A 56,772-nucleotide genomic window follows, 5' to 3' on the forward strand; every position below is an offset into this window, starting at 1 on the left:
GGAACTATTGAAACTTATGACGCTAAAAATTCAACTTCAAGATATTCTATCGTCTACGATACTGACACGAGCTTCACGTCAACAGCACAACGTGCAGCAGTCGATGCACACTACTATGCAGACCAAGTTTATGATTACTACAAAAACGTCCATAACCGTGATTCGTATGATAATCAAGGGGCACCTATCTACTCTATCGTTCATTACAGTAGAAACTACAACAATGCGTTCTGGAATGGTGAATCCATGGTCTACGGTGATGGTGACGGCGTGACATTCTCTCCGTTGTCAGGTGCCAATGATGTCATCGCTCATGAGCTGACTCATGCAGTCACTGAAAAAACAGCCGGTCTTGTGTACGAAAATCAGCCTGGTGCATTAAATGAATCTTTCTCTGACGTCTTCGGTTACTTCGTAGACCCTGACTTCCTGATGGGTGAAGACGTCTATACACCAAATAGAAGCGGCGATGCGCTGCGCAGCATGTCCAATCCTGAAACATATGGACAGCCGGCTCATATGAACAACTACAAGAACCTACCTAATACAAGTGCAGGTGACTGGGGCGGCGTGCATACAAACAGCGGTATTCCGAATAAAGCCTTCTATAATACAGTAACTAAACTTGGCAAAGCTAAATCGGAGAAAATCTACTACAGAGCACTCGCTTACTACTTAACACCGAATGCAACGTTTGCAGATGCAAAAGCTGCATTAGTCAGATCAGCAACTGACCTCTATGGTTCAACAGATGCGTCAACAGTGTCTAATGCGTGGAATCAAGTAGGCGTCTACTAAGAAAATCCCGGATCATTTTGATCCGGGATTTCTCTTTTACTATGAATGGTGGGTGCTGACTTTAAGATAATTGAGAAAGTCCTCTTTATAAATGATGTTCAGCTGAAACGGTTCGTTAAGTCTCTGACTTTTGACAAAAGCGCGTTTTGGATATTCCGCTGTCACATCAAGTGTCACGTAAGGAAGCTTTTCCTGTGCCTTCATCGAGCGCTTATTTGTAAGCTTAACACCAAGAATCACTGCTTCCAGTCCAAGCTGTGTAAAGCCGATCTTCAGTATTTCATCCTTCGCCCGGCGATTATAACCTTCTCCCCAGCGTTCAGGATAAATCCATGTACCGATCGACGCAATACGATCTTCACGGTCGATTTCCTTTAAAGTGATGATACCGATAAACTGATCGTCATCATCCAGTATGTACCTTGAATACTGAGTGCGATCGTTATCGTCGATCATGCTGAGGACAAACTGTGTTGTCCCTTCTCTATCAATCATGTCCGGCTTCATGCCGAGAACCTGATGAATCTCCGGCTGACTGGTCCCTTTCATAATAGCATCGATATAACTCAGATCATGTTTAATTAAGCGCATTTCTGTCACCTTCTCTTAGCTGTTTTCTTTACATTAGTCAAAATAACAGAAAAGGTCAATAAAAAATCCTATCATATAAGATAGGATTAAACATATGCGAGTTGTTTTTCGGCTGCTTTGTTACTGTCAACAAACTTCCGCTCAGTAGAACTGTAAAATAATAAATTGCAGTCTTTCCACTCCTCTTTCACTTTATCGATACGGGCAATATGCCATGGATTATAAAACATCTGCCCTGATTTATTGAAGCAATATTCATCATCAATCACGTAGCTTGCATGGACTACAACACCGTCACGCACAAAGACAAGTACGCTGTCTTGTGATGGCTGTTCAGTTTGAACATAATGATTACGAGCCAGCATATCCGTGAACATCTGGTCATGAATCCATTCACCAAGAATAGTCACTTCATTAGTCACGCCGTACAATGCCGCCGCAAAACAATTGCCGCCGTGCTCATCAGGGAACTGTCCGTGCAGCCGTGTAAAACGTTCTGGCAGACTAGTAATATCAACTTCTTCAATCGTTTCATCATAAAGGCTGATTAAATACTGCTGCTGTGCTTCTGTTAATGACATCCAGTAGTTCTGTGTAATCAGTATATTTCCAATCAGCATACATGACCCCGTACGCTTCTGTTCGTTAAAAACCAGCTGCTGCTTATCCGCCGGCAGACTCTCGTACCAGCCCGGCTGTGCAGCAATGACATAGTCATAGTCTGAAATCCGCCATGTTCTATGGCAGTTGCTGACATGAAAACTTTTGTAGATAGCATGCCCTCTGAATTCATCCTTCGGGCAGACGACCGTTGTCTTTAATTCATCCGTTAGTAACTCATACGTTGAACGATTAATGAAGAATAGATCCTTCTCCTGCTTCAACGTTCTCATACTATCACTCCTCACCGTCTACCCTAATAAAAATAAGGGATGAAGTCAAAACAAACGGGTTGAGGATTTATGCCGCTGATCTTGTGCTTAAATATGATAGACTGGTTAAAATTGATTAAAGGCGTGATTGAATGCAGCAAGTTAAAAGTGTGGTTACAGAGTTTCGAGGCAATCATTATGATTTCGGTTATGCGCAAGGTGAATGGATGAAAGGGACTTTGATGCTGAAGAATCGTGAACGCGAATGGCGTATCCGCCGTCCGAGGTTTGATGTGGATATAGAAGAAACAAAGCAGATGTTCAATGAATTTGCACCAAAGATTTGGGATGAACTGACTGGATTACAGGATTCACTGGAGATGAGTATGACTCAAGTACTTCAGAACTTTGGCGGTTACAGAGTATATGCAAAGGACTCCGGCTGCTCCATATTTACAGCGGATGATTTTCTTGTCAGAAACTATGATTATCATCCAGCAACATATGACGGCCGGCTGACATTCTTTCAGCCTGACGACGGCGGGTATGCGACAATGGCGCCGGTGTCACGTGTAACCGGCCGCATGGATGGCATGAATGAGAAGGGGCTGACAATGGGATACAACTTCATGCACCGCAAAAATCCTGGTGACGGCTTTGTCTGTTCGATGATCGGTCGATTGATTCTTGAGACATGTAGGGATGTAGAGGAAGCCGTAAAACTGCTGAAAGCCATTCCTCACCGGTCAAGCTTCTCCTATGTTCTGCTCGACAAACGAGGGATTACACAGATTGTTGAAGTGACCCCACGAGAAATCAATGTCAGAGAACATCATTACTGCACGAATCATTTTGAAGTGCTGACTCACGAAAACCGCAAAGTACTGACGGATTCCCAGGAACGAATGACGGCTATGACTGCACAGGTCAACGATGGATTAACGGCAGTTCAGGCGTTTAAGGTCATGAACGATACAACAGCCGGTATTTTCAGCGATAAATATTCCAGCTGGAGCGGTACGATTCACACGAGCTGCTACTTTCCGAATAAATTGAAGATGCACATTGCGCTCGGTGGTGACATGGAACCGGTAGAACTTGATTTTAACAGCTGGCTGGAAGGAGCACCACTGCCATTGACAGAAATCAAAGGTCAGCTTGATACACATCTAAAGTTTGCAAGTGAATAACAAAAGGACTCATTGAGAAATGAGTCCTTTACTGTATACGTTCAACAAGTGTATAGGGTCTGCTGGTGATAATATCAAGCGGCATATAGTTAAGTTTCTGAGATTCTAAAATACGTTCCTTATAATATGGTCTTTTAATATGACGATCTATAATCTCTTCAGATGTATCATAAAATCCGACATCCTTTGTTTCGTCTTCACAATCAGCCAGTTCGCCGCCGATAATCTGTCCGTGGAAAACAAACGCTATGACCCCATTTGATATATTATGTGAGACGTAAACAAGGCCTAATATTTCTACATCTATCCCTGTTTCTTCTTTAGTTTTTCTAATGGCACAGTCTTTAAGACTTTCATCTTGGTCCACGGCACCGCCTGGCAGTTCCAACGTGTCACTTCTATGCAGACTTCTCACGAGCAACGTTTCCCCTTTATTATTCTGTGCGAAAACACTGGCCGATACCCGATGAAGCGGCTGAAAGTAATCACCCGTCGGCTCCATATGAATTTCTTTTTTGGAGATGATCCACTTATCATTAGCGAGCTTCTCTGCAACGCTGCTCTTATAGTGAGATGTTTTTTTTCTCATATCAAAGAACTGCTGATAATGACTTTTATCGTGAAATGCCCATATTTCAGTAATTAATGTACAGTCTTCGTCGACCCATCTTCCTCGAAGCTTAGCTCCTAGTTCAATGTAACTGCGGAATACATGTTCATGAAAAAAGCGATTTACTGACTCAAATCCATCTGGAATTATTTTGATTTCTGTCTTCACTTCATACATATCCCCACGCCCAATCTTATGGTCTTACGTTCATTATAGAAAAGATTGGCAATATTTGCATGCATAAACTAATTAATTATATGCTGAGAACTAATAAAATGATGACAGGCAGTAAAGTTAGGATTAAAAACAGTATAGAAATCATCACTGCTTCTGGTCTGGCAAAGTTCATTGTCATACCCCATTGAGATACTTTTGGTACCCACACATTAGGATCTTCTTTATTATAATAGAACATGCCCCACTTATAATTGCTGTCATTATGATACGGTGCTCTATCAGTCAGAGCGGCTGCTTCGCGGTACTTCTTGTCTGCTCGCAGCTGATAGATGATACTGACGATGATAGGTATGATCATTCCCCCGATAATCAGCGGCATGACATAAGGCGGCATATAACCTGGCGGAAAAATCAATGGCTGTACAAGAATAAAACCAAACATCAATGCCATGACGACAGTAAGGATGAACATTAAATAGCTGTTATTTTTTCTCGTGCTGTTTTCATAATTCTGTGATGCTTCTTTAGCTGCTGGATTCAGCATCATAGGAAAATGATTGATGCCTGAATTGGTAGCTGCCATAAGAAACATGATTCCATAGCCGACGAGTGCCGGGTAAAAGACCGTAAGAAAACTCTTATTCTCCCAGCGGTCGGGCTCGTTATTGATATTCCAGTGAACAGCGATTCTATCCGGTATTGCCGCATAATTCAGTGCTACATAGAAGACGCTGAGTGTAAGTAAAGCAAACGGAATAGCATACAGCTGCCATGGAAGCAGCGATAAATCATCGCGTGCCGACGTATCAGTGGCTCTCAGTACTTTCAATCCTTCCATCCACTGTCCTTGCTCTTTCAACTGTTTCAGCTGCTCGTTTGCCTGCTTGTAAAACAGTACCTCGGCAAGTATGAGCAGATTAATCAGCAGAACGAATACAATCACCACATACTGATTGGCGATCAGTACAGCGACGAATTGAATTACAGCAGAAACGACAGTCGCAGTGACTACACGGTTTCTGAACCGTCGTCTCACATCACCAATTTCCTGATTGTTCTGATAGTGATCAGGTACATAGACAGAAAACAATATATTTCTTTTCGTAAAGCGACCTGCAAACAAAAAGATTAATCCAGTGACCAGTATAATCAAGGTCATTGTCATTGCTTCAATCATTACTTTCACTCTCCTTAATTAATTGATAGATGGTGTCTGTGGATAATTGCAGACATCTTGCTTCATCAATAATCGGTGCCAGTCTTTCTTTGAGCGTTTCCAGTTCTTTCGGCGTTGCGGTTCTCACCGCATCCGGGTGAATGATAGCACCTGACTTCGGCTGCACTTGAATGAAACGCCGGTCCTCCAGATAATGATAGGCCTTGTTCACAGTATGCATGTTAATTCCAAGATCTCCGGCAAGCGTGCGTCCGGAAGGCAATGCTTCATAGGGCAGTAGTTCCTGATGGGCAATCCCTTTGATGATTTGATTCGCAAGCTGTAGATAAATCGGAATCTGACTTGAATCATCAATTTCAATGTACATTGATTCACCACCTGTTCTATAAGTTGTATAACAATAATAAAGCCAAAAAAATAATTCAATATATCTGTTCTATGTTTATTATAACAAAGACAACCAAAAGTGTAAAGTGTCACTTAGAAACCATCTTATATCTTCGCTTATTGTCATCACTTTTATGTATCATTATAATAAATATGAAACTAATAGATTTACACAGAAAAGGGGATAGCGATACAGATGTACAAACATATACTGTTTGACCTTGACGGTACATTGACAGATCCGAAACTCGGCATTACCAACTCTATTATTTTCTCACTGAACAAACTCAATATAGACGCTCCTGATAATGATGAACTCACTCATTTCATCGGTCCGCCGCTCAGTGAAAGTTATGAATCTTCTTATCATCTGACTGGAGACCGTAATCATCTGGCCATTGATTACTACCGTGAATATTTCGCTGATAAAGGATTATATGAGAATAAAGTTTATGAAGGAATAGAAGACCTGTTAAAGAACTTACAGGAACAAGGCAGACAGTTATTTGTTGCAACGAGTAAGCCTGTTACCTTTGCCGAAACAATTATCGATCATTTTAATCTTGGTCAGTACTTTGATGCGATTGCCGGCAGCGAACTTGATGGCACTAGAGTCCATAAAGATGAAGTCATCAAACATGTGCTGGACAGCTATCATCTGAACGCAGGTGACTGTCTGATGATCGGTGACAGAAAGCACGATTTAATCGGTGCACGTAAAAATCACATGGACGCTGTCGGTGTACTCTATGGCTACGGCTCATTAGTGGAACTGGAAAATGAAAAACCGGTTAAAGTCGTTGAGTCCGTACAGGAGTTAAGTGATTATCTGAAAACACATTAAGGACGAGCAGCTCATGCTACTTGTCTTTTTTTGTTCATTTTCATTGCAGTTCTTCTATAAGTTTAAATGAAGTTCATATAGGTAATAGATTACTAATCATAAATATAGGAGGATACGACGATGAAATTTAAAATACTGGCTCTTTTGTTAAGTGCAGGTCTGGCCCTTGCTGCCTGTGATGCTGATAACAGTAATGACAAATCAACAAGTCCTGATGATAAGAACAAATCTGAGGTAGATTCATCTGAAACTAATAAATCAGATGATGTTAAAAAGAATGAAGACTCTAATGCGACTAAGGACAGTGAAGCCGACGAAGAAGATAAGGCTGACGACGCAGTGCAGGATGATGAAGCTTCCGGCAAGGCAGATGAAGACAGTAAGCCGCTGACAAAGAATGACATCACTGCAACACCAGATGATATCATCAGACAGATGGAAAGTGACAATAAAAAAGGCAAACTGACTAACATTGATTTTGAAAATGAGAATGGCGAATGGGTGTATAAGATCGGCCAGAATGAAGGTAATAAGAAAATGGAATACACCTATTCTATGAAGGACAAAAAACTATTAAAGAGTGAAGAAGACAGTGTGGATAAAGATGAACAGGAAATTGATTACGATAAAATTCTGTCATTTGATGAAGCTCTGAAAAAAGCTCAGGACAAAACAAGCAAAGATGCCAAAGTTAAGGAATGGTCTCTTGAATCCCAGGATAATGTTCCTGTCTATGAATTTGAGTTGATGGATGGAAATACTGAAAAAACTGTAGCTGTCGATCCATATGAAGGAACAGCGAACGTCAAAGAATAAAAAAGATGAACGCCCCGGCGATTGTTAACTGCCAAGGCGTTTTTCTTATGATTTAAATGACCCAGTTACCGTTGCGAAATACTGGTTCTGACGTGCCATCTTCCTTAATACCATCGATTGACATGTCAGGTCCACCGATCATGAAATCAACATGGATAATAGATGTGTTCATCCCTTTGTCGACCAGTTCTTCTTTAGAGAATTCCTTGCCGTTAACGATGGCATTCGGGAATGAACGTCCAAGTGCCACGTGACATGATGCATTTTCGTCGTACAATGTATTGTAGAATAATACTTTAGAATTAGATATCGGTGAGTCATCAGGAACGAGTGCAATTTCTCCAAGGCGTCGCGCACCCTCGTCGCTATTCAGCATATTCTTCAGTACTTCATAGCCCTGGCCTGCTTCAAAGTCTGTCACAACACCATCTTTGAACGTCAGCTTAAAGTCATCGATGATTGCACTGTTATAACTGAGCGGTCTCGTATTACCAATGACACCGTTGACTCTGCGGAAGTCCGGTGACGTAAAGACTTCTTCTGTCGGCATATTGACTTGAATCGTGATGCCATCTGCATTGACAGCACTGGCACCAAGCCAGACGTGCCCTTTATTCAGACCAATTTCAACATCAGTTCTATCAGACTTATAATGCAGCTTATCATATGCTTTTTCAGTCAGCAGTTTAGCTTTGGCATTCAACTTCTCATTATGCAGGCGCCATGCTTCAACAGGGTCTTCCTGGTCAACCCGAACCGCCTTAATCATTTCGTCAAGTAGTTTCAACCTTGCTTCCTCCCCTTTTAGATCGGGAAACACAAGTTCTGCCCATGCTGTATTCGGAAAAGCGACGATACTCCATGTAAAGTCAAAGCGACCGACAGCGCGTGAATAATCACGGTTGGCTTCTCCCATCGCTTTAGCAAACGCTGCGATTTTAGCGGGATCAGCATCTTTCAGCAGTTCCGGTGTCTGCGAATAGATTTTTAAGTTTGCGCTGCGGTCTTTAACGTAATTATTGACCTCGTCGATTCGGTACTGCTCGACAGTCTCAAACACTTCGACCGGTGCATATTCGTATTTCAGCTGTGCCGACGGTCCGTCAGTTAACTTCTGAACGACCTCTCGTGCGCCCGCTTTGTACGATGCACGTGTCAGTTCACGGACAAAATCAATGGCGTCAATATCTGCATTTAACACGACACGCTGTCCCGGCTGAACGTTTAATCCTACTTTCACAACAAGCTCTGCATACTTCTTCACTGTTTCTTCATAGTTCATCATGTCACCTCATTTATGTATTACTACTATTATATCGGAAATCGAAATAAATGAGGAGAATTTTGACTAAAAAAAGAGACCAGTGCGCAACTGGTCCTGAAGGAGACTTGCTGTATGAAAAAATTAGCTGTCTTTAGGTTAACAGAACTTGTATGGATAGACATCCGTATTTACCGCAAAATTTATGAAAAATCAGATTATTTGTGAGATTTTTTAAGATTGTTATAATGAGATGGAACAAAGAGGAGGAATCGTAATGACAACATTAAAAACCTATTTTGAAAATGGTCTGACAGTTGAAGCATATATTAATCAGATGAAAGTGAACAAAGAGGCGATGCAGAGCATTTATGATCGCTTCGAACTGCCTGAAGACAAGCGTCTCTCTGACATATCAGATAAGCACATGAAAGTCATTGCCATCACTGAAGACTGGTGTGGTGATGCGATGATGAATATTCCTATTCTTTTGAAAATCGCCGAAAAAACCGGGATGGATGTCCGTATGGTATTGCGTGATGAAAATCTGGAATTAATTGATCAATATTTGACGAATGGTACAGCTCGATCTATTCCAATATTCGTCTTTCTGGATGATGATGATCACCAGACAGCCGTATGGGGACCGCGTGCTCAGAAAGTCCAGGACTTTGTTACGGAACTACGCAGCGACCTGCCTGCTAAAGAAGACCCTACTTTTGAAGAGAAGAGCAAGGAAAAACACCACACTATTCATGATCATTATAAAAACACACCAGAATTCTGGAAGGATGTCTATGAATCCATTGTAGAACGCTTAGTTCATGCGTAGTTTGGGTGAATGATGACAAGTTTTGGTCCACATTTCTGTTTGTGGGCCATTTTTAGTTGAGTTTTGGTCCACATTTTGATTTGTGGACCAAAACTTAATTCTCCAAGTAATATCTCACTGCTTTTTTCTGCCCAGTTGATTTAAAGTTAGCTTTCAGCAGACGTTTTAACGTTGTTCTACTCGGTGAATTACACCAGCTCTCAGCTTCTCTGATGCTGAATGGTGCTCCTTTCAAATAGTACAGATCACATAAATTTGATAGCAATAACTCTTTTCCAGAAACTACTTTTTTACATATAGGACAGGAATAATACTTCTTACCGTCAAAAGTAATAGTAATCTTTTTCAGACATAACGGACACTTTAATCCGTCAGCGACTTCCGAAAATGCTGTTTTAATAGGTACGTCCAGATGAACATTCGGCTGATGGTTATTGATTAAAAATTGGCCTAACTGTTTGTTACGACTCAACATCAGATGGCTGTTTTCATAAGCTGCTAAGTGTTGTTTCAGTAAACTTCTATATAGCCAATGCGGACTTCTCACCCCTTCGAAATAAAAAGTTTCATTGATAAACACAAGATAACTTTCCACTTCGTACTGCCAGTCGTATGATTTTACCGCCGCTTCTAAAACATTATGGGCGCACGACAACTGCATGTCTGGTCGTTTGACGTTATAACCAGTTTGAGAGACGAGTATATCACCGTTCTGCTGATACTTTCCTTTGAAATTTTTAATATCGTAGTGAAAGACTGAATAATCGTGAATAACGATAAAATCAAACTGGGATTCGCCTTTTTCGTTACTTAAGGTAATATCCCATAGAACAGTTGCGTGCTCATAACTCCTTATCATTTCAGCGAATAAGCATTCTCCATGATAGCCTGCCTGATAAATAGCTTGGTCCTTAATTTGCTTTCGGCTCATCGAGGCACGTCCCGATAACGATTGATAATACTTCAGACGATAAGGTAGTTCACACGATTTGAGTAACAAATGACACCTCCTTGATTTAACTTAACAAATGATTGTAAATTTAAAAACGCCTGAATGTTAATCAGGCGTTAAATTTCTTCCAATATATTAACTCGTCGTCTTCCCGGGTGGCTTCAAATCCAAGCTTCATAAGCACACGCTGTGACGCAAAATTGTCCTTCAAACACTCAGCTTTCACGACAATATTCGGATAGTCACGATAAACATGGTCAAGCAGTGCCCTAACACTTTCCGTCGCATAACCGTGACCCCGATAATCTGCTTGAAAGCCGTAACCCACTTCAATCTCAAGTGCAGCATCCGGCTTCCCTTTAAAGCCAATGTCACCAATATACGTGCCATCCTTCAATTGAACGATCCAGGCATCCCAGCCTTTCAACGTCGGATCAATCGACAGTTTTTCTATATGATTTAAAAAGCGCTGGTGAACCGTATAATGTTCCTTCAACTCTGCTATCAGACTTGGTTCAAGTGGTCGAATCGTCAACCGATCTGTCGTCAGCATACGATGTCCAGCACTTCCATCAGTTTACGAATTTCAAAAGTCGGCACAATATCCGAAGTATTTTTCTGTCCTTTCGGGTTGAACCAGCATGTATCAATTCCCGCCTGAGAACCCCCTTTAATATCCGCACCAAGACTGTCACCTATGATCAATGTGTCACCCGGCAGAAACGCATCAATTCTCTCAAACGCATGTTCAAAAAATTCAGCGGTCGGTTTTTGATGCCCGATTTCACTAGAAATGAAAAACTGCTTAAAGTAATGGTCGAGTCCTGCTTCTTTCATCCGCTTCAACTGTGTTTCTTTAACACCGTTAGTTACTACATAGAGTCTCGCGCGTCCGTCCAATTTTTCCAGAACTACTTCCGCGTCCGCTATTTTATCATGACCATTGTTCAAAAACATACGGTACTGCTGTTCAAGAGCTCTCCCGTCAACTTCTTCACCGTACGCTTCGAACAGCAGCTTAAAACGACTGTTCACTACGTCATCAACAGGCAGACCTTCTGTCTCATGACGTTTCCAGAGACTGCTGTTGATTTCGTGGTATTTAGCGGCTTTCTCGACTGTCAGTTCAGCGCCGCGCAAACGGAAAAGCTCATTCAGGGCAGATGCTTCTGCTGCTTCAAAGTCGAGCAGCGTGTTATCTATATCAAATAGAATATTCTTATATTTCACTATGTCACCTCATATGTTCAATAATTGCAGCAGTTGTTTCAGCAGTAGAATAATAACAGTAGCAATAATGACGACCGATACTTTGTTGATCATATTAAGCAGTCGTCCCTGCTCATCGATACTTCCGATTCTTCTGCCTAGGAAGGCAAGCATGAAAAACCAGCACCATGACACTAGTAGGCAAGTTAATGTGTAGGCCCATTTTTCAGCACCGTCATAGGCGATGGAACTTGTACCGATGACGCCTACAGTATCCATGATCGCATGGGGATTGAGCAGCGATACGGACATAGCAAATATTATCTGTTTCTTTGGCGACAAAGGCTCTGCTTCTTCCCGTGCCGTAGAACTCGTCCAGATAGACCAGCACATATAAAGCAGGAATAAAATACCAACGATATACAGTGCTATCTGCAGTGACGGTATTCCGATGAGGATGACTGAGACGCCCAGCACTGCAAGAGCAATCAGCAGCGTATCGCAGATTGATGCGGTCAGCACAACAGGTAATGCACGAGAAAATTTCTTTTGAACAGCGCCTTGATTAAATACAAAGATATTCTGCACACCAAGCGGTAAAATGAGCCCGATAGCAAGCAGAAAGGCGTGTGTTATAGCTTGCAGCACAATAATAACCTCCAGCAAATAAAATCAATTATAACATGATGGACGATGATTTTATTCAAATAATCGAATCGTCCTTAAATCTTCTCCTTCCACTTTCAGAAAGCTGAACAGCTGACTACGGTGATGACTTAAATGAGTAATTATCACTAAAAGCCATTCCGTCTGACTGTACATCGTTCCCCAGTAACTTTTGGATTTACGGTCTAAGTCTTCCTGCTCCAGTTCTTTATATGCATCTTCCAGTATGCTGAAACTGAGGTCAATCCGTGCCTCAAGCATCTCTATAGTCGTCAGCTCTTTCTGCCAGTAGAAGTAGAACTGCTTAATTTCCTCTGCTGATGCGCCTTGAGACAACCAGTAATCCGCTTCCGGAATCAACACGATATGCGTTAGTAACTCAAGACATGTCCGGCCGCCGGGATAGATTTCCTGCTCCATCGAAAAGAAGCTGACACAGTTCATCAGTTCCTTGATGCTTTCAACTTGAAATTTCAGCTGACTGAATATAGGAATCAGTGGCTGCTGCATATCATTCCTCTTTTCCGACAAGTATCAGCTTCCGGGTTGCTCTTGAAGCGATTGTATAGAGCAGAAACTTGTCTTTTTCTTTATCGTATCCATCATAATCGATGATAAAGACATATGAAAACTCAAAGCCCTTGGCCATATAGTTCGGCATGATGAGCTTTCCTTTAGTAAATGTGAACTGATCGTGTGTGAACAGTTTGACGTCCGGCTGATTGAGAGCCAGATGAATCTCTTCTGCATGAGACGCATCTCTACTGATGATTGCGACACTTTCAGAATCAATTGACTTCAGCTGTTCTTTAAATGTTTCAAAGGACATTGTTGAGACTTCTTCTCCCTGAACCCCTAGTGATTCAGTGGTGTCGTTGCCTATCAGTTGTTTTGTGAATTCTGTAATCTGAACCGTGGAACGGTAGGATTTTGTCAGTTCAACGGCGTTCAATTGATCAAGAGTATTAACCGGCAGCGGATGGACAATCTGTTTTCTATCTCCAAGCATTGTTTTTCTGGCATTCGGAAAAACGGCTGAAATGCATGCCAGCTGAACCGGGCTGTAATCCTGCACCTCATCAATGATTAAGTGCTGAATCTTCGGTTCTTTCTGCTGCCCCTTAATTTTGATATTGAGATAGAGGAGCGGTGCAATGTCCTCATAGTTAAGTGTTCTATTTTTAAGAGATTCCATCGTTCGCTTTCTTGTCTCAATATCCAGCTCGTTTAATGCATCAAGATAAATGCGCTCGATATTAACAAACTGCAGCTGTGCAATGTATCTTTTAAGCGTTCTGAACTGCTTTGTCATCTCCTGCTTCGCCTGACGTTCAAGTTCCGCATCTGTACCGATATACGTATGAACTCTTTTCAGTGCTTTCGTCCGGTCTTTAATAGCTTTATCAAGCGCTGCAGAATAACGCGGTGTCAGTTCTACCTGTATTTTCTTAAGTCGTGAATCAATCGGTGAAGACCTGAATTTGTCGTAGAACAAATATTTGAGCTCCTCAATTGTGACAAATGACTCATCTTTAATACGTACTGTTCTGAATTTCAGATTACGCTCTGCTAATTGAGCAATTGTCCGGTCGAGTTCTGACAGCAGTGTTTGAGATGACTTCAATAGAAAATCATGCTGTTCTTCTCTGTCTGCATTCCGCATCCGTTCAATATGTCTGAACAACGATTCATACTGATTACGTCGGTCGAGCTTATCATGCAGCCGGTAAAAAGTCGTAGCGTTGATAGACGCTTCTCCAAGTTCCAGCAGTACTTCACCGATATAGTCGCCGAACATCTCATTCGGTGTAATAAACAGCATATTATCTGCTGACATTTTGTGTCGATGAAGATAGAGTAAATAAGCAATACGCTGCATTGCAATAGATGTCTTTCCGCTGCCCGGAGGTCCAAGCACCAGCATATCTTTTGCTGATGTCTGTCTGATGATCGCATTCTGATCCTGCTGAATTGTGGAGACGATGGACTTCATTCTGTCTTTCGCGGTATCAACAAGCAAATGCTGAAGTGCATCATCTCCGATATAAAGTTCTGAATCAAAGACATCCAGCAGACGTCCATCTTCAATAACAAGCTGAATCCGCTCATTGACGTTAACGGTTCTGCGGCCAACGTCAGGCACATCATAGGTCACACTGCCAAGATGATTGGCATAATACGTACTTGCAACCGGTGTCCGCCAGTCATAAATAATCAAGTCATTAGTTGACGGGTCTTTTAAACTATTAAGACCAATATAGAGTTTTTCTGTGCCTGCTTCATCGTCCGTAATAGTCACTGCTCCGAAATACGGACGGCTTTTCATTTTACCGAGACTTGCCGCAACATCCTGACGATTGACCTGGATCTCTTCCTGCATTTTAAGTGATGGCAGTACTTGAGAATATTCAATCTGTGTATCATCGGAAATTTCAGAACCGAGTTCCGCCAGTGCATGACGTCGCTCTTCAATCAGTTCACCGGTTGTTCTTGATAGTTCACCGGTTAATTCATCATAAATGACATCAATCAGACTGATGACACCTTCTAGATGAAGCGCTTCTTTATCTTTTGAAACCATAACATCCTCCTTTGCAGTAGGCCAGCCACTGCTATTTTGACCGAAGTGCCCGTGATAAATGTGAACGTGTCGGTTTTCTATGTATGATAAGCTGTTTGAATTCCCGGGGAGATAAATAGGATAATCTGATATGGAAGTAATTGATATATTCGAGCCACATGAATCCATAGATCAGCATAATGAGAAATAATTCTGAGCGACTAAGAGGCAGTTGAACAGCGATAAATATTGTAGAAATAACGATGGCCGCAATAATCAGTCGATGCAGCCACCTGAAACGTCTGTGCTGCTGGTCAGTCAGTATGACTCTTTGCCTATTTTTTATGTGTTGGCTCATAATCGACCAGAAATAACTGCCTGTCGCAAGAATGATGCAGATCGTCAAAAACGGCGCTATAAATAACGGCTGCTGTAAATACACGCGTGCCTCTTCATCAATAATAGCAGTAATGATCCATAATACCGCAAAACCAGCAGCTGACGCCCCTTCTCCGTACATCAGTCCATTTACTTCTTTTTGCAGTGATGATTTCATAGTCTTCCTCATTTCTTATAAACAGAACTATTAACGATCTAATCTGAATATGTCATGCTGCGGGTTTTCTTCCCCACGAACCATTTCGAGCAGCAGTTTCGCTCCAAATGCTGAATATACCGTCCCATTGCCCCCATATCCAAGCAGCATATAGCAGTTCGGCATATCCGGCACTTCTCCGATAAATGGCTTACCGTCTTTTGTCTCTCCGAATCTCGCTCCATAACAATCATCCGCTTCAATCATTATGTCCGGGAACAGTTGATTAAACTTGCGCACTAACTTGCGGGATTTCTTGTGAATCAACCTTTTAGAAGGTACCCGCTTATTGTTGTCATCAAGACCGCCTACAATAATACGATTGCCTTCTACATGTCTGATATAAAGATAAGGTCTTGCGGTTTCCCAGATCATCGCTTTCTCTGCCCAGAACTTATTTTCTGGAATCGGCTTAGTAACTATGGCAAATGATCGGACGAACTGCTTTTTCTTGATACTCTTCACAAAGTCATTATCGGCATATCCGCCAGCATAAATAACGTTTCGGGCAGTAATATGACCATCATGTACATCACAACGGACTTCTTCTCCGTCGCTATGCCAGTTCAGCAGTTCAGTCCGTTCATATACTCGAAGTCCGTACTCTGTCACGGCTTTCTCTATTAGTCGTCTGATAAAGACATACGGATTAATCTCCGCATCGCAGTGCGTCAGAAGCCCCATTGACCGATTAATACCGTAAGTTTCTTTCAGTTCCTTACCATTCAGCAGATCACATGGAAAGCCGAATTTTCTGAGAGCGATGTACTCTTCACGCAGCATAGCCATATGACGCCTTTTTGAAGCATAAAGTATGCTGCTACGATTATGAAATTCAACATCATCCGGAAGCTGCTGACATAATTCACGAATATATTCCAACCCTTGGAACGATAGATGATAAAATTCATACGCTTCTTTTTCTCCAAAATCCTTAATACAATCAGCCAGCGTCTTATCACTCATAAATTGCAGCAGTCCTGTATTTGCAGCTGAACTTTCTCCTGCCACAGTTCCTTTGTCGATCAATATCGTCCGGTAACCTGCCCGGGCCATCGTAAATGCTGTAATCGTACCGCTCATTCCCCCGCCAATGATGAGAATATCGCCATCTGCCTCATGGTCAAGTGACGGGTAATAATTATTATAGTAAGTCTTCGGCCAGAATAATTCTCCATTATGCAGCATCATGTTGCCTCCTTTATTTTTAATCCTATACCCCTTTTTTGAGACATGAATATCGAGAAATTTTTAGGGTAATAATAATAGTAATTAATTGTTAAAAGGAGTTTTAAACATGACTGAAAGTAATCAGTACCTGCAAATTGAAATATTGATGGAAGGCGGCCTTACCATCAACCACTATGAACGTCTGACAACTAATGAAGGTATTACATTCAACAACTTTATTGCAAAATTCGATCGTAATGCCAGTGGATTTTTATCTATAAAAGAAGGCGATGAATCTTCCGCCATTAACGTTAATAGAATTTTGAAACTGACACCTAAAGATATTCATCACTTCTAAAATCAGCGTAAGCTGATTTTTTTATAAGGAGGTCGTCGATGAAAGAACATTTCATGGAAGAAGATCTGACAGACAGACATGAAGAAGAAGTAAAAAGCGTTGAACTTACTGAGCTATTCTATGATCTCGTCTATGTCTATGCCATCGCACAAATATCACATACGATTCTGAATGGTGAAAATGGCGATATTCCACTGGATAGTTTTATGAAATACATAGTAATGACGCTAATATTCTATTCAGTATGGTCATATCAGACGACATATACAAACAGGTTCGGACTCATCAGAGCAAAAGACGTTCTTTTTCTCATGTTCAATATGTTTATCGCCATCTTCCTCGCCATCAGTCTCACAAAAGATTTCTCAAAAACATTTGATTCAACTAACGTCTGTATAGCAATTCTCTATTTTACTACCGGGTTGCAGTTTTTCCTGAGTCTGCTTGACAAAATCAAGGATGAAGACAGATTCGCATCGATTATCTTCGGTACAGGCATGCTGGTCAGTGCCATACTTGCAGCTATTGCAATTGTAGTCCCTTCGCCATGGATGTATATCATCTTCGGCCTTGCTATACTGTTTGCCTGTCTGTTCCCGATGCCGTTCAAGAAAAAATTGAAGCAGTCAGCGATCAATGTGCCGCATATGGTTGAACGTTATACGCTGCTGACAATCATTATGTTTGGGGAAACAATTATCGGACTGACAAAAATTTTCAAACTGGATGATATCAAGTTTACCGATGGCTTACTATTTTTGATTATCATCACATTATTCGGCAGCTACTGGATGAAGACCAATAGACTGATCAGCTATGACCGCTACGCTTCCGGTATGACTTTAACAATTGCCCATTTCTTCATTCTGATAGGTCTCGGAATGGTCAATGCATCACTTGTACTCGATGCTAATAACGACGTCACCAATATGTTTAAAGTTCAGTTGATGTACGGCGCTCTTGCCTGTTATTTTACAGGACTGCTGCTCACACTTAATTATTCTCACGAAGAATTTAAGCATGACAAGCATTTAATATTGATTGTATCAGGCATATTAATCGCTGGCTTCACTGTCGAATACTTGCTGAGAAATGCGCCTTATACACTACCTATTTCAACTGCCATCGTCACAACAACTATATTTTTCGTCTACCGCTATATTTACCGGACAAAATATCCACAAGATGAATAAAATGACGACTGCCTATTTATGGGCGGTCGTCTTTATCTACTTCTTCAGTGAATGTGTTAAGCAGTTGACCATTTGCATCGATGAGCACTGCTGACATGTTCGCAAAATTACCGGCACCGCTATCAATGTTCAAACTGTGAAATTTCTCAGTGAATTCCGGCCGCTCTGTTAATGTCGGAGTGTGACCAATGACCTGAAGTTTTTTCATACGTCTTAACTTACCCCTATATCTTAAAACACTCCACCATGAGTCTTCCTTAAACTTTCTGACACCAAGAAAATTAACGCCGGCATGCGATACATAGATCACTTGATTCTCATGGAACAAAGGGAGCCTTTTCATCCATGTGACATCATCACGCTGTTTATCCTTTAGATCATACTTTTTCAATGTATTGCTGTAGTTTTCTTTCATATCTTTATATGGTGTCTCGTCTTCAATATACTTTACCATCTGATATTCATGATTACCTTTAATGCATATAGTGTCTGGATATTTCTGCTGCAGTTCTCTGATGTACTTTACTACTTTTCCTGAATGTCTGCCTTTATTAATATAATCTCCGACAAATATCAATTGTTCATCGTCAGGATTCCAGTGGTTAAGAATTTTTTTCAAAGTATGATAACAGCCATGGACATCACCTATAATATAGTAATTCATTCGTAAATCCGCCTTTTTATTAAAATATAACATTAAAATCACGCCATTTTATGCGAACATGTGTTCTGTTTTATGTTATAATGAATATGTCGTCACCCTCGCTGGTTGAATATCCTGCGGGAGGAGGTGTTATGATGGATGAAATCCTTGTTCGATTGGTTCCCGCTCTGTTCAGCGGGATTATCATCACATATTTCGGTTACTGGCTGAACCACCGAAATAAAGATGAGTAATATTGACGACAACGCCGTAAAAATCCCAGGTCGACTCGCACTCGACCTGGGATTTGGTGTTATCTGAATGAATCCTGTTCGGCTATATTATATCATAAAAACAGCGGTCATGTCATTTTACTTTCAAATTCCCCTATTATTCCTTACCCGATTTGCTGAAAAGTTATTTATCTCATAATTTGTTACTATTGAAACAAGATACGAAAAAATAATGTCAGGAGAAAGGATACATCTATGGAAAAAAAACCAGACTATCAACTCATTGCGGTGCTCATGTCCGGAGCATTCATCGCATTTCTTTCCAATACGTTTCTTAACGTAGCACTTCCTTCCATTATGAAGGATTTTAATGTCACTACTGCAACAGTTCAGTGGGTTACTACAGGATATATGCTTGTCAATGGCATCGTCATCCCGACAACGGCGTTTCTTATGCAGCGTTTTACTGCCAGACAGTTGTTTCTGACTGCTATGCTGTTATTCCTCATGGGAACAATCATTGCCGGCTTTTCTCCTATATTTACAGTACTTATTATAGGACGCATGGTGCAGGCAGCAGGCGCAGCTATTATGATGCCGCTGCTTATGAATATCATGATGACAAGTTTTCCACCAAGACAACGCGGTACTGCTATGGGGATATTTACTTTAGTCTTATTTTTCGCACCAGCTATCGGTCCTACGTTGTCAGGATTTGTCGTTCAATACTACAGCTGGCATTACTTATTTTACATGATTGTACCTATTATATTACTCGTACTCATTGTCGCTTATGTTCGGCTTCCTAAAAATACTGATACGACATCTATAAAAATCGATGTATTGTCTATCATCCTTTCCACAATTGCGTTCGGTGGAATTTTATACGGTTTCAGTGCTGCCGGAAATAAAGGCTGGCTTCAACCCGGCGTCATACTCTTTATTATGATCGGTTTCATTACATTATTCTATTATGTCAGACGCCAACTGCAACTGGAAAAACCGATGCTGAATTTCAGAGTCTATGAATACCGGATGTTCATGCTGGCATCACTTATCGTCGGCACATTGAATATGGCTCTTTTCTCAGGTATGATGCTGATGCCTATTTATCTGCAGAACTTAAGATCATTCAGTCCAATCGACACAGGTTTGCTGCTGCTCCCAGGTGCCATTATCATGGGTCTCATGAGTCCGATATCAGGAAAGTTATTCGATATGCTTGGTCCGAGAAAACTTGCTGTTTCCGGTTTACTGATTACTACAGTCACTACATTTTTGTTCAGTAGACTGAGCTTCGAAACATCCTATTTTAATATCATTATTATTTATTCTATCCGCGCATTCGGAATGTCTTTAGTGATGACACCAGTCATGACAAACGGCCTCAATTCACTGCCCAACCGATTAATGCCGCATGGCTCTGCTATGAATTCGATGCTGAACCAAGTGTCGGGAGCTGTCGGAACAGCACTTCTAATTACGTTAATGCAGAATTATACGCATACAAGACTGCAGGAGCTGATCGGAGAATCCGGCCGTGAAAATGTAGAACAGCTGACTAACCAGGCAACTCTTGACGGAATAAACTTTTCATTCGTTATTGCTACGTCCATTATGTTCATTTCATTCGTGTTGACATCCTTTCTGAAAAGAACGGCAGTATAACACCCCGTTGTCCGTCATAAATTCTTTTATTTTTCACAATGTTTATCTATTTAACTGACTTCTTTATGTTACGATTTTCTAAGATTGTAAATTAAGGAGTCAACATCAATGGCGAAATACTTCAACAATGTATTCTGGCGCTGGCATTTTTATGCCGCATTATTTATTGCGCCACTACTTATCACATTAAGCATCAGCGGTATTTTATACTTATTTTTTCCGGAAGTAGAGCATGTAATAAATGACCATGAATTGTTCGGTCAGACAGGAAAACCACAGCAGTCGCTTGATGACGGTTTTTCTGATATCGCCATGAAGTATCCAGGATGGCATGTCATGAAAGTCAGTTTCCCGGAAAAAGACTACAATACTCGTGTCACATTAATGGGACCTGACGATGGAAGTAAAATTGTCTATCTCGATCATCATAACCAAATACAGGCTGCTATTAATCCCAATCAATTGTTTTCTAACGTGACAAGAGCCTTTCACTCCAGCCTGCTGACTGGAAATACAGTAGTTAACTATATGGTAGAACTTGCAGCGTGCTGGACATTATTTCTAGTCATAAGTGGACTGTTCATGACTTTTTACAAAAAATATTTAACTCAGTCCAAGTCCCCTATAAAGCGAAAAAATAAAGCAAAACTACATGCAGTGATCGGTACTGTCATCGCTATACCACTCACACTGATTATCTTATCCGGACTTCCGTGGTCAGGGTATATGGGTGATAAAATTTATGGCTTTGCGGTGAGTCACACGAAACTCGGTTATCCCGAGGCTGAGAAAATTGCACCAGTTTCCGGCAATGAAATCCCGTGGGCGACTAGAAATGAACATACTGATTCAACAGCTGCTCACGGCAAACGTTTGTCCATCACACAAATCATTAGTATCGCCGAAGAAGAAGGGTTTAAACAGCCTTATTCCATCACTGTGCCGATGGATGATCAAGGAACTTATATTCTGTCGGTCAATAGCAGCACAGGTGTCACCGGTCTTGACACAAGTCCACTCGATGAGAGAACAGTTCATCTTGATCAGTACTCTGGAATGAAACTCGCGATATATGACTTTACAGATTACGGAATTATCGCTAAATTAATTTCTGTTGCAATACCGCTTCACGAAGGTCATTTGTTCGGACTTGCGAATAAGCTGCTCAACCTGATAGTGGCAGCAGCAGTACTGGTAACTGCCTATTATGGCATTAAAATTTATTTGATGAGAAAAGTACCCAGGCAATTATCAGCTCCAGCTACTCAACCCTTCCAAGTGCCTTTTTTAATATTCGCCTGCTTGATGATACTGCTAGGAGTGGCTATGCCATTATTCGGCTGGTCATTATTAGTCATCGCAGCTATCGAAATCAGCAGATTGATTGTGCACAGAAGTAAAAATCAGCAAATTTAAAAAGGCAGGACATCATATAATTTATTGATGTCCTGCCTTTTATTTAGCTATGATGATCTTATGGTATTTCAATGTGCCGTAATGCTGATTTTCAACATTCTTCAATCCTTCAGGCAGGAAAAACAATCGCCGTTTTTCATAGAGTGGGATGAAATAATCTTCTTCGATTAAATCAGTCATATATTTTTCCGCTGAATTTTTAAATTCATGAAATGATAGATTTTTACTCATGTTCAGAAATTTCTTCGACTTCTTAAGTGGCTGATACCATTCTTTAAACTTGCTATAGGTCAGCAGATTGATTGTTTTTAAAGGCTGCGATTGATGATAGTATTCATCCAGCCATACAAAATCTGCATCCATATCAGTAAGATGACTCTGAATAAACTCCATGTGCTTAAAGTCAATACGCTTAACAGGCACATTGGCCAGGGTCAATGCCTGTTCAACCAGCTTCATATGTTCACTTGACAATTCATCAACTGCCATAGTCACTGGCTTTTCAAATGAAGGTATCGTACCAGTCCATACTTCTTCAATTTGCTTCCATTCTTTTTTATACATACTGTCTGCTGCCGCATTGTTGTCAAAAAACAACAGGATAATATGCTTTATATAATGACGTTGTCTTTGTGACAACCCGTCCGGCTTCGGGTTGAATAGTATGAATTCATTCCCGGCATAGAAATTGTAAGCTTCCTTATAATAGCTCGCTATTTTCTCCTGCCTGGCATTAAACTTTTTTTCCAGAAAATATATCGTTTTAATATCGGGTAACACCGGTAGAAAAAATGGATTTACTTTCAGTACAATTTGTCGGGCATCATGCTGATGCAAACGGTAAGGTCCGGTGCCAATCAATACTTGTCCTTCCCTTTTATAGATTGAACTGAACGGTTCCGCGAGCATGTACTTAATGTTTAAATACGGATGTCTGAAATCAATAGCCAGATGATAATCATCTATTATATCAATTGATTTAATCAATCTGAATATGTACTGAAAATTACTCTCTTCCTTTAGAAAGGTAAGCACATCTTTGATATGAACACTCGTCATCAGTATTCCATCAGCAAAAAAGACGTTTTTCTTGAGATAGAGATGAAGTGCATTGTCCTGCCATTCGTCATAACGTAACAGCTGATATTTCAACTCTCCTTCTTCAGTCTTTGTATATAGCGTTTCAAAAGTCTGCAGCATAATATGAACACTGGTAAGATCTTTTGAGTACGCAGGATGTATGAGCTTTGGAATTTCGTACACGTAGTCCACTATTGACAGATCACTGAGTTCATTGTTCTTATCTTCATACTGCTCCATTAATTTGATTTTCAATGTCTCACGAACATGCTCTGTCCATGGGAGCATTAAATATTCTTTTATTTCACTTAATGTTAACGTATCTCTATTATTGAGAAGTTCAAACAGCAATATCTGCTCAATATCTTTGATAAATTCTATCTTCAGTTTATTTCCTCTTCCCTGTCCGGGATTATACACTATGTAGTCTTGATCTTCCCAAGTCTTCAGCAGTCTTGACATCTGCCTTGAAGAAATTTCGAGAATATCTCCTAACTGATGGATGTCTAAATCTTTTTGTTCAGCTAATTCTTTAATGATGAGCATTCTTTTATCAATCATTCCATCACCTGCTCATTATCCTTTACAATGATTTTGCTATAGTCGATAAGTCCTTGCTGCGTAATGACGATATTGCGGAAATTCTCAGGAAAGCTGAACTGTCTTGCTGTGACACTTATGGGAATAACGAGTGCCTGTTGTGCCAGGAAGCGTTCATAGCGTTGTTCTGCGTACGTCCAGTACTGGGAATGTTTATCCATGTAAATACGAATCAACTGACGGCTTTCCTTAAGATTATAGTACCATTCCTTGAACTTGCCGAATCTCAGACGTTGATAATATGATAAATCGGCAGGAATCACCTCTTTAGTCATAACCATGTCAACATTATAGTAATTAAGATTCGTGTACATATACGTATGAAACTCATCTTCTGTCACTTCAACGGGCACACCTCGCGTCTTTAAATAATCTACCATTTGCTGTTCGTTATCTTTGATTCCGAGAAGGAGAATTCTGACCGGCTTCGTAAAAACTTGTTCCGAAGGGTTCTGCCTGCCCATAAAGTGTTTATAGCTGTCAAAAAGCCGCTTTTCAACTGAAGAATCATGCTGCATTGTTTTATCAAAAAACGCTAGAATTAAGTGAGTCAAGTACATTCTTTGAAGAATATTGACTCGACTGTATGGGTTAAACAACAGCATAGTTTTAGTCAGCATTTTACTGACTTTATTATTATCTAGTTGCTGATTCTGATATATCAGCTGATACTTCTTCTGATCGCTGACAAGATAAAGTGTGCTGATGTCATGCTCACCTTTGAAGTGAAAGAAGTTGGTTCTCAAAGTCATCATTTCTTCATTCTGCTTAGCTACATAGTATGGACCGGTTGTCAGAAGTATTCCTTGCTCTTCCCGGTATATACTAGCATCGAGATTAGAAAGAAGATATTTAATTGAATCCGTCTGATGATTCATTTCGATAGCTAGTGTATAGACCCCTGCAGTAGTAACTGATACGACATTACAGAAATCATCCGAACGGTCGAATAGCTGTTTAAGACAGCATACTACATCTTCTGCAAACAGTCCCCGACCATCTGAGAATTTAATCGTCCTTAATAGATGGATAATCAGTGTATTATCTTTCCACTCGTCGTATATTACAAGTTCCGGATTTAAATTACCGTAGCTATCAAGTTCATACAAACGACTCATCGTATTTAATACGATAGTATCAATTGTATGATCCGACTCATTCAATGGATGAAAACTTTCGGGGATGTAATTAATAGTGTCTGTATAAATATAACCTTGTTTCATAGAATTGCTCTGATCATAAGTATACAAAGTTTCCTGGACTACGGATGTTATCAGATTCTTTGACTTTTTGGATAATGGTAATGTCAATATCTCATCTATATCAGAAATTGAACGTTCATTAATAGTCATTAAGTATTCATTGATAAACCGCTGTTCAACATCTACCTTAAATAAAATGGTTGATTCATTTCCTCTTCCTTCTCCTGCTACATATTCTATAATATTCTGTTCTTCCCACTTCTTTAATAGTCTAGTCAGCTGCCGGGACGATATATTCATATATTCTGCCAGATCTTCTCTACTACCGTTATGATGGGCGACAAAATGATTTAGCATCAATAATTTCTCGTCTATTATCATCACCCTGTTTCCACTACATTCTACATTTTAATTATTCTAATCTAAATAATACTTCATCTATTCCCGAATTTCTGAGAATAACAACAAAAAAAAAGAATTTAAATAAAATAAGTATAATTTTTATAACAATTGGTAACTTGATTTTAAATTGTGCCATTTTTAATAAATATTTTTAATTAAAAATTTATTAATTTTTATTAATTTTTATTAAATAAGAAAATTCATTAAATTTTATTTTATTAAAAATCTAAAAGATGACATCTCGAATCAAATTGACACTTTTTAATCAAAACAAGTTGTATTAGTATCATAACGTAAGAGAAAAAGATGATTAAAATTTAAATTTTTTTTAATTATTCTAATTCCGACTATAAAGGTGGGCTATTATGCACTTAATTCTTAATATATTATGGGGATTCCTTATTTTTTACCCCATTACAATGTCTATGGTTTATCTCGTTGGATCTATATTATATTTCTTCATTATAGAAAGAAAACTTAAAAAGGGAGAGGACATGTCCAGCAGTGAAGGCATCACTTTCATGATTCCCTGTTATAATGAAGGGGATACTATAGAAGAAACGATAAAAAACCTTGAAGCTCTCTCCTATCCAAAAAAGGAAATTATTATCGTCAACGATGGCAGCTCAGATAATACATCTGAAACAGTAAAAGAGCTTAATAAAATATACAATTTCAGATTTGTTGACTTACCTGAAAATCAAGGTAAGGCACAAGCATTGAATACAGCCGTTAAATTCGCTAAATACGATTACATTATGTGTATTGATGCGGACACACTTATAGAAGACGATGCACCTTATTATATGGTCAATCATTTTGTAAAAGATCCTACTTTAGGTGCAGTGACAGGAAATCCGCGGATCCGGAACAAATCTTCATTGCTCGCTAAAATTCAAACCATTGAATATGCTAGTATGGTCGGTAGTATTAAGCGGGCTCAGACAATGAACGGTTATGTAAATACTATCTCCGGTGTCTTTACACTTTTCAACAAAAAAGCGTTGGAAGCAGTAAATTACTGGGATATTGATATGATCACTGAAGATATCGCTGTTTCGTGGAAGTTCCATCTCGCAGGTTACGGTATTCGTTATGAGCCACGTGCCTTATGCTGGATGTTAGTTCCAGAGACTGTCAGTGGATTATGGAAACAACGTGTCAGATGGGCACAGGGTGGTCACGAAGTACTGCTTAGAGACTTCAAAGCTATGCTTAAAAAGCCAAACTTCTTCCTCTGGTTCTTATTCATAGAACAAATTATCTCAGTCGTATGGGTGTACAGCATCTTACTACTGCTATTTCTCTCATTGCTAAACATCAACTTTCTTGATTTCTATTATTATGAATATCAGTTCACGTTGTTCCTGCTATCGTCGTTCCTGCTGACATTCACTAATATTATTCAGTTTTCTGTCGCTCTATTTATCGATTCAAAATATGAGCGTAAAAATTGGATCTACATCTTCTTTTTAAGCTGGTATCCAACATTTTACTGGTTCATTAACGCACTCGTTGTTATATTCGCGTTACCAAAAGCAATGAAGCGTAAGAAAGGAGCGTTTGCCACATGGTCAAGTCCGGACAGAGGGAATATCCAGTCGTAAAATCAAAGTTAAATATCTTAAGGGAAACAATCCTATTTATTTGCTCATTAATATTATGGGCGTATTGCATGATTGTATTTGTTATATTTGGTGCAGCGCTCCTCGGCATAGAAACACATTTGATGCAGTTAATCAGAACGATATTAAATGTAGAGCGTAGTGAGCTGCAAAATTTATTTAAAATGCTGTTCAGCGGTTTATGTATTATCACTGCCTATATGTTATTTGCCTACACATATCATTCGGTGAAGAGACGAGGGAAATCAGTTGAAAATCATTAAACTGCTTATCATAGTGCTGATTCTATTGACAGCTATTGATGTGCGTCATGCTGACGCTGCTGAGAAAATGTCCAAAGACAAGAATTCCTGTCTCGCACTCAATTATCACCGTGTACGTCAAGGAAATCTGCTGGATACTCTACTGATGATCTTCTCAAACAGCAAAGAGCTTAAAAATTACAGTGTTACAAACAAGGAGCTCGGTCAGCAGTTAAAGTGGCTGAAAGAACAAGATGCTAACTTCGTTACTTTAGATGAGTTCACTAAATATAAAAAAGCAGGAAAATTCCCTGCAAAATGCGTCTGGATCAACTTCGATGATATGGACAGCTCTATATATAAATATGGACAGCCCGTGCTTAAAGAATATAATGTGCCCGCAACCGGTTTCGTTATTACTGGAGAAGTCGGAAATGACAACTTCCATAATCTGCAGATGTCTGATACAGAGGAACTGAAGAAAATGAAAGACAGCGGGTTATGGACATTCGCGACGCATACGAACAAACTTCATACTCTAACTAAAGAAGGCTCTATTTTTGTGAAGCCTGAGAACAGATCTAAAGTACAAGTTGACATTCAAAAAAGTATTGATTATCTTCACCGTGAGTTCAATGAAGACGTAACAGCCATTGCTTATCCTTATGGGCAGATCAATGACGAGACGATAGACGAGCTAAAACAGACACCTATTAAATATGGGTTTACGTTGCAGGAACAATCCGTTACTAAGAAGACGGACAATATGAAAATACCACGTATTTTAGTTAACAACAGCTCATTTGAAGAAGTTGTCAAGAAATGGGAGGGATTCAAATGAGCGTAAAACCTCGCCGTATCGAGCTGAATTATTTAAGGGTATTCCTCTGTATGCTGATTATCACAACTCACATATTGACAGAATATGCTGTTTCCAACGAACCTGATGACTTTCAAATTAAAGTCCTCTACTGGATCAGAATGATTGTAATTGTCGGAACACCAGGTTTCATCATTCTTTCACAGCTATTAGTCACGTTGAATTACAAAGAAACACTGCCAAGAAATTACTTAATCTCTCGTGTCCAGTTTATATTGCTTCCCTATCTAGTGATGGGAATGTTCTATAGTTACAGTGAAAGTGAAGACAGAAACATATCGTTCATGTCACAGTTTTATGAGAACATCATCCTTGGCAACTGGTATGGCTATTTCGTAATCGTCATCATGCAGTTCTATCTGCTGAACTATCTTATCTATAAGATCAATCCTGCAATACTCGGTTCTAAGTTAGCACTGATACTATCCATTATCGTCAATGCCGTTTATTTATACGCTTATGAGTTTGTTGAACCTGTGAAAACATTCATGGATGCGCATTATCCAATCAGTTTCAATACATTCATACTCGGCTGGATCAGCTATTACTTCATCGGATCATATATCGGACTGAACTATGATGCAATTCTAGAATTCCTTGAGAAACATCTTACATTGCTGCTAGTAGGCACAGTGCTGTCCTTCCTGCTATTTATATTCGGCAGAGAGCATGACTACTGGAACGTCACGAGCTACAACTTTGCAACGATACTCTACACAGCCTGTCTGTTCTTACTACTCATTAAATTCAGTACGATATTTAAAACATTCATGGCAAACACAGTCGCGCAAGTCAGTGCCTATTCATTCTTCATCTACTTATTGCATCCTATCATACTGGATGCCATATTCTCATATACACAGCGCTTCCAAGGGCATACACTTATCTTTATCCCTATCACCTTACTCATCGTCATCGGATGCTGTATCGGTATAGGATCCGTGTTGAAAGAGTTCCCAATCTTTAAATATGTGATGGGTAAACAACCCTATCGGTTATAAGAAAAAACGGAAATCCCATTTGCGGAATTTCCGTTTTTCTGCTGTGATTTTGACTAACGATTAGATTAAATATCATTAAATGTGCAGCTGCCAGTAATAAAACCCACCGATTACTAAGCCGATAATCAATGCTACACTGATGATTTTAGAAACTGCGATTCTTTTTCCGACAGGATTGAGCAGTGTGTTAAAGAACAATCCGATTAAGACGGTCAATACGATGCATATGATTAATGTTGAAAAGAGTACTGCCATTATCGTACCTCCTTACCGAATGTTTTAGATGATATATTTTTTCTCATCCAGTTATTGATGTATTTTGCAGTCTGCTCTTTCTGCGATGTGTAAATACTATGTTTACTATCTTTCACAACAATCAGCTCTGCTGATAAGTGCTTAAGAAACTGTTCAATACTTTTTTCTCGAACTTCATTATACTCTGCAGGCAAATCGCTTCTCAGCAGTAATACCGGTACTTTAATATTTTCAAGCAGCTCATAATCCGGATAATTTGATGCCCCTTTAACATAGTTAACAGCCACTTCAGCCGGCATATTGAAGTATAATTTTCCGTCTTTTTCAACTAACAGTCTTCTGTCGATTAATGCAGTTTCTTCTGATTCACCCTGCTCTTTCATCTTGTTATAGTATTCGTCTTCATTCTCAAATAACAGATTTTCTATGTAAGCTTTCGTATTGTTTAGCTCTTCTTCCAAGCTATAATTCGGGAATAATGACGGAACAATGTATCCTCCGTCTAATGAAATGCAGGATAGAACAGGATAACACAAAGCGTATTCAAACATATAATGTGCACCCATAGAATGAGCAGCTATGTGAAAATTACTTAAACCAATATGCTCAACAAAGTCGTGGAGCCAATGCGCTAAATTCTTTGGTTGATAGAAGTCTTCATCAAAACTGAACGAACTTTCTCTTCTAGCTGGCAGATCAACCGCTATTAAATGATAATGATTAAGTTCTCTCATCAGAGGAAGAAAGTTTAAAGCAGTAGACCCAAAACCATGTATCAGTAAAATAGTAGCATCATCTTTTGAGCCAGATTCGAAATAACTTACTTTGCGCTTATTAACTGCGGTAACTTTGTATGCTACACCTTCTCCTAGTAAGTTATTGTTCATTATAAAACTCCTTAAACAGCAATTCATTTGAATCTAATAGATCATAGTTCTAAAACGTTGCCTGTAGATCAATATTGTTAGCCTCTGTTTCACTTCATTCTAAAAGATCATAGTTCTAAAACCCCGCGCAATCCGCTTCTTCTCCTGATCCGTTTCACTTCATTCTAAAAGATCATAGTTCTAAAACTCAGGAGCACCACAATTTAGTCAGGCTTAGTTTCACTTCATTCTAAAAGATCATAGTTCTAAAACTATCTGACTGCTGAAAATCTTCGACAAATGTTTCACTTCATTCTAAAAGATCATAGTTCTAAAACCCTTGATGACGTTTGTACTGGAATTGATGCGTTTCACTTCATTCTAAAAGATCATAGTTCTAAAACAGTGTGTAAATCAGGATATCGCCTTCCTCAGTTTCACTTCATTCTAAAAGATCATAGTTCTAAAACAAGTCGAGATTATCAGCTTCAATATAGATGGTTTCACTTCATTCTAAAAGATCATAGTTCTAAAACGTGACAAATGGTGGCTCATCATTCCACGTTGTTTCACTTCATTCTAAAAGATCATAGTTCTAAAACCGTTTTTTAATCCATCAACAATTTTAAGAAGTTTCACTTCATTCTAAAAGATCATAGTTCTAAAACAAGAATCTTATGATGAGAACGGTGTAGGTGTTTCACTTCATTCTAAAAGATCATAGTTCTAAAACGACATCATTGATCACAGTCATTATATAAATGTTTCACTTCATTCTAAAAGATCATAGTTCTAAAACGCTAGGTAGTACACCACCTGTAAATAGCGCGTTTCACTTCATTCTAAAAGATCATAGTTCTAAAACTTCGACACAACAGAGCGCGCGGCTCGCACGTTTCACTTCATTCTAAAAGATCATAGTTCTAAAACTATGTGCCTTTTACAAACTCATAAGGTACGTTTCACTTCATTCTAAAAGATCATAGTTCTAAAACAGTTTGTGTGAACGCATTGTCGCTGTGATGTTTCACTTCATTCTAAAAGATCATAGTTCTAAAACTATGTATATGAAGTGGACTTGGAACTCGAGTTTCACTTCATTCTAAAAGATCATAGTTCTAAAACTATTATCGGCGATGCAACGTCTAAAGCGAGTTTCACTTCATTCTAAAAGATCATAGTTCTAAAACACACTATTCGCATAGTATCAGCAAGTCCTCGTTTCACTTCATTCTAAAAGATCATAGTTCTAAAACTCTCTATCGCCTTAATCGTCTTCTCTAGGTGTTTCACTTCATTCTAAAAGATCATAGTTCTAAAACAACTGTTGCAAGGGTTTATTCGTAACATTTGTTTCACTTCATTCTAAAAGATCATAGTTCTAAAACACCAGGTCGACTCGAACAACATCCTGCCACGTTTCACTTCATTCTAAAAGATCATAGTTCTAAAACTCAGTTGGTAGTGCCGTGTGTCGGTTACTGGTTTCACTTCATTCTAAAAGATCATAGTTCTAAAACCCGTATTGAGTGTCTTCATATAAACTCATAGTTTCACTTCATTCTAAAAGATCATAGTTCTAAAACATATTATTATGCTCAGGAATCCATTCTCTCGTTTCACTTCATTCTAAAAGATCATAGTTCTAAAACTTCTTGTATTAACTATATCACCATTTTGGTGTTTCACTTCATTCTAAAAGATCATAGTTCTAAAACAGAGCCTTTGACGACCCTGTAGAAGTGTTTGTTTCACTTCATTCTAAAAGATCATAGTTCTAAAACCTATAGACACCGTAGTAAATCCTGTTCATCGTTTCACTTCATTCTAAAAGATCATAGTTCTAAAACTCTCGATAGAGGGTCAGCGTGCTATTGATCGTTTCACTTCATTCTAAAAGATCATAGTTCTAAAACATGCTGTCCAGAACTTTGTTCATCAGTTTGTTTCACTTCATTCTAAAAGATCATAGTTCTAAAACTGCAGCGGTCCAATATATTTTCATAGGTCTGTTTCACTTCATTCTAAAAGATCATAGTTCTAAAACGCGTATTCGTTATAGATGTCTTCTGCCTGTGTTTCACTTCATTCTAAAAGATCATAGTTCTAAAACAAAGAGCGCAAGCCAGCTGCATCTCATTCAGTTTCACTTCATTCTAAAAGATCATAGTTCTAAAACACTTTTATAACAGGTAGTATCAACGTATTAGTTTCACTTCATTCTAAAAGATCATAGTTCTAAAACAGTCCATTTGCGGTGTTTGTAATCTGTTTCGTTTCACTTCATTCTAAAAGATCATAGTTCTAAAACAAAGAAGTATAAGGAAATACTTGATGAAGTGTTTCACTTCATTCTAAAAGATCATAGTTCTAAAACCTCAAATAACGAATATATAGGTTTCAAACCATGCTTTATAATGAAAGTGAGGTATAGTGTATAGTTACTTATTATTATACATCATCAGTATTCATTGATAAATTTAATGTATCTTTCATCTTTAATAATAGGATTAGCAGTAAATTCATTTATTGCGATTTGCTTAATGACTTTCGCATCAATCGTATCTTCAGGAAACATTGCTTTTAACTCTTCTCTAACTTGATTAATATCGAATAAAGTCATATTCTGTTTACTCAGAGCTAAATTATCCGCTTCTAACATAAAATAAGGATGATTTGTCACTATTATAGTTGTCATATCGTAACTTCTAACCAAATCAAGAAAACTCTTCATATCTCTCACGCCTAAATTTGCTTCAGGAAATAATAAGAACAATATGTTTTCCTTCTTTTTATCCATCAACAAGTCAATACATGCTTTTCGTGCTTGTACCGCATTTAAGTTACTGAAATCATTATGTACATCTATTTTAAATAACTTTAGAAATTGTTTGAATTGTAATTGTGTTTCATCTAACTCAATTTGATATTGTTCATCATTGATTTTTACTAGTGAAGTCAATCTCCCGATTTCACGTTCAATCTTTTCATAAACTTTTCCTATATCCTCACTACCCATGCAATCATGCTCAATTCTTTTCAACAAAGCATCTTTCATCTGTTTTTCTGATATTAAATCCAATGTGCCACAATTAATCACAATACTATGAAAGGACTTTACATTAACAGTGGAGATATCTTCATCGATAAGTTCGCTGAACAGGTCATCTCCGTCTTCTTTAGAACAAAGATAATTCAGCAAGTTTCGGATAAACTCATTGCATTGATAGGTATCTTCAAAAGCTATGACATTAAGTTCCTTTTCATTAATATCAATGACTGCCGAAAGGTTGCTCGCAATCTTCATAGTTCAATCACTCGATCTGTTCGAAGTCCTATCATCCCTTGAGGCGCCTCTCCAACTAGATAAGCCATTTCACTGAACTGCTTTTCTGTCACAGTTAATGTCTGAACTGTCCCGTTGAGTGGCACTTCTCTTTTCAACTTATTCATCTGATGTAATAGTGTTCCTCTATTAAAAATTAACTTACTATAAATCGAATATTGAATTCTTACGTATCCCTCATTGGTTAAATATTTAACAAAATGTCGATAAGCACGTCTTTCTCTTGAAGTATCTACTGGTAAGTCAAACATAACAAATAGCCTCAAATATTTCGCCTCCATGTATATCCCCTTTAATACTTCCAACTTGGAAATTTAATATATTTCTCATTTCCAGTTGATAAATATTTAAATACACTTTCAACATAAATCTCAATGGCATTGACTAAATAGTACATCTTATTATTTATTACTACTTTTTGATTTAAGACATTTGCAATTTTTCGCTTTTCTTCTTTTTCAAACTGGTCATCAATTACTTTTAACACTGTTGAATCAATAAGTGGTCGCATGACTTCCATTAAATCAGAAGCAAGATTGTATAGATTAAACTCGTTTCTATGTTTGATTCCTATTTCAGTTAGGTATCCTTTACTGACAATTGTTCTCGCAAATATGGCCATGAGAATTTGATAACCATAATCTAATGCGGCATTTTTAGCATGTTCAGTATCACGTGTGATTTCATTGCTAAAGAATAAATTGAAATATACTTTAGCTGCGTGTCCTTCTCTATTTGAATAGTCGCCTAGTTCTGTATCATCAATATATTCATCAAATATCGTTAAATTTAATTGTCTATAATAATGGTTTAATAGTTGTTTTTGATTGGCGATTTTCTTTTGAATAATTAACTGCCAGAGTCGTTCTTTATAATTTTTTTGCCAACCAAATTGCTGCTCAATCAATCTAGACTGACGGTGATGACCATATACTGCCTGAAGGAAAGTTTGTGGCAAATGATTTTTACCACAAATGATAGTCATTATCTTATTTTCAGTAAGTGCATTCATTAAATGACCTGTAATTATAATGTTCGGATTTTCAATAATTAAACAAGAAATTTCTCCAATAGGGATTTGTGCTAAAGTATCTGATTTCACAACAAGGTGATTCATCCTTAATGAAAGTTTAGACTCCTTTGTAATCACTACTGTACGAAAACTCATTTCATTGACTCCGCTAATTTAAATAACGACTTAGGTTTTGTAGATCTTAGTCCAGTAATAGATTGATATTGAATTTTAGCTTTTTGCTCTTTACCAAAAAATGTTGTGTCAGACAAACTATTCATTCTACCTCCTAAGTAATCGGACCGACCAGCATTTGCTCCTACTACTTTAAAGACTTCTTTCATACATTTTTGGTAATCTTCTAACGTCATCTCAGTCGTTTCAAAATAATCCATTATTTTTTCTTTTTTCTGCTCTGAATTTTTTTTCGGTAAGAGATGTGGATAATCTGTTATCATTTTTTCAGCTATTTTTTTGTAAAGACCATTCATTTCTTCAGCATTTAGTTTAGAATAATCACTTAATGAATTTTTTAAACGAAGCTGTTCATCAATGGTTAATTCAAATTGTTTACCGTTAATAACTTCACCACTTGATACAAAATAACAGGGATGTCCATTTAAGTAGATTAAATTCCCTTTATTAACTTCAAATAAATATTTTGCTTCTACAACCTCATTTTTAGAATCTCGTTTTGCTAAGTAAAACGCTAAATCATGCTCTGATAAATTTTTATTTTGATAACTTTCAATAACTAATTCGTCTATGATGCTATATCTTCCATTGATTTTCCCTTTTTTATTTTTTTCTTTATAGAATATGGCGTGAGACTTAAGTACTTTCATTTCTTTATATATAGCAAAACTAGTTTTTTCTGAATCATATTTTGCTTTATTTACTTTAGGAGAAAATGCTTGTTGTTTATAAAAAGCGCTTTCTTGAGCTCCTGTTTTTCTGACATAATTAAATTTAAAACGATCAATGTCCATTTTAATTTTTGATATTAAAAATTCTCCGGGTGATAGTTCAAGATTTTCTATGCCTTTCAAGAAAAAGAAATCATCCTTTTTTTGCTTCTGGTTTAAATCTTCTCCCATTGCTTTCCACTTTTCAATTACTTTTTCACGCTTAAAGTTAAAATCAAAAAAGTCTGTTGTTGGGTATAATACTCTTCCAGCTTGATAAACCACGCCATTCAAATAGGCATCCACAGCATGATGACTGTCATTTAATTCTCGGATTTTTGGGATTTCAAATTTCTTTCTAAAATCACTTACAAAGCGTGATTTCATTGAAATTACTTTCGTTTTTGGATATTCTTCTATTAAGAAATCTCTCACGTGTGATGAAATTTGTCTTGTCTCTATAAGCTGTCTCTGTATAAATCCTTCTTTATCAAGTTCAGTTAATGTAGGTTTCATCAACTTAGACAGCTTACTACTACTGATAAGGCCATTATCATTCAATTTCTTCCAGTAGCTGATCATAGCTCCTTTATTATTTTCAGCCATCTTCTCAAGCGGTAGAGCGTCACCTGATTTGTGCTGATTCGCTGTTTTTAATACAAGTACTTTATTATTAATACTGTCATCTTTCAGTAAGCGCTGTGGATATATATGATCTGTCTCATATAAATGATTTCCCTTATCAGCCATCAATTTATCAATATCAATTCGCTGACCAGTGTACATACATTTACCATTCTGTGAAAGATATAGCCACAATTTGTCTTCTTTAAAGTTAAAGTCAGTTCCAGCTGCTTCTTCTATCACCATTTTGTATTCGTCAATTGAATTTAAACCGTTATTCTTTATAGTGTCTTCCCAAATCTGCTTTCTTGATTTTTGTTTCTTACCTTTTTCACCGTCTTCTCTCGCAAACTCCATGACTATTTCAGATGGTTCTCCAAATATTGAAACTAATTCCCTGACTATCTCAAGTGTATTCCAAATTCCTTTTTTTAGTGCCGGAGAAGTTGCAAGCGCCGCTACATCATTGTAACGTACCAGCTGATGTTCTATATGGTTTTCATCAGCTATAAAATCTTTAAATCCATAATCTTTGCTTGTAATGATCTCCATGAAGTTCTGATCTGTTCTTCTAAGTAAATTAATGACTGAATGACCTCTATAATCCGTGTTTAAAAGTCTGCTGCTTACTCTTCCCCATCCTGAGTAATTAAGTTTCTTCAAGGCTTCTACTTGGTTTTTCGTAAGCTCTGGATAACTTTTTTCAATTTTTTCGGCCAATATTTTTTTGTCTTCAAAAATAGTAATCCATAATACAAGTTCTTCAATCATTTCATAATTTCCTTCTATATCCCCAATAATTCTATTCATATCCTGGTAAGTTGAAAGCTTAGAAGTAAACTTAGTCTCGTCTTGTGTACCAAATATTTTTAACTTCTCATCAACCGAATAAAAATGTAAACGGTGTTCTGTTTTTTTCATCTTATCTAGCAAAGTCTTATGTGTCACAGTTTTGTTTTTCTTAAATATTTCATCGAATACATATTTCTTTATGTTTGATTCCAGTCGATACTTTTTGTGCTTTGCGGCATTTTCCGGTCTAATCTGGATACCATTCAATTCATTTAATACTTCCATTTCTTGATACAGCAAGCTGTGTTTCGGCAATACATCTTCATTTATTAAATATGTGCATTTATTCGTCATTTTCCGGATGAACTTTTCTGCACTAACAGAACGATTAATGATCTTATCGAAATTCCAGGGTGTGATTCTCTCGTTACTTTCTCTTACCATCCATCCAAATTTCTGATTATCTGATTGTTTGACCAAAGGACCTACATAATAAGGAATTCTGAATCTAATGAGACTTAAAACTTTACCGATCATTTCATCTGTAATCTCTTTATGATATTGTTGCTGATTCTTTAAAATAATTTCTGCTTCATATAAATTATTTTGCATAGGTATACTTGAATTATCAACTGTATTCAATACTCTTAAAAGCTTATCTTCCTCAAGTTTTTGACTATATGGATGATTATCATCAATATGCTTTTTCAGTTCCTTTTTCAATTCTTCATATTTAGTTTTTGGATGCTTTAAGTATCTATCAAATAGACATAATTTTTTATAGTTCTCGTCATTTGGCAACTCTTCATAGTTTCTAATGGCTTCCTTAGAAGATACAAAGATATCAGTGAATAATTTTTTAGTCTTATCTTTTTTATAAATGATGTCCTTAACATTTTTCAGTTCTTCTTTAAATCTATTGTAATCATTGACCTTAGATTCTGAAATACATGCCGCATTTTTTAAAATCTCTTCTAAAACCAACGACATATAGACCTTATTACCAAGGTCAATAAAATCACGCTGTTCCTGCGTCAGTTGTTCACTCATCGATTCTGTAAAATCTCCGGTTAATGTATAAGATTTCTTTTCTTCTTTGAGTTCTTCATAGTTCTCCATACCTACAAACAATCCAAATTCTTTAAAAGTCATCCCTAATAACATTCTAAATACTTCTGATAGAGCCTTATGTAACTTGCTTAATTGTTTCCAGCGATCATTACGCGTCGATTCATCTTGCTTCAATATCTTATAAAATTTTTCTAATTCAGAGTCATCAATCTTTAAATTTATTTCGTTCAATGTTTCAAAACTTTCGATTAATTCTTTTAAATCATTGACTCCTTCATTACCAGTTCTTTGACTTAAATCCAGTTGATCGAACAAGAAATGACCACGATATTTAACGAGATGATATAAAGCTATATATATTAATTCAGGATCAAATTTCTTTTTTTCATTGAGGATAGCATTTTGCAAATGATAGATTGTTGGGTATTCTCTTTCATTTTCCCCTAAATACTTCAGCACTTCTGTTAAAGACTTACCCTGAAAGTCATGATTAATATTTTTCCATTGTGAAATTTTTTCATATTTATAGAAGTTAGGATTTTTGACAAGAGGTACCAACACCTCCTGGAGTAAACCTAGTCGTTTTATTCGGCGATTATATCTCCTTCTTGCTCCCCTTTGAAGACGTCTCTCCATTGCAGTATTTGCAGATTCAAATGTAAGAACTCCAATTGCATCTTTGTTATGATATTTCAATATATTAAATTGATAATCCATTGCTGAATAGCCTACACTTGCAGTACCAATGTCTAAACTAAGAATATATGAGGATTTTCTATTTACCATACATTCATCTCCTTTGTTTAATAATGTAAATATATCATTACCATTATATAATGCACACTATATTTTTTGAATATTATAAATAAATTTAATAGTAGATTTATTAAAAAAATTTGTTATAATAATTTTAGAAGTACTTCACTTCATTCTAAAAGATCATAGATAAGTTAAAATAAGCTTAAAGCGTAAAAGTGGTACTCATACCAACACCTCACTGTATCAGTGAGGTTTTTTATTTATTATAAAATGACAAAAAAACACTTCCCAGAATTAACTGGAAAGTGCTGCCTTTTTGTCTTACATCATCCCTGGCATTCCGCCCATGCCGCCCATATCTGGCATTGGTGCTTCTTTTTCCGGAATTTCTGCAACGACTGCTTCTGTTGTTAAGAACATCGCTGCAACTGATGCTGCATTTTGTAATGCTGAACGTGTTACTTTTGTTGGATCAACGATTCCCGCTTCAATCATATTGACCCACTCGTCTGTTGCTGCGTTGTAACCGACACCTGTATCAGCATGTTTTATTTTTTCAACGATGACTGAACCTTCAAGTCCTGCGTTCTCAGCGATTTGACGAATTGGTGCTTCTAGTGCTTTCAGTACAATTTTCACGCCTGTTGCGACGTCTCCTGCTGCTTCGATTTCAGCGACTTTATTGTAGATGGATACTAATGCTGTACCGCCACCTGCAACGATTCCTTCTTCTACTGCTGCACGTGTTGAGTTCAGTGCATCTTCGATACGGAGTTTACGTTCTTTAAGTTCCGTCTCTGTTGCTGCACCGACTTTAATGACTGCAACGCCACCTGCAAGTTTCGCTAAGCGTTCCTGTAATTTTTCTTTATCGAATTCTGATGTAGTCTCTTCGATCTGTGATTTCAATTGTCCAACGCGTGCATCGATGTTATTTGAATCGCCTTTACCTTCAACAATCGTTGTATCATCTTTAGTGACATGTACTCTTGCTGCTGTACCCAGCATGTCGACTGTTGTTTCTTTCAGTTCAAGGCCAAGGTCGTCTGTAATCACTTGTCCACCTGTCAGAATCGCAAGGTCTTCAAGCATTGCCTTACGACGGTCACCGAATCCTGGTGCTTTCACTGCCACTGCTGTGAATGTACCACGTAAGCGGTTCAGTACGATATTAGTCAGCGCATCGCCTTCTACATCTTCAGCGACAATCAGTAACGGACGTGATGTCTGAACGATTTGCTCTAAGACTGGCAGAATGTCCTGGAATGATGAGATTTTCTTATCAGTGATCAGAATGAATGGATTTTCTAAGTCTGCAACCATCTTCTCTGAATCTGTCACCATATAAGGAGATGCATAACCACGGTCAAACTGCATACCTTCTACGACTTCAAGTTCTGTTTTAAAGCCTTTAGACTCCTCGATGGTGATGACACCGTCGTTACCGACTTTCTCCATCGCTTCAGAGATGAACTGACCGATTTCTTCGTCTGCTGCTGAAATGGCCCCGACTTGCGCAATCTCTTCTTTGCTTGATACTTCTTTAGAGATTGATTTTAATTCTTCGAGCGCTACTGTCACTGCTTTGTCGATTCCTTGACGGATGCCGACCGGATTGGCTCCACTTGTGACGTTTTTCAGGCCTTCCTGAATCATCGCCTGTGCAAGGACTGTCGCTGTAGTTGTACCGTCCCCAGCGATTTCATTTGTTTTGTTCGCTACTTCTGCCACGAGTTTCGCACCCATATTTTCGTATGGATCTTCAAGTTCAATTTCTTTCGCGATTGTCACACCGTCATTTGTGATAAGAGGTGCAACAAATTTTTTATCGAGCACGACGTTACGTCCTTTAGGTCCTAAAGTCACTTTAACGGCATTCGCTAATTTATCCACACCTGCCAGCATTGAACGTCTTGCATCTTCTGAAAATTTGATTTCTTTAGCCATTCCAATAAATCCTCCTATTTGATAGTCAGTATATTTAGAAATTCATTTATAGTTATTCTACGATTGCCAGGATGTCGTCTTCAGATAGTACTAAGTACTTGTCTTCACCAAGCTTCACTTCAGTACCACCAAACTGAGAATACACGATGCGGTCGCCGACTGAAACTTCCATTTCAGCACGTGTCCCGTTATCAAGTAAGCGTCCAGGTCCTACAGCAACGATTGTTCCTTCATTTGACTTTTCTTTTGCTGAGTCAGTCAAGATGATGCCACTTGCTGTTGTCTGTTCTTTTTCAGTCTTTTCAACTACGATACGATTACCTAATGGTTTTAACACGATACTTCCTCCTCAGATTATATAAAATGACCTAGCACTCTTTCACGTAAAGTGCTAACAATTAAATAATAATCAAAGAAGGTCAAAAAAGCAATGATTTTGCTGTATTATTTTTTACGGTTATCTAAATATAATGTACAATAAGACAGTAGCTTGAATTAAAGGAGTATATCATGAAAATCAAACGTATCTGGGTCAATATTTTAATTGTCCTTCTCTATGCCGCTTCACAACTGTCATCACTCATTCCTGTGCTTTTATATAGAAATGCCGGTTTGACGCAGGATGAATTATTCGCGAGAACCATCCCATTTCTTGTCGGAGGATTCATCGTCGCGTCTATTCTGGTCTATTTCGTCAACCGGGCTATCATCAACGAAACGACGCTTGAACGCTCTCGTAAGGAAAGCTGGCGCTATACGATTACTTGGATGATTGCAGGATTGTTCCTCGCATTGTTCGCACAGATGATCATGAATATGATTAATGTCTATATATTTAAACAGCCAATCGAAAGTCAGAACACGACTGATATTCTGGAAGTCGCTAGACAATTTCCGATATTCATTATTCTCATCGCTATTGTCGGCCCGATTTTAGAAGAGTTCGTCTTCCGCAAAGTCATTTTCGGCGAACTGTACGAGCTCATCAAGTTACCAAGATGGGCGGCGTTTATTATAGCGGGCGCCATCAGCGGCTTTATCTTCTCAGCTGCTCATAATGATTTTGACCATACACTGATCTACATGGGGATGGCATTTGTCTTTGCCGGGCTATATGTAGCGACGCGGCGCATCATTGTACCGATTGTTGCACATATGGCGATGAATTCATTCGTCGTCCTGATTCAGCTCGGCTTCAGTGACCAGATTGAAAAGGCAGCTGAAAAAGCAAAGCTTTCTACCCAGTTCATCTGGACAGCTGTAAAACATATACTGTATTAAAAAATGACGTCACGGCATCTGCCATGACGTCATTTTAATATACATTTATATTTATATGTTGAGCCGCTTTTCACAATGCTCAATAATGGTCTTTAGCGCCTTAATACGCGCTGCTTTTTTGTTGTTGGCAGGAATGATGACCCACGGGGCATCTTCTGTTGATGTCTTGTCGATCATGTCCTTGCTCGCTTCAAGATAAATATCCCATTTCTCGCGGTTCCGCCAGTCTTCATCTGTAATCTTCCACTGTTTGTCAGGTGTATTCTGACGCTCCTCAAACCGCTTCAACTGCTCGTCCTTATCCAGCACAAGGAAGAACTTAATGACAATCGCTCCTTCAATAAGCAGACTCTTCTCAAAATCCTTAATCTCCTCATAAGCACGCTGCCACTCATCAGTACTTGCAAATCCTTCGACACGTTCTACAAGAACACGTCCATACCAGCTGCGGTCAAAGATTTCTATATGCCCTGTTCTTGGAAGGTCGACTGCAAAACGCCATAAATAAGGATAGCTGAGCTCTGTTTCAGTCGGTGCTGATATCGCATTCACTTCGTATCCTGTCGGATCAAGACTTTCGCGGACGCGTTTGATGTTCCCGCCTTTACCAGCCGCATCCATCCCTTCATAGACGAGAATGAGCGGGACTTTCTTCTCATAGAGTGCATACTGAATTTCTCTCATGCGGTCCTGCAGTTCAGGAAGTATCTTCTTATAATCTTTTTTAGACATGTCGTCTTCTGTATCAACAAACAGGTCTGTTGTAAAGTTTTTAGTGAACTTACCATCAGCTGGTTGCTTCTTCTTTTTCTTCTGTTTTTTCAGTGCTGCTTCCAGACGCTCGATAATCACTTCGTACATATCGTTGATAGCCTGATTCCGTTCACTGTAATTGATGATTGTCCACGGTGAAATTGCATCTGTCGCTTTAACGAGTTTTTTCATGCCATCAAGATAAGTTTCTTTAGGAATCGCATGTTCGAACTCTTCCGCTTTCCAGCGTGTCAACGGGTTTTCTTTCGTCTTTTCTATATGTTCCTTACGTTTCTTTTCACTGATTTCTACATTGAATTTGATAATTTCGTATCCATCATTAATGAGGAGATTTTCGAATACTTCAATTTCTTCCAGCAGTACTTTGTAGTCCTTATAAACTTCCTTCTTCAAGCCATGTTCCTCGTAGTCCAGCATACTCGCATACCAGCTGCGGAAATAAATCGTGACCTCTCCTCTTGCAGGCAAGTTCTTCCAATACGGATATAAAAATGGCAGACGCAAATCTTCAGTGGTCGGTGTCTTCGTCGCATAAAACTGTGTATACTTCGCATCAAGTGCAAGCAGCAGTTCATTGGCAAGGCGTGACTTGCCTGAAGCTGCCACTCCTTCAAACAGAATCATGACAGGAATTTTCGCCTCGTGTGTCAATCGGACAAGCTCTGCGGTTTTAAGCATTAAATCTTCTTTAATCTTCGTCATTACGTCATCCCCTTTTCGTTCAATAATATCATATTACACCTTCTGAAATATATTTCAAAATTCGAATGAATATTGTAATATTAAGTCAACAAAGGAAAAGGAGAATTGATATGACGACAACTTTTAAAGATTATGTATACGCACGTCCGGATCTGGACGAAACAAAACAGAAATTTGATTTGCTGCTTGAAAAGTTCTCCGCTGCTGATTCAGCGGAAGCACAGATGGAAGTAATCAAAGAACTGAACCGTATCCGTAATGACATCAACACCAATTATTCACTCGCGATGATTCGCGCCTCTATTGATACAAATGACGAATTCTATTCAGCTGAACGTGATTACTTCGATAACCATGCAGCAGAGCTCGCAGCACTTGAAGCTGATTATTTTAAGGCGTTGACGACAAGTCCGTTTAAAGAAACGCTCGAAGATAAGCTTGGGTCGCAACTATTCAGTCTTGCTTATAATATCGTCAATTCATATTCTGACGACGTCAAAGACTTGATCAACGAGGAAAACAAGATCAGCAGCGAATACTCAAAATTGATTGCCAGTGCTGAACTCGAATACGACGGTAAATTTCTGAACTTAGCTCAGATGGCACCTTATACTCAGTCCACTGACCGTGCCGTCCGTAAAGAAGCCACTCTTAAAGTCCAGGAATTTATGAGTGCGCACATGAAAAATTTTGACGATATTTATGACCGTCTTGTTAAAGTCCGTCACGAGATCGCTCAGAAATTAGGATTCGAGAACTTCATTGAGCTGGGTTATATGCGTATGCAGCGCATTGACTACGATCAGGCAATGGTCAGCAGCTATCGTCAGCAGATCAAAGATGAAGTTGTTCCTCTTGCGACAAAGCTTTACGACAGACAGGCTAAGCGCATCGGAGTCGACCAACTGAAATATTATGATGAATCGATTCTCTTTTTAAGCGGTAATGAAAATCCGAAAGATACACCATCAGTAATCCTCGAAAACGGTCGTAAAATGTATGAAGAGTTGAGTCCTGAAACAGGTGAATTTTATAAATTCATGATGGCGCGCGAGCTCTTTGATGTTGAGGCAAAGAAAGGTAAGGAAGCGGGTGGTTACTGTACATTTATCGATAACTACAACGCACCATTCATCTTTGCAAACTTCAATACGACAGATCATGACATTACCGTACTGACTCACGAAGCAGGACACGCTTTCCAAGTGTATTCTTCACGCGAGCTTGAAGTACCTGATTACTTATGGCCGACGCATGAGTCTTGTGAAATTCATTCCATGAGTATGGAGTTCTTCACTTACCCATGGCTAGATTTGTTCTTTAACAACGCTGACAAATTCAAATACAAGCATATCGGTGATGCCGTTCAGTTCCTGCCATATGGCGTGGCCATCGACGAATTTCAGCATCGTGTCTACGAACGTCCGGAGATGACACCTGAAGAACGGCGACAAGTATGGACTGAACTTGAACATAAATATTTGCCTCATCGTGACTATGACGGCATTTATCCTCTCGCTGAAGGCTCGCTCTGGCACCGTCAGGGACATGTATTCAGTTCACCGTTCTACTACATCGACTATACACTTGCTCAAGTGTGTGCGTTCCAGTTCTTTAAACGCAGCCGTGAAGACTTCGATGCTGCATGGCAGGATTATTTACATCTATGTCAGCTCGGCGGCTCACTGCCTTTTAACGCATTAGTTAAGGAAGCGCATCTGAAATCACCATTTGAAGAAGGTACATTGAAGGAAATTGTTGCCTATCTGGAAGACTATATCAGTGGTATCGATGATTCACAGTTTTAAAAAAAGACGCGGGACCAGGATGATTCCTGATCTCGCGTCTATTGTTTTTTAGTGAACCGATGTTTTACGCAGGAAGAAAAGTCCGATTAGTAACAGGCTGAATCCAGTCAGCAGTATATCTGTATGCTCTCCTGTATCAGGAAGGCTTTTCATCTTTTTCGGTTTTTTAAGATGCTGCTTGTCACTCTTTTTCATCATAGCTTTAGCTTTTTTCACTTCAGCTTTATCAACTTTCTGAGTGACCAGTTTATTTACTTTCTCATCAAGTGCAAGGTAATACTTTTCACCTTTATGAGGAGAGAATTTTCCAGCCTTAATTTCACTGTAAGTGTCACTAGGAAGCAGTTGGGTCGTATTTTCTGATGATTCTGGGTTGGTTGGTGCCGGCTGCTCAGGTACTGATGGCACTGACGGTTCTGATGGCACAACAGGCGGCTCACTTTGTACGGGCGGCTGTTCTGTCGTTGGATACTCAATAGTCGGCTGCTCGACAGTCGGTTGTTCTGTCTGAGGTATTTCGACAGTCGGCTGTTCTATTGCAGGCGGCTGTTCTACTGAAGGCGGCGTGGCAGGAGTCTCAGCTGGTAACTGAGGTACTTTTGGCAGCGGCTTTGATTCTACATCTGGTTTCGGTTCTGGTTTTTGTTCTACTGGTTTTTGTTCTACTGGTTTTTGTTCTACCGGAGTTGAAGGTACATTTTCTTCTTCTGGTTCTGTTACTGGGATTTCAGGTGAAACAATTTCGATATTATCTGTACTCTTATCTTCAACTGTTGCAATTTCAGTAGAAACGATCTCGATACTATCACTAGATGTTGTGTTTTTTTCTGATTCTGCAGCATAAGTTGTTGAACTCACCAGCGCACCAGTTAAAAGCACTGTTAGACAAATACTATATTTAAACTTATGCATTTACGATTCCTCCAGTTAATGGTTAATTTCAATTATATAAGAAAACATACTTGATTGCTACGAAGAAGGAAGATTGTTACCTACTCTTAATAATATATATATTAATGAAATATCTTTTTTGCAATTTAAAATCATTTTTATAGAATTCATCATATTATTTACTTTACATTAATGAAATGATAAAGTATAATAAATATATCAAGTATAACTTATATACTAAGGAGTTACTATGGAGACTAAATATTTTAGCAATACCACTCATATGGGTGCAGTACATTTGAACGTCAATTTTTTAGATAATTCGATTCGATTTTACAGCGATATTATCGGTCTAAACGTTCTCGAACGTAACGCTGAATACACTGTACTCGGCATAGGAGAACGTCCGCTCCTCTACCTTTACGAAACAAAGACTGAGCGTAAAGATCGGCAGGCCGGACTGTATCATATGGCATTTCTCGTTCCTTCCCGCACAGAACTCGGGAATGTGTTCCAGCATCTGATCAATACACAGTATCCATTAAGCGGGGCAAGTGATCACTACGTTTCAGAAGCGCTTTATCTGCAGGATCCAGAAGGTAACGGCATTGAAATATATCGCGATGTTCCTTCTGAAGAATGGACTTATGAAGCGACCGGCTACATTAACATGGCAACTGTTGAGATGGATTTTCAAGGTGTGCTGGATTCAAAGGACGGCAGACCATTTGAAGGACTTCATCCTGACACGGTAATGGGTCACGTGCATTTATCGGTGAAAGAGCTGCCGCAGACTATTAAATTTTATGAAGACGTCTTCGGCCTCGACATTATGACGTTGTACGGTGCACAGGCGGCCTTCATGAGCGCGGGAGGTTACCACCATCATCTCGGTTTAAACACTTGGGGAGGTGCGGCTACTTCAGCTGAGCTGACTGATCCAGGACTTCGAAAGCACGAGATTAATTTCCCTAATATCGAAGATTTCGAACATTTTAAAAAGAAATTGACTGAATTAGGCTTAACTACTGAACGAGACGGGAATTCAGAGATAGTAAGAGATCCGAACGGCATTGGTATTCGGGTCATGTATAAAAAGTAATCAATAAGTAGTTTTAAACAATTATAAAACAGGGAGAGATAATCATGGGTTTATTTAACAAAAAAGAAGACAAGCAGGAATACAAACATTTAGAAGGTGCAATGGAAAAAAGACGTTCAGTCTATCATCTTGAACCGAAATCACCGATTTCAGATACTGAAATTGAAAAAATCTTAACTGAAGCAGTTAAATTTGTTCCTTCTGCGTTCAATTCACAAAGTACACGTGTTGTATTATTACTAAATGATAACCACAAGCAGCTATGGGATCTGACTAGAGATGCATTAAAAGAATTAATGGGGCCGGACAGAGACTTTTCAGAGACTGAACAGAAAATGAACAGCTTTAAAGCGGGTTACGGAACTGTACTATTCTTTGAAGACACAGGGGTCGTCAAAGGACTTCAGGAAAAAGCACCGGCTTATGCCGAAAAATTTCCAGTGTGGAGCGAACATACTAACGCTATGCATCAATACGCGATCTGGACAGCATTTGCTGTTAAAGGCCTAGGCGCGTCGCTACAGCATTATGATGGCGTGATCGATGAGCAGGTCTACGAAACATTCAGTCTGCCAAAAACATGGAAACTAATTGCTCAGATGCCATTCGGTACAATCGGTTCTGAACCAGGTCCGAAAGAAATCGCAACCGTTGAAAACCGACTGATCATTAAAAAATAATAATTACGTTAAAGAGCCGCTCAAAAATTGATGAGCGGCTCTTTTGCATTGATGACAATTATTTTATCTTTAGTACTGTTTTTCCTGAAAATCATATTTGGTAAATTTGAAATACACTTGCCCTGATTCTGTCGAAGTTCTGATTCCTCGTGCGTCATCAGACGGGAATATTCGCGACGTCATTACTCGTTCACCGTCATTCAAAAAGATTTCGATACTCGACTCGTCCATAAAAATCTGAAGTTGCTTCAAATCGCTGTCCAGCACTACAGAACGTGTCGTTCCGTTTACTTCCTGGCAAAGCTGTCCACTTTCTGATCGGTCGAGCGTAAAACGTCTTTCCTGTTTGTTATAGATTAACAGTGTCGACTCTTTCTTCGATACACGGAGTTCTATATAGAACTCCGTCGATTCATTCTCCAATATGTCGACAATCAGTTCATAGCAGGACCCTTCATACGGATGCAGCTTGATATTATGCTTCATCGCATAACCTTCAGCTGTTTCGACTTCACCGCGGCGCGATTCCCATGCTTTCAGGGGTCGCTGACGTAATCTTCCGTCCTCAACAGTCAACTCGCGAGGAATCGTCAGACAGTGGGCCCAGTTGTATTGATCAGTCGGATAGTCTGTATCCGGCAGCCCCATCCAGCCGAACAGAATTCGTCTGCCGTCTTTATCTACTGTCGTCTGCGGCGCATAGAAGTCAAAGCCGTTATCGAGTTCAGTGAACTCCCCGTGCGTCATTTCAAACGTCGATTTATTAAGCGAACCGATTAAGTAGCCGGATTGATAAATATTCTGAAACTGATCGCCAGATGCTTCAATACCTTGCGGACAGAACAATACAACGTCATGATCGTCCAGTTCAAAATAGTCCGGACACTCCCACATATAGCCGAAATTTGTATAGGCTGTCTTAAGTTCGAAGATGAACTCCCAATCCTTAAAATTCTTTGAGCGATAGACGACAATTGTCCCGGTTTCGTCATGACGCTGCGCCCCCATGACAGCATAATAAATACCGTTGTCATACCATACTTTCGGATCTCTGAAATGCTCTGTATAACCTTCCTCTGGTCCTCTGATGATTGGTTGTTCCCGTTTGATGAAATCTCCTTTTGCATCCAGCACTGCTACCAGCTGATAAGGAATGCGCTCCCAGTCTGCTGTGCGATGATTGCCGGTATAAACAAGATTTAGTTCGCCGTCCACGACAATCCCTGAGCCGCTGTACGCACCGTGGGAGTCATATTCCGTATCAGGTGCTAATGCTATGCCATGTGGGGTGAATGTCACTAGATCCTTTGACGTCAAATGGTACCAGTATTTGACCCCATGAACTGCACCGAGCGGGAACCACTGATAGAACAAGTGGTATTCACCGTTATAATAGACAAAGCCGTTCGGGTCATTCATCAGTCCAGTCGGTGGCTGTATATGAAAGTGCTGACGCCACGGGGATTTATCAGTCTGCTCAAGCAGCTGCAGATATTCATCATCAGCTACTTCCGCCATTTTTCTGTAACGCATGTCTCTCGTCCATTCCATTGATGATGTCCTCATTTCTTATACACATATATTCATAATTTAATTTTAGCACGAAGAGTCAAAAAAACCATCCCGCTGTCCGAGATGGTTCAGTCTTTATTTAATTCTTCCTCAAGCTGCTGCTGCTCGGCCTTTAAATATTGTCTGTAACCGATCTTACTGATTTGTATGCTCACTTCATAAAGCACAATCATCGGTAGGACGAAGATAATATAAGTCATCACGTCAGGCGGTGCAATGATAGCGGCGATGACCATCAGACCAAAATACGCATATTTCCGATTCTTCTTCAGAAATTTTGGCGAGATGATGCCGAGTCTTGTCAGAAATAACAGCAGTATAGGCAGCTGGAAGACAAAGCCGAATGGAATCGTGAACTTCAATAGTTCGTTGAAGTATTCCCTGACACCGATCATCTGATTAACCCCCATCTCAGCAGCCAGACCGAGTGTGAAGTGAATCATGTAAGGAAAGATGATGAAATAGCTGAACGTCAGACCGATGAGAAACAGTACGATACTGATCGGAATGTAGCTCAGTGTCACCTTTCGTTCTTTCGGGTGCAGACCAGGTGATACAAATGCCCATAATTGATACAGAATGACCGGTGAGATAATTATGACTGCAATCAGCATGATGACTGTAATATAGATGGTCAAAGGATCAGTCACTTTGAAGTAGTTCAAGGCGATTTCCTTCGGGACGTCATCTTTCGTCAAAAACTTGGTCACGCGTTTACCGAAGAAGAAACCGATCATGACGCCCCCAGCCAGGAAGTAGGCGATGATCATCAGCCGCTTTCTCAGTTCTTCCAGATGTTCTACTATCGTTAAATCATCTTTATTCATTTGAGGTATTTCCCTCCTCATAAAAAAAACGGCAACAAGCTGCCGTCTTCAACTTATTATTTACGAACGTCATTGTTATCTTCTTTGTCGTGGTCTTTCATAATGCCGTCTGTCGCATCCTTGAACTCTTTCAGTGATGAGCCCATCGCACGACCGAATTCAGGCAGCTTCTTAGGTCCGAATATAATCAAGGCGATGACACCAAGGAATAAGAGAACTGGTCCTGAAGCAAACCCTAAAGTAGTAATTAAGAACATATTTCTTCCTCCTAATGATTTTTCATAAAGAATATTAAAGACTGTAACTCAATGCCGAGATCAATATGATGAACATGAACACTTGAAGGTACAGTTAAACGTTCCGGTGTAAAGTTTAATATACCTTTAATTCCTGCTTTTGTCACCCGATTTGCTAACGACTGAGCAGCAGCACCCGGCACAGTCAGAATAACTATCTGAATGTCCTGCTTTTTAATAACTTCTTCAAAATGTTCAATATCCTGGACCTCAATTCTCCCGATATGCCTGCCGATGACTTCAGGATTCGTATCAAATGCTGCTGCAATCTTCATCCGGTCGCTTACAGTGAAGTTGTAGTTCACTAAAGCAGTACCGAGGTTACCCACCCCGATAATTGCCACCTTTGTTATCATGTCCTGCTGCAGCGTCGTCTTAAAGAAATTAAGCAGATACGAAACATTATAGCCGTACCCTTTCTTGCCGAGTTCTCCGAAATACGAAAAATCCCGTCTGATGGTCGCTGAGTCGATCTGCAGACCTTCACTTAATTCCTTGGATGAGACGCGGTCGACATTCGAGTTATATAATGTGTCCACGAATCGATAATAAAGCGGTAATCGTTTCAGGGTGGCCTTAGGAATTTTTATCTCTTCTTTCGACATCCCAATCACCCAGTTTCTAATGTATTGTGATATAATTCACAGCACTTTATTATACCATGTCGTAGTTATGTTTACTATGTGAAAGTTATGTGACATGAATAACACATTCCTTCTTAATCGTTATTCATGTAGAATAAAGTAGAGGTGAAATCATGATTCTTTTACAGGCAAGTCAACTATCAAAATCATTTTCCGGCGACACATTGTTCGCCGATGTAAAATTCGAAATAAAAACTCACGACCGCGTCGCCATCGTCGGCAGAAATGGTGCCGGCAAAACCACATTGATGAAAATTTTAGCAGGTGTGGAAAGCTACGAAAACGGACATTTAATGCTTGCAAAAAATATCCGCATTGGCTATTTAACTCAGCAGATGACGCTTAATGCCGAAGGAACAGTCTATGAAGCGATGATGAAGCCATTTCAGCACTTAGTCGATATGGAAAGAAAGCTTGCAGGTATAGCTAATTATTTAGGTAACAACAGCAGTCAGGCTGATAGTGATGAATATAAGAATAAGCTCACAGAATACGAGAAACTGCAGGCAGCTTTTGAAGCACAAGACGGCTATACGTTCGAGCATAAAATTAAAACCGTTCTCACGGGTCTGAACTTCAAGGAAGAAGATTTCAACCAGAAGATTGACTACTTCTCCGGTGGTCAGAAGACGCGTCTCGCACTCGCTGAGATGCTGCTGCAGCAACCTGATCTTCTGCTGCTCGATGAACCGACCAACCATCTGGATATGGAAACTACGGCATGGCTGGAAAATTATTTACTGACTTATAAAGGTGCTATTATCGTTATTTCCCATGACCGCTACTTTCTCGATAAAGTCGTGGGCGCAGTCTATGATGTGGCACTTGGACGCGTTACGAAGTATGTCGGTAACTATTCAAAGTTCATTGCAGAGCGCGATGCATTTTACGACAAAATGACAGCGGAATACGAACGTCAGCAGGCAGAAATTGAGCGTCTAGAAACGTTTGTCCAGAAAAACATCACCCGGGCATCAACTTCCGGGATGGCAAAAAGCCGCCGTAAAATTCTCGAGAAGATGGTGCGTATTGAGGCGCCGAAGCTCGATGACCATTCTGTTAACTTAAACTTCAATATAGAACGGGAATCGGGTAATGATGTGTTAAGCGCGGCGGATCTTGAAGTCGGCTACACAATGCCGATTACTGCTCCTGTATCGTTCGATGTAAAGAAACAGGATGCCATTGCCGTCATCGGTCCAAACGGTATCGGTAAGACAACATTGATCAAGACTATTGCTAAGCGACTGCCCGCTTTAAGCGGTGAAGTCAAATACGGAGCTAATGTCTCCATCGGTTATTACGACCAGAAACAAGCAGAGTTCAGTTCCTCAAACACTGTCCTTGAAGAACTGTGGCAGTATTACCCGACAATGCCGGAGAAAGATGTTCGTGCTGTGCTGGGACGCTTCCTATTTGTACAGGATGATGTCAAAAAAGCAATCAACGATCTGTCAGGCGGTGAGAAAGCACGGCTCCAGCTTGCTAAACTGAGTCTTGAGAACAACAATGTGCTAATTCTTGATGAACCGACCAACCACCTTGATATTGATGCCAAAGAAATACTGGAAGAAGCGCTGATCCATTATCCCGGTACTGTCCTGTTCGTATCACACGACCGCTACTTCATCAATCGGATTGCCACTAAAGTACTCAATATCACGGCTGAAGGATCAGCACTGTTTCTCGGGGACTATACGTACTTCACCGAAAAGGAAGAAGAACGCGCTGCGCACGAAGCTTATGATCAGCAAGAACAGCTGCCCATCACAAGAACAACTAGCTATGAAGATAATAAGCAGGCACGTAAAGAACGCCGCAAGATGGAACGAGCGCTACAGCAGCTGGAAGAAGATGTAGCAGCAAAAGAGGAATTAATATCAGAAATTGAGCAGACACTGACTCTTCCTGATGTATTCAATGATAGTCAAAAAAGTTATGAACTCCATCAACAACTGGTCACAGCTCAAGCACAACTGGAAGAATTGATGGAACAATGGGCAGAACTAGAAGCAAATTTAGAAGAAACGGACTAATTTCCGGTTCTTTTTTGTTCACAGAGTTATCCACAATTAAAACACGGTATTAATAGTTATTCATATTGTTATTCTAGTTATCCACAGAAAAATGATAATTCCATCCTTCTATTTTAGTGTAAAATGATTTATCAGCAAAAACTTATCCACAATATGTTAACAACTTGTGTACAGGTACATATGTTCTATTTATCTAAATCATCCGCATTTATATTTAATTCTATTGTACTTCTACCATTCAAACTGTAATCAGCAAAATGCTGCTGCTGAAAAAGAAAATATGCTGCTGCCCCAATCATCGCTGCGTTATCTGTACATAGCGCCAAAGGAGGAATATGCAGCTGGATGCCGCGTGCTGCAGTTTCTTTCTTTAATCTGCCGCGCAGGCCGCTGTTTGCTGCAACACCACCGCAGACAATCAGTTCGTTAATATGATAAGATTCAAGCGCAGCTAATGTCTTTTTGCAGAGAACGTCAATAACGCTTGCCTGGAAGCTTGCTGCAACATCAGCCGGATTCACTGTTTCTCCTTTTTGCCGTTTATTGTGCAGCGTATTGATAACTGCACTTTTCAAGCCGCTGAAACTAAAGTCATAGCCTTCCAGAATAGGTCTCGGGAAATTCAATGTATCATTTCCTTCAGTCGCCAGACGATCGACTTCAGGACCGCCTGGATACGGAAGATTAATGGTCCGGGCCACCTTGTCATAAGCTTCACCTACTGCATCATCACGTGTCTCACCGATTACTTCAAAGTCTAGATGATTCTGCATCACTACAAGTTCTGTATGACCACCTGATACAATAAGTGCGAGCAGCGGGAACTTCAGTGGCTCTACAATATGATTCGCATAAATATGACCCGCTATATGATGGACAGGAATTAACGGCTTATTATGGCTCATTGCCAGCGCCTTTGCAGCATTGATACCGACAAGCAGTGCACCGATCAGACCCGGCCCTTCTGTGACAGCAACCGCATCGATATCATCCATCGTCACATGCGCGTTTTTCAAAGCATCATCAATGACCCGTGTCATATTCTCAACGTGATGCCGGCTCGCAATTTCAGGAACTACTCCACCGAAGCGTTTATGTGATTCAATCTGACTGTTGACACTGCTGCTCAGTACTTCACGGCCATTTCTGACAACACTGACCGCGGTCTCGTCACAGCTTGTTTCTACTGCAAGAATCGTTATATCATTCATTTCTTAACCTCACCCACATGACTTTCGCATCCTGGCCCGCGCCGTAGTAATCTTTTCTCAAACCACCATACGAAAATCCTAATTTTTCGTAGACATGTCGTGCTGCCATATTTTCTTCGCGTACTTCAAGACTCATCATTTCACAAGTCGTCTGTGCATAGTTCATGACATATTCAAGGAGCAGCTGACCGTAACCAAAGCCTCGAAGTGCTTCATCGATAGCGATTGTAGTAATCTGTGCCTGATCAATGACAATCCATGACCCGAGATAACCAATCACCCGGTCATCGAGTGTCATGACAAAATAATGACTGAACTCATTCTTCTCAAGTTCGTGATAAAAGGCATCCAGTGTCCACGAGCCGGACGGAAAGCTCTTTTGTTCTATTTCAAAGACTGTCGGAACATCCTGAACAGTCATTTTTCTAATAGTCAGTCCTGATTGTTCAGCCAATTGCGTTCAGCCTCCGAGATTCTTAAATAAGTCGGTTCAAATGAATGAACATCGACTGAGTCGTGCTCTGTATCAATCAATCGCCGCATTTCTACACTTCTCGGTATACAGTAAAAGTTTGACCCTTTCAATTGATTCTCGAGCTTAACTGCATCCATACCAAGGAATAAATAAGGGAAATGCTGATTCTTCAAATAATTGTTCAATTCGTCAATAGTCATGTAACTGTCTTCTTTTATCGTTTCAACCTTGACACCCTTATAGCGGTAAATACCTGCGTATACCGCATTTCGCCTTGCATCGATGACAGGCACGAGCAGAAATTCATGCATCCTCACTGTTGCAGCGAGCGCTTTTAAAGATGACGCTGCATATAGTGGAATACCCAGCGTATATGCGAGTGTCTTAGCGACAGTCACACCAATTCTAAGCCCTGTATATGACCCCGGCCCCTTACTCACAACAATGCCGTCCAGCTCATTCATTTCAAGTCCAGCATAGTTCATGACATGTTCTATCGCCGGCATTAACGTCATAGAATGATTAATTTTTTTTGCACTGTTGAATTCAGCCAGTACTTCTATATCATCGCTGACACTTACTGATAATGGCTGATTAGCTGTATCAATATGAAGTAACTTCATCATCCAATGCCTCCAGTAATTTTTCGTAGTGCTCACCCTGTGCCGTCACTGTCACTTGTCGTGAATCATCTGATATCCTCTCAATCATCAATGTTAAATAATTAGATGGCAGGAAATCTTCAATCATCTGCGGCCATTCTACAAGCGTTACCCCTTCGCTATAGAAGTAATCGTCAAACCCAAGATCCTCATCACCATCTTCTAATCTATAACAGTCCATATGATGAAAAGGAATACGTCCGCTATAAGACTTGATAATAGTGAATGTTGGAGAGTTAATTGTTTTAGTTACACCAAGAGCCTTACCAAAAAACTGACTGAACGTTGTCTTGCCTGCTCCAAGGTCTCCTTTAAGAAGGTAAACATCTTCAGGCTGAGCAAGATCAGCAAGACGACCAGCTAATTGATTCATTTGTTCTAAAGAGTTAATAATCAGTTTCATCACTTCACCTACGTTAATTAATAATATTCATTGTAACATCTATATGGTGGCAACATCTTCACAAAACACCTGGTTTAAGAAATACATCCATTATAACAAAAATGCCGGCTGCTCTGTGAAGCCGGCAAAAGAACGCAAAAAAAAGAGACCTGACAGGTCTCGGTGCGGCTCATCGCATATGTTTTTGCCCGGCAACGTCCTACTCTCGCGGGACGTCAGTCCAACTACCATCGGCGCTCGAGAGCTTAACTTCTGTGTTCGGTATGGGAACAGGTGTGACCTCTCTGCCATCGTCACCAGACAGGGTGGATCGAAGGGATGTACCCTCAAAACTAGATAAGCGGGAGGAAGAAGGAGCCTTACCAGCTCGCCGAGCTGAAAAATCTTTAAATTGATTAAGTCTTCGATCGATTAGTATCTGTCAGCTCCACACATCGCTGTGCTTCCACCTCAGACCTATTGACCTCATCATCTCTGAGGGATCTTATAACCGAAGTTGGGAAATCTCATCTTGAGGGGGGCTTCATGCTTAGATGCTTTCAGCACTTATCCCGTCCATACATAGCTACCCAGCTATGCCG

General features: G+C 39.4%; 54 protein-coding genes, 2 rRNA genes and 1 CRISPR repeat array (1 of these 57 cut by a window edge). Of the genes, 19 read left to right on the forward strand and 37 right to left on the reverse strand.

The features are described 5' to 3' along the window. Nucleotides 1-798 carry the 3' portion of a M4 family metallopeptidase gene (locus ERX29_RS04625; protein WP_133443527.1) on the forward strand. Its footprint begins 723 nt before the window's first position, so 798 of the gene's 1,521 nt are visible here — the last part of the coding sequence; the start codon falls outside the window, past its left edge; its stop codon occupies nucleotides 796-798. 39 nt (nucleotides 799-837) lie between these two features. Here ERX29_RS04625 and ERX29_RS04630 read toward each other — a convergent pair whose 3' ends face one another. Together ERX29_RS04630 and ERX29_RS04635 are read right to left on the reverse strand one after the other, a co-directional pair. Next, the gene (locus tag ERX29_RS04630) at nucleotides 838-1,389 is read right to left on the reverse strand and encodes a GNAT family N-acetyltransferase (protein WP_133443528.1); all 552 of its coding nucleotides are present in this window, start codon (nucleotides 1,387-1,389) and stop codon (nucleotides 838-840) included. An 86-nt stretch (nucleotides 1,390-1,475) separates the two neighbouring features. After that, nucleotides 1,476-2,282, reverse strand: a complete 807-nt coding sequence (locus tag ERX29_RS04635) for a hypothetical protein (RefSeq protein ID WP_133443529.1) — start codon at nucleotides 2,280-2,282, stop codon at nucleotides 1,476-1,478. Nucleotides 2,283-2,413: 131 nt separating this feature from the next. Here ERX29_RS04635 and ERX29_RS04640 point away from each other — a divergent pair, with 131 nt between their 5' ends. After that, on the forward strand, nucleotides 2,414-3,451 hold the full coding sequence (locus ERX29_RS04640; protein WP_133443530.1) for a C45 family autoproteolytic acyltransferase/hydrolase: 1,038 nt from the start codon (nucleotides 2,414-2,416) through the stop codon (nucleotides 3,449-3,451). Between the two features lie 28 nt (nucleotides 3,452-3,479). Here ERX29_RS04640 and ERX29_RS04645 read toward each other — a convergent pair whose 3' ends face one another. The 3 genes from ERX29_RS04645 to ERX29_RS04655 form a co-directional block, all read right to left on the reverse strand. Then, entirely contained in the window at nucleotides 3,480-4,238 is a 759-nt protein-coding gene (locus ERX29_RS04645; RefSeq protein WP_133443531.1) for an NUDIX hydrolase, read from the reverse strand. Between the two features lie 76 nt (nucleotides 4,239-4,314). Beyond that, nucleotides 4,315-5,415: a DUF1648 domain-containing protein gene (locus tag ERX29_RS04650; RefSeq protein WP_133443532.1), complete on the reverse strand. Its 1,101-nt coding sequence runs from the start codon at nucleotides 5,413-5,415 to the stop codon at nucleotides 4,315-4,317. Beyond that, nucleotides 5,408-5,782: a GntR family transcriptional regulator gene (locus ERX29_RS04655; protein WP_133443533.1), complete on the reverse strand. Its 375-nt coding sequence runs from the start codon at nucleotides 5,780-5,782 to the stop codon at nucleotides 5,408-5,410. The genes ERX29_RS04650 and ERX29_RS04655 overlap by 8 nt, the downstream gene beginning before the upstream one ends. 216 nt (nucleotides 5,783-5,998) lie before the next feature. Between ERX29_RS04655 and ERX29_RS04660 the strand changes: the two genes are divergently transcribed. Both ERX29_RS04660 and ERX29_RS04665 read left to right on the forward strand, forming a co-directional pair. Further along, entirely contained in the window at nucleotides 5,999-6,646 is a 648-nt protein-coding gene (locus ERX29_RS04660) for an HAD family hydrolase (RefSeq protein WP_133443534.1), read from the forward strand. A 120-nt stretch (nucleotides 6,647-6,766) separates the two neighbouring features. Then, complete coding sequence (locus tag ERX29_RS04665; RefSeq protein ID WP_133443535.1) at nucleotides 6,767-7,462, forward strand: PepSY domain-containing protein; 696 nt, start codon at nucleotides 6,767-6,769, stop codon at nucleotides 7,460-7,462. Nucleotides 7,463-7,514: 52 nt separating this feature from the next. On the opposite strand, the gene ERX29_RS04670 is transcribed toward ERX29_RS04665, so the two are convergent. Beyond that, on the reverse strand, nucleotides 7,515-8,744 hold the full coding sequence (locus ERX29_RS04670) for an aminopeptidase (protein ID WP_133443536.1): 1,230 nt from the start codon (nucleotides 8,742-8,744) through the stop codon (nucleotides 7,515-7,517). 256 nt (nucleotides 8,745-9,000) lie between these two features. Between ERX29_RS04670 and ERX29_RS04675 the strand changes: the two genes are divergently transcribed. Continuing rightward, nucleotides 9,001-9,555, forward strand: a complete 555-nt coding sequence (locus ERX29_RS04675; RefSeq protein WP_133443537.1) for a thioredoxin family protein — start codon at nucleotides 9,001-9,003, stop codon at nucleotides 9,553-9,555. Nucleotides 9,556-9,649: 94 nt separating this feature from the next. Here the strand turns inward: ERX29_RS04675 and ERX29_RS04680 are convergent, their stop codons facing one another. The 8 genes from ERX29_RS04680 to ERX29_RS04710 form a co-directional block, all read right to left on the reverse strand. Continuing rightward, on the reverse strand, nucleotides 9,650-10,555 hold the full coding sequence (locus tag ERX29_RS04680; protein WP_133443538.1) for a nuclease-related domain-containing protein: 906 nt from the start codon (nucleotides 10,553-10,555) through the stop codon (nucleotides 9,650-9,652). A 61-nt stretch (nucleotides 10,556-10,616) separates the two neighbouring features. Continuing rightward, entirely contained in the window at nucleotides 10,617-11,060 is a 444-nt protein-coding gene (locus ERX29_RS04685) for a GNAT family N-acetyltransferase (protein WP_133443539.1), read from the reverse strand. Next, on the reverse strand, nucleotides 11,054-11,740 hold the full coding sequence (locus tag ERX29_RS04690; RefSeq protein WP_133443540.1) for a YjjG family noncanonical pyrimidine nucleotidase: 687 nt from the start codon (nucleotides 11,738-11,740) through the stop codon (nucleotides 11,054-11,056). Before ERX29_RS04690 ends, ERX29_RS04685 begins: the two co-directional genes overlap by 7 nt. Before the next feature lie 6 nt (nucleotides 11,741-11,746). Then, on the reverse strand, nucleotides 11,747-12,364 hold the full coding sequence (locus ERX29_RS04695) for a LysE/ArgO family amino acid transporter (protein WP_133443541.1): 618 nt from the start codon (nucleotides 12,362-12,364) through the stop codon (nucleotides 11,747-11,749). Nucleotides 12,365-12,415: 51 nt separating this feature from the next. Next, nucleotides 12,416-12,892 carry a DinB family protein gene (locus tag ERX29_RS04700; RefSeq protein WP_133443542.1) on the reverse strand — a complete coding sequence of 159 codons (477 nt, stop codon included), beginning with the start codon at nucleotides 12,890-12,892 and terminating at the stop codon, nucleotides 12,416-12,418. A gap of 1 nt (nucleotide 12,893) precedes the next feature. Continuing rightward, complete coding sequence (locus ERX29_RS04705; RefSeq protein WP_165981074.1) at nucleotides 12,894-14,963, reverse strand: HelD family protein; 2,070 nt, start codon at nucleotides 14,961-14,963, stop codon at nucleotides 12,894-12,896. Between the two features lie 31 nt (nucleotides 14,964-14,994). Further along, nucleotides 14,995-15,498: a hypothetical protein gene (locus ERX29_RS10965; RefSeq protein ID WP_165981075.1), complete on the reverse strand. Its 504-nt coding sequence runs from the start codon at nucleotides 15,496-15,498 to the stop codon at nucleotides 14,995-14,997. A 30-nt stretch (nucleotides 15,499-15,528) separates the two neighbouring features. Beyond that, nucleotides 15,529-16,725 (reverse strand): NAD(P)/FAD-dependent oxidoreductase, encoded by a 1,197-nt coding sequence (locus ERX29_RS04710; RefSeq protein ID WP_165981076.1) that lies wholly within the window; start codon nucleotides 16,723-16,725, stop codon nucleotides 15,529-15,531. Nucleotides 16,726-16,834: 109 nt separating this feature from the next. Here ERX29_RS04710 and ERX29_RS04715 point away from each other — a divergent pair, with 109 nt between their 5' ends. Continuing rightward, a complete protein-coding gene (locus tag ERX29_RS04715; protein ID WP_133443545.1) occupies nucleotides 16,835-17,065 on the forward strand; it encodes a hypothetical protein in 231 nt (76 codons plus the stop codon). Between the two features lie 38 nt (nucleotides 17,066-17,103). Further along, nucleotides 17,104-18,258: a low temperature requirement protein A gene (locus ERX29_RS04720; protein WP_133443546.1), complete on the forward strand. Its 1,155-nt coding sequence runs from the start codon at nucleotides 17,104-17,106 to the stop codon at nucleotides 18,256-18,258. Between the two features lie 16 nt (nucleotides 18,259-18,274). Here ERX29_RS04720 and ERX29_RS04725 read toward each other — a convergent pair whose 3' ends face one another. After that, on the reverse strand, nucleotides 18,275-18,922 hold the full coding sequence (locus tag ERX29_RS04725) for a metallophosphoesterase family protein (protein ID WP_165981077.1): 648 nt from the start codon (nucleotides 18,920-18,922) through the stop codon (nucleotides 18,275-18,277). 131 nt (nucleotides 18,923-19,053) lie between these two features. On the opposite strand from ERX29_RS04725, the gene ERX29_RS04730 reads away from it, so the two are divergent. From ERX29_RS04730 to ERX29_RS04740, 3 genes are all read left to right on the forward strand, one after another. Continuing rightward, complete coding sequence (locus ERX29_RS04730) at nucleotides 19,054-19,155, forward strand: type I toxin-antitoxin system Fst family toxin (RefSeq protein ID WP_243719975.1); 102 nt, start codon at nucleotides 19,054-19,056, stop codon at nucleotides 19,153-19,155. A 234-nt stretch (nucleotides 19,156-19,389) separates the two neighbouring features. Next, a complete protein-coding gene (locus tag ERX29_RS04735) occupies nucleotides 19,390-20,802 on the forward strand; it encodes a DHA2 family efflux MFS transporter permease subunit (protein WP_133443548.1) in 1,413 nt (470 codons plus the stop codon). A 108-nt stretch (nucleotides 20,803-20,910) separates the two neighbouring features. Continuing rightward, entirely contained in the window at nucleotides 20,911-22,218 is a 1,308-nt protein-coding gene (locus tag ERX29_RS04740; RefSeq protein WP_133443549.1) for a PepSY-associated TM helix domain-containing protein, read from the forward strand. Between the two features lie 39 nt (nucleotides 22,219-22,257). Here the strand turns inward: ERX29_RS04740 and ERX29_RS04745 are convergent, their stop codons facing one another. Both ERX29_RS04745 and ERX29_RS04750 read right to left on the reverse strand, forming a co-directional pair. Next, nucleotides 22,258-23,859, reverse strand: coding sequence for an ABC transporter substrate-binding protein (locus ERX29_RS04745; RefSeq protein WP_133443550.1), 1,602 nt, complete (start codon nucleotides 23,857-23,859; stop codon nucleotides 22,258-22,260). Beyond that, nucleotides 23,856-25,457: an SgrR family transcriptional regulator gene (locus ERX29_RS04750; protein ID WP_165981078.1), complete on the reverse strand. Its 1,602-nt coding sequence runs from the start codon at nucleotides 25,455-25,457 to the stop codon at nucleotides 23,856-23,858. The genes ERX29_RS04745 and ERX29_RS04750 overlap by 4 nt, the downstream gene beginning before the upstream one ends. A gap of 410 nt (nucleotides 25,458-25,867) precedes the next feature. Here ERX29_RS04750 and pgaC point away from each other — a divergent pair, with 410 nt between their 5' ends. From pgaC to ERX29_RS04770, 4 genes are read left to right on the forward strand one after another with little or no spacing between them, the layout of a single operon-like run. After that, on the forward strand, nucleotides 25,868-27,109 hold the full coding sequence (gene pgaC / locus ERX29_RS04755) for a poly-beta-1,6-N-acetyl-D-glucosamine synthase (RefSeq protein WP_133443552.1): 1,242 nt from the start codon (nucleotides 25,868-25,870) through the stop codon (nucleotides 27,107-27,109). Continuing rightward, entirely contained in the window at nucleotides 27,073-27,390 is a 318-nt protein-coding gene (icaD, locus tag ERX29_RS04760) for an intracellular adhesion protein IcaD (protein WP_133443553.1), read from the forward strand. Before pgaC ends, icaD begins: the two co-directional genes overlap by 37 nt. Next, a complete protein-coding gene (gene icaB / locus ERX29_RS04765; protein WP_243719977.1) occupies nucleotides 27,377-28,210 on the forward strand; it encodes an intercellular adhesin biosynthesis polysaccharide N-deacetylase in 834 nt (277 codons plus the stop codon). The genes icaD and icaB overlap by 14 nt, the downstream gene beginning before the upstream one ends. After that, a complete protein-coding gene (locus ERX29_RS04770) occupies nucleotides 28,207-29,250 on the forward strand; it encodes an acyltransferase family protein (protein ID WP_133443554.1) in 1,044 nt (347 codons plus the stop codon). Before icaB ends, ERX29_RS04770 begins: the two co-directional genes overlap by 4 nt. 75 nt (nucleotides 29,251-29,325) lie before the next feature. Here the strand turns inward: ERX29_RS04770 and ERX29_RS04775 are convergent, their stop codons facing one another. The 8 genes from ERX29_RS04775 to groES all read right to left on the reverse strand — a co-directional run bounded on the left by ERX29_RS04775 (nucleotide 29,326) and on the right by groES (nucleotide 41,164). Beyond that, nucleotides 29,326-29,505, reverse strand: a complete 180-nt coding sequence (locus ERX29_RS04775) for a hypothetical protein (RefSeq protein ID WP_133443555.1) — start codon at nucleotides 29,503-29,505, stop codon at nucleotides 29,326-29,328. Then, nucleotides 29,505-30,392, reverse strand: a complete 888-nt coding sequence (locus tag ERX29_RS04780) for an alpha/beta fold hydrolase (protein ID WP_133443556.1) — start codon at nucleotides 30,390-30,392, stop codon at nucleotides 29,505-29,507. Before ERX29_RS04780 ends, ERX29_RS04775 begins: the two co-directional genes overlap by 1 nt. Before the next feature lie 20 nt (nucleotides 30,393-30,412). Further along, nucleotides 30,413-32,748: direct repeats of the CRISPR family, unit length 36 nt; unit sequence GTTTCACTTCATTCTAAAAGATCATAGTTCTAAAAC. Nucleotides 32,749-32,832: 84 nt separating this feature from the next. Continuing rightward, on the reverse strand, nucleotides 32,833-33,678 hold the full coding sequence (locus ERX29_RS04785; RefSeq protein ID WP_133443557.1) for a hypothetical protein: 846 nt from the start codon (nucleotides 33,676-33,678) through the stop codon (nucleotides 32,833-32,835). After that, on the reverse strand, nucleotides 33,675-33,968 hold the full coding sequence (gene cas2 / locus ERX29_RS04790) for a CRISPR-associated endonuclease Cas2 (protein ID WP_133443558.1): 294 nt from the start codon (nucleotides 33,966-33,968) through the stop codon (nucleotides 33,675-33,677). The genes ERX29_RS04785 and cas2 overlap by 4 nt, the downstream gene beginning before the upstream one ends. A gap of 41 nt (nucleotides 33,969-34,009) precedes the next feature. Then, the gene (gene cas1 / locus ERX29_RS04795) at nucleotides 34,010-34,885 is read right to left on the reverse strand and encodes a type II CRISPR-associated endonuclease Cas1 (protein ID WP_133443559.1); all 876 of its coding nucleotides are present in this window, start codon (nucleotides 34,883-34,885) and stop codon (nucleotides 34,010-34,012) included. Beyond that, on the reverse strand, nucleotides 34,882-38,907 hold the full coding sequence (gene cas9 / locus ERX29_RS04800) for a type II CRISPR RNA-guided endonuclease Cas9 (protein ID WP_133443560.1): 4,026 nt from the start codon (nucleotides 38,905-38,907) through the stop codon (nucleotides 34,882-34,884). The genes cas1 and cas9 overlap by 4 nt, the downstream gene beginning before the upstream one ends. Before the next feature lie 294 nt (nucleotides 38,908-39,201). Continuing rightward, nucleotides 39,202-40,827 (reverse strand): chaperonin GroEL, encoded by a 1,626-nt coding sequence (gene groL / locus ERX29_RS04805; RefSeq protein WP_133443561.1) that lies wholly within the window; start codon nucleotides 40,825-40,827, stop codon nucleotides 39,202-39,204. Between the two features lie 52 nt (nucleotides 40,828-40,879). Beyond that, complete coding sequence (groES, locus tag ERX29_RS04810; RefSeq protein WP_133443562.1) at nucleotides 40,880-41,164, reverse strand: co-chaperone GroES; 285 nt, start codon at nucleotides 41,162-41,164, stop codon at nucleotides 40,880-40,882. Between the two features lie 173 nt (nucleotides 41,165-41,337). Between groES and mroQ the strand changes: the two genes are divergently transcribed. Further along, the gene (gene mroQ / locus ERX29_RS04815) at nucleotides 41,338-42,108 is read left to right on the forward strand and encodes an intramembrane glutamic endopeptidase MroQ (protein WP_133443563.1); all 771 of its coding nucleotides are present in this window, start codon (nucleotides 41,338-41,340) and stop codon (nucleotides 42,106-42,108) included. A gap of 51 nt (nucleotides 42,109-42,159) precedes the next feature. Here mroQ and ERX29_RS04820 read toward each other — a convergent pair whose 3' ends face one another. Next, nucleotides 42,160-43,584, reverse strand: coding sequence for a phosphate--AMP phosphotransferase (locus ERX29_RS04820; RefSeq protein WP_133443564.1), 1,425 nt, complete (start codon nucleotides 43,582-43,584; stop codon nucleotides 42,160-42,162). A 110-nt stretch (nucleotides 43,585-43,694) separates the two neighbouring features. Here ERX29_RS04820 and ERX29_RS04825 point away from each other — a divergent pair, with 110 nt between their 5' ends. Continuing rightward, complete coding sequence (locus tag ERX29_RS04825) at nucleotides 43,695-45,392, forward strand: M3 family oligoendopeptidase (RefSeq protein ID WP_133443565.1); 1,698 nt, start codon at nucleotides 43,695-43,697, stop codon at nucleotides 45,390-45,392. Nucleotides 45,393-45,440: 48 nt separating this feature from the next. Here the strand turns inward: ERX29_RS04825 and ERX29_RS04830 are convergent, their stop codons facing one another. Further along, entirely contained in the window at nucleotides 45,441-46,304 is an 864-nt protein-coding gene (locus ERX29_RS04830) for an LPXTG cell wall anchor domain-containing protein (RefSeq protein WP_133443566.1), read from the reverse strand. A gap of 229 nt (nucleotides 46,305-46,533) precedes the next feature. On the opposite strand from ERX29_RS04830, the gene ERX29_RS04835 reads away from it, so the two are divergent. Beyond that, nucleotides 46,534-47,385: a VOC family protein gene (locus ERX29_RS04835; RefSeq protein WP_133443567.1), complete on the forward strand. Its 852-nt coding sequence runs from the start codon at nucleotides 46,534-46,536 to the stop codon at nucleotides 47,383-47,385. A 44-nt stretch (nucleotides 47,386-47,429) separates the two neighbouring features. Beyond that, nucleotides 47,430-48,065, forward strand: a complete 636-nt coding sequence (locus ERX29_RS04840; protein ID WP_133443568.1) for a nitroreductase family protein — start codon at nucleotides 47,430-47,432, stop codon at nucleotides 48,063-48,065. Between the two features lie 69 nt (nucleotides 48,066-48,134). Here ERX29_RS04840 and ERX29_RS04845 read toward each other — a convergent pair whose 3' ends face one another. From ERX29_RS04845 to ERX29_RS04860, 4 genes are all read right to left on the reverse strand, one after another. Beyond that, a complete protein-coding gene (locus ERX29_RS04845; RefSeq protein WP_133443569.1) occupies nucleotides 48,135-49,616 on the reverse strand; it encodes a sucrose-6-phosphate hydrolase in 1,482 nt (493 codons plus the stop codon). Between the two features lie 89 nt (nucleotides 49,617-49,705). After that, the gene (gene tatC, locus ERX29_RS04850; RefSeq protein ID WP_133443570.1) at nucleotides 49,706-50,464 is read right to left on the reverse strand and encodes a twin-arginine translocase subunit TatC; all 759 of its coding nucleotides are present in this window, start codon (nucleotides 50,462-50,464) and stop codon (nucleotides 49,706-49,708) included. 56 nt (nucleotides 50,465-50,520) lie between these two features. Then, nucleotides 50,521-50,721, reverse strand: coding sequence for a twin-arginine translocase TatA/TatE family subunit (gene tatA, locus ERX29_RS04855; RefSeq protein ID WP_133443571.1), 201 nt, complete (start codon nucleotides 50,719-50,721; stop codon nucleotides 50,521-50,523). Between the two features lie 11 nt (nucleotides 50,722-50,732). Beyond that, on the reverse strand, nucleotides 50,733-51,365 hold the full coding sequence (locus tag ERX29_RS04860) for a redox-sensing transcriptional repressor Rex (protein ID WP_133443572.1): 633 nt from the start codon (nucleotides 51,363-51,365) through the stop codon (nucleotides 50,733-50,735). Between the two features lie 152 nt (nucleotides 51,366-51,517). Between ERX29_RS04860 and ERX29_RS04865 the strand changes: the two genes are divergently transcribed. Further along, the gene (locus ERX29_RS04865; protein ID WP_133443573.1) at nucleotides 51,518-53,440 is read left to right on the forward strand and encodes an ABC-F family ATP-binding cassette domain-containing protein; all 1,923 of its coding nucleotides are present in this window, start codon (nucleotides 51,518-51,520) and stop codon (nucleotides 53,438-53,440) included. A 185-nt stretch (nucleotides 53,441-53,625) separates the two neighbouring features. On the opposite strand, the gene tsaD is transcribed toward ERX29_RS04865, so the two are convergent. The 6 genes from tsaD to ERX29_RS04895 form a co-directional block, all read right to left on the reverse strand. Next, nucleotides 53,626-54,651, reverse strand: coding sequence for a tRNA (adenosine(37)-N6)-threonylcarbamoyltransferase complex transferase subunit TsaD (gene tsaD / locus ERX29_RS04870; RefSeq protein WP_133443574.1), 1,026 nt, complete (start codon nucleotides 54,649-54,651; stop codon nucleotides 53,626-53,628). Beyond that, entirely contained in the window at nucleotides 54,644-55,072 is a 429-nt protein-coding gene (rimI, locus tag ERX29_RS04875; protein ID WP_133443581.1) for a ribosomal protein S18-alanine N-acetyltransferase, read from the reverse strand. Before rimI ends, tsaD begins: the two co-directional genes overlap by 8 nt. 11 nt (nucleotides 55,073-55,083) lie before the next feature. Beyond that, entirely contained in the window at nucleotides 55,084-55,749 is a 666-nt protein-coding gene (gene tsaB, locus ERX29_RS04880) for a tRNA (adenosine(37)-N6)-threonylcarbamoyltransferase complex dimerization subunit type 1 TsaB (RefSeq protein ID WP_133443582.1), read from the reverse strand. Beyond that, the gene (tsaE, locus tag ERX29_RS04885; protein ID WP_133443575.1) at nucleotides 55,730-56,191 is read right to left on the reverse strand and encodes a tRNA (adenosine(37)-N6)-threonylcarbamoyltransferase complex ATPase subunit type 1 TsaE; all 462 of its coding nucleotides are present in this window, start codon (nucleotides 56,189-56,191) and stop codon (nucleotides 55,730-55,732) included. The genes tsaB and tsaE overlap by 20 nt, the downstream gene beginning before the upstream one ends. A 186-nt stretch (nucleotides 56,192-56,377) precedes the next feature. Further along, nucleotides 56,378-56,492, reverse strand: a 5S ribosomal RNA gene (gene rrf, locus ERX29_RS04890). Between the two features lie 90 nt (nucleotides 56,493-56,582). Further along, a 23S ribosomal RNA gene (locus ERX29_RS04895) occupies nucleotides 56,583-56,772 on the reverse strand; the annotation flags it as partial.

The sequence above is a fragment of the Macrococcus lamae genome (genome assembly GCF_004359545.1).
GTDB lineage: Bacteria > Bacillota > Bacilli > Staphylococcales > Staphylococcaceae > Macrococcus > Macrococcus lamae.

Coding starts and splice junctions, on each gene's coding strand:
- ERX29_RS04630 (WP_133443528.1), bottom strand. CDS start 1,389: ATGCGCTTAATTAAACATGATCTGAGTTATATCGATGCTATTATGAAA.
- ERX29_RS04645 (WP_133443531.1), bottom strand. CDS start 4,238: ATGTATGAAGTGAAGACAGAAATCAAAATAATTCCAGATGGATTTGAG.
- ERX29_RS04710 (WP_165981076.1), bottom strand. CDS start 16,725: ATGCTGCATAATGGAGAATTATTCTGGCCGAAGACTTACTATAATAAT.
- ERX29_RS04775 (WP_133443555.1), bottom strand. CDS start 29,505: ATGGCAGTACTCTTTTCAACATTAATCATATGCATCGTATTGACCGTC.
- ERX29_RS04655 (WP_133443533.1), bottom strand. CDS start 5,782: ATGTACATTGAAATTGATGATTCAAGTCAGATTCCGATTTATCTACAG.
- ERX29_RS04650 (WP_133443532.1), bottom strand. CDS start 5,415: ATGATTGAAGCAATGACAATGACCTTGATTATACTGGTCACTGGATTA.
- ERX29_RS04830 (WP_133443566.1), bottom strand. CDS start 46,304: ATGCATAAGTTTAAATATAGTATTTGTCTAACAGTGCTTTTAACTGGT.
- ERX29_RS04825 (WP_133443565.1), top strand. CDS start 43,695: ATGACGACAACTTTTAAAGATTATGTATACGCACGTCCGGATCTGGAC.
- ERX29_RS04840 (WP_133443568.1), top strand. CDS start 47,430: ATGGGTTTATTTAACAAAAAAGAAGACAAGCAGGAATACAAACATTTA.
- tatA (WP_133443571.1), bottom strand. CDS start 50,721: ATGTTCTTAATTACTACTTTAGGGTTTGCTTCAGGACCAGTTCTCTTA.
- tsaB (WP_133443582.1), bottom strand. CDS start 55,749: ATGAAGTTACTTCATATTGATACAGCTAATCAGCCATTATCAGTAAGT.
- ERX29_RS04785 (WP_133443557.1), bottom strand. CDS start 33,678: ATGAAGATTGCGAGCAACCTTTCGGCAGTCATTGATATTAATGAAAAG.
- cas9 (WP_133443560.1), bottom strand. CDS start 38,907: ATGGTAAATAGAAAATCCTCATATATTCTTAGTTTAGACATTGGTACT.
- cas2 (WP_133443558.1), bottom strand. CDS start 33,968: ATGTTTGACTTACCAGTAGATACTTCAAGAGAAAGACGTGCTTATCGA.
- ERX29_RS04705 (WP_165981074.1), bottom strand. CDS start 14,963: ATGGTTTCAAAAGATAAAGAAGCGCTTCATCTAGAAGGTGTCATCAGT.
- ERX29_RS04780 (WP_133443556.1), bottom strand. CDS start 30,392: ATGAACAATAACTTACTAGGAGAAGGTGTAGCATACAAAGTTACCGCA.
- ERX29_RS04660 (WP_133443534.1), top strand. CDS start 5,999: ATGTACAAACATATACTGTTTGACCTTGACGGTACATTGACAGATCCG.
- ERX29_RS04745 (WP_133443550.1), bottom strand. CDS start 23,859: ATGATTGATAAAAGAATGCTCATCATTAAAGAATTAGCTGAACAAAAA.
- ERX29_RS04750 (WP_165981078.1), bottom strand. CDS start 25,457: ATGCTAAATCATTTTGTCGCCCATCATAACGGTAGTAGAGAAGATCTG.
- ERX29_RS04865 (WP_133443573.1), top strand. CDS start 51,518: ATGATTCTTTTACAGGCAAGTCAACTATCAAAATCATTTTCCGGCGAC.
- ERX29_RS04715 (WP_133443545.1), top strand. CDS start 16,835: ATGACTGAAAGTAATCAGTACCTGCAAATTGAAATATTGATGGAAGGC.
- tsaE (WP_133443575.1), bottom strand. CDS start 56,191: ATGAAACTGATTATTAACTCTTTAGAACAAATGAATCAATTAGCTGGT.
- tatC (WP_133443570.1), bottom strand. CDS start 50,464: ATGAATAAAGATGATTTAACGATAGTAGAACATCTGGAAGAACTGAGA.
- ERX29_RS04730 (WP_243719975.1), top strand. CDS start 19,054: ATGATGGATGAAATCCTTGTTCGATTGGTTCCCGCTCTGTTCAGCGGG.
- ERX29_RS04770 (WP_133443554.1), top strand. CDS start 28,207: ATGAGCGTAAAACCTCGCCGTATCGAGCTGAATTATTTAAGGGTATTC.
- ERX29_RS04845 (WP_133443569.1), bottom strand. CDS start 49,616: ATGGAATGGACGAGAGACATGCGTTACAGAAAAATGGCGGAAGTAGCT.
- ERX29_RS04670 (WP_133443536.1), bottom strand. CDS start 8,744: ATGAACTATGAAGAAACAGTGAAGAAGTATGCAGAGCTTGTTGTGAAA.
- ERX29_RS04820 (WP_133443564.1), bottom strand. CDS start 43,584: ATGACGAAGATTAAAGAAGATTTAATGCTTAAAACCGCAGAGCTTGTC.
- rimI (WP_133443581.1), bottom strand. CDS start 55,072: ATGACTGTTCAGGATGTTCCGACAGTCTTTGAAATAGAACAAAAGAGC.
- ERX29_RS04700 (WP_133443542.1), bottom strand. CDS start 12,892: ATGCAGCAGCCACTGATTCCTATATTCAGTCAGCTGAAATTTCAAGTT.
- icaD (WP_133443553.1), top strand. CDS start 27,073: ATGGTCAAGTCCGGACAGAGGGAATATCCAGTCGTAAAATCAAAGTTA.
- ERX29_RS04860 (WP_133443572.1), bottom strand. CDS start 51,365: ATGTCGAAAGAAGAGATAAAAATTCCTAAGGCCACCCTGAAACGATTA.
- ERX29_RS04735 (WP_133443548.1), top strand. CDS start 19,390: ATGGAAAAAAAACCAGACTATCAACTCATTGCGGTGCTCATGTCCGGA.
- ERX29_RS04675 (WP_133443537.1), top strand. CDS start 9,001: ATGACAACATTAAAAACCTATTTTGAAAATGGTCTGACAGTTGAAGCA.
- ERX29_RS04635 (WP_133443529.1), bottom strand. CDS start 2,282: ATGAGAACGTTGAAGCAGGAGAAGGATCTATTCTTCATTAATCGTTCA.
- ERX29_RS04725 (WP_165981077.1), bottom strand. CDS start 18,922: ATGAATTACTATATTATAGGTGATGTCCATGGCTGTTATCATACTTTG.
- ERX29_RS04720 (WP_133443546.1), top strand. CDS start 17,104: ATGAAAGAACATTTCATGGAAGAAGATCTGACAGACAGACATGAAGAA.
- ERX29_RS04640 (WP_133443530.1), top strand. CDS start 2,414: ATGCAGCAAGTTAAAAGTGTGGTTACAGAGTTTCGAGGCAATCATTAT.
- ERX29_RS04665 (WP_133443535.1), top strand. CDS start 6,767: ATGAAATTTAAAATACTGGCTCTTTTGTTAAGTGCAGGTCTGGCCCTT.
- cas1 (WP_133443559.1), bottom strand. CDS start 34,885: ATGAGTTTTCGTACAGTAGTGATTACAAAGGAGTCTAAACTTTCATTA.
- ERX29_RS04835 (WP_133443567.1), top strand. CDS start 46,534: ATGGAGACTAAATATTTTAGCAATACCACTCATATGGGTGCAGTACAT.
- mroQ (WP_133443563.1), top strand. CDS start 41,338: ATGAAAATCAAACGTATCTGGGTCAATATTTTAATTGTCCTTCTCTAT.
- pgaC (WP_133443552.1), top strand. CDS start 25,868: ATGCACTTAATTCTTAATATATTATGGGGATTCCTTATTTTTTACCCC.
- ERX29_RS04740 (WP_133443549.1), top strand. CDS start 20,911: ATGGCGAAATACTTCAACAATGTATTCTGGCGCTGGCATTTTTATGCC.
- tsaD (WP_133443574.1), bottom strand. CDS start 54,651: ATGAATGATATAACGATTCTTGCAGTAGAAACAAGCTGTGACGAGACC.
- ERX29_RS04685 (WP_133443539.1), bottom strand. CDS start 11,060: ATGCTGACGACAGATCGGTTGACGATTCGACCACTTGAACCAAGTCTG.
- groL (WP_133443561.1), bottom strand. CDS start 40,827: ATGGCTAAAGAAATCAAATTTTCAGAAGATGCAAGACGTTCAATGCTG.
- ERX29_RS10965 (WP_165981075.1), bottom strand. CDS start 15,498: ATGAAATCATCACTGCAAAAAGAAGTAAATGGACTGATGTACGGAGAA.